We start from the raw sequence: 48,571 nt of genomic DNA on the forward strand, positions 1-48,571 counted from the left end.
GCCAGCGACGCACCAACCACAGTGATTCGGTTCATGGGGCGAAGGTACCCTACCGGGGTATATGGGACCGGGGTCTCCCGCAGGCCGGGCCGCACCCGGGGCCGGCCCAGGTGGTGCCGGTCCAGCCAGCGGGCGATGGCCCGGCCGATGGCGTCGGGCTGGTCCTCGGGCGCCTGGTGCCCGGCGGGGCCGATGCCCTCCACCTCGAGCGAGGCGGCGTGCCGCCGGGCCCAGGCCACGACCTCCGGGGAGGCGATGCCCACGCCGTTCTCCACGGTGAGCAGGAGCTTGGGCACTTCCGGGGTGTCGGCGAGCCACTCGCCGTAGGCGTCCATGCGGTCGGCCACGTCGGCGGGCTCGCGGTCGAACGGGATCTCGCGGGGCCAGCGCAGCAGCGGCTTGCGCGAGGCCGGGTCGGGATAGGGCGCCCGGTAGACGTCCAGGTCCTCCTGGCTGATCCCGGTCCGGATGGCGAAGGGGTGGGGGAGGGCGCCCTCGATGGCGAAGTTCTGCTCCAGCAGCATGGTCTCCCCGAGCCCGGGAGTGCGCAGGGCGCGGCTGTGCTCGGCGACGTCGGCCGGCAGTTCCGCCCAGGTCTGCGGCCGCAGGAAGGTCTCCAGCAGGACGATGCCGCGCACATGGCCGGGGTGGCGGGCGGCCCGGTCCATGGCCAGCGCGCCGCCCCAGTCGTGGCCGACCAGGACGGCCTGGTCCAGGTCCAGTGCCTGGAACCAGGCGTCCAGGTAGCGGGCGTGGTCGACGAAGCGGTAGTCGATGTCGGGCTTGCCGGAGGCGCCCATCCCGATCAGATCCGGGGCCAGGACCTTGGCCTGGCCGGCGACGTGCGGGATGACGTTGCGCCAGATGTAGGAGGAGGTGGGGCTGCCGTGCAGGAACACCACCGGCAGATCACCGGTCCCGGCCTCGACGTGGGCGATGTGGGAGTCGATGACTGGAGTGGTAGGCATGATCGTGGTGTCCTCTCCGGACGGGTACGGGCTTCATCGGGTCGTACGGCTGGTGTCCGGACGCCGGTGTTCGGACGCCGGCCTCTTGGCGGGGCCGGACGGTGGTGGGCCGGGCAGTGGTGGTCAGGGCGCGGGCCGCGGTGCCGCGACGGGGGTCAGGCGGCGTCGGGTTCGGCGTTCACACACGTGGTGATGAGGGCCAGGACGGCGGCGGTGATCGGGATGTCGACGGACAGCATCCACCGCCAGGCCGGGCCGGCGCTCCGGCGGCGTGGCGGTCACCGGGGTCGCCTGCGACTGCACGGACATGGAAGCTCTCCCGACGGTCCGAGGTGATCAGGCGGTCCGGCGGCCGGCCGCACCCCACAGGTCGAGGCCGACGTAGGCGGCCCGCCAGTCGTTCTCGTAGGCGGTGCGCAGCGGTTCGGGCATCCGGCCGAGGATGGCCGCGGCGCGGTGGGGGTCGAGGTCGTCCAGCAGCCACGGCAGGTAGCGTGGCGCGGCGGTGCCGATCCGCTCGCGCTGCCGCCGGCCGAGCCGGCCCCACTGCTCCTCGTCGAGGGTGGCGTCGATCAGTGTCAGCGCCTCGGCCTCCTCGTGCTTGAGGTGCCCGGTCAGCCCGGTGTGCAGCGCGTCCACCAGCTCGCCGAGCCGCCGCGGGCCCGTCTCGCGGTCGGCCAGCGCGGCGTCGATGGAGTCCAGCAGCGGGTCGATGATCGCGTGCTCGGCCTCCATCGCGTCCAGCAGGGCCAGGTCGGCCGGCCGCTCGGCCAGGATCTCCGCCATCACCGGCCAGAGGGTCTCGTCCTCGGACCGGTGGTGGGCGTGCAGGTAGGTCTTGAACATCTCCCAGCCCACAGCCGACTTCAGGATCAACCGGGGGTCGTCACCGCCCCTGGCGGTGATCCGCGCGATCCGCTCCAGCTCCCGCCGCAGGGCGTCGTGCATCACGAACATCATCGACATGTCCAGCCTGAAGCTCATTTCCCGCTCCTTCAGTGATCTCTGCGCTCCGCAGGACACCGACGCTAATCCGCATCTCCGCAACCGTCAACTCTCCAACTATCAATAGATTCCAGCATCAACACATTGGACCATCAACACTGGTAGGCTTACGCCGGGGAGGTGGGATCTGTGTCCGACCAACGGAGAGAGGCCGTCGACGAGGAGTCCGGGCCACTGCGCGGGACCATCGGCCATCTGCTGCGCCGGGCCTTCACCGGCATCACGGCCGAGGCCATGCGGGACGGGCCGCAGTCCCGCGACTTCGTGGTGCTCGACGTGCTGGCCGACGAGAACGCCCGCTCGCAGCAGGACCTCGCGCACCGCCTCGGCGTCAACCGGACGATCATGGTCAAGCTGCTCGACCGGCTCCAGCAGGCCGGCCACCTCACGCGGACCCGCAACCCGGCCAACCGGCGCACCTACGTCCTGTCGCTGACCGACGCGGGCCGTACCGCCCTGGAAGGCATGCGCCAGGCCGTCGCCGACCGCGACGCCCAGCTCACCGCAGCGCTGACCACTCCGGAACGGCACCGCCTCAACGAGCTGCTCAGCAGGCTGATCGCCCACGACGAGCAGCCCACCATCCCGAGCACCGAACACCTCATCGCCCAGGCCCACTACCGCCTGCGCCGGCTCGGCGACCACAAGCTGGAGGACTACGGCCTGCGCACCCGCCACTTCGGCCTGCTGCCCGCCCTGGAGCGGCTCGGCCCCTGCCCCCAGCAGCAACTGGCCCGATATCTGCACCTCACCGAACCGGCCACCGCGTCGCTGGTCGAGGAGCTCGTCCAGGCCGGGCTCGTGGTCCGGGGCCAGGACCCGCACGACCGCCGCCGCTACGCCCTGGAGCTCACCGGCCTCGGCCGCGCCCGGATCCCCGTGGTCCGCGACGCGATGCAGGGCGTCGAGCACGACATCGAGGAGATCCTCGGCCCCGACGGCACCGCGGACCTCCGCGACCTGCTCACCAAACTCCTGTCGCGGGCCGGTCAGCGGGAGTCCTCGTAGCGATCGCGGAAACCCCACGGACCTGTCTCTGACCTGCGGCTATGTCTGAGCGTGGAGATCGCCGGTAGAGATGATCATGTGAGGAAACCCTGATCGGTAGCCGCGGCCGTGGGGCTGGACGGACATCGGAAATCCTGGTAAATGGCCTGTGGAACTGTCGATCGAGCCCGTGTCGAATGACCGTTCCCCGCTGGAGCGGCCGTCAGCGCGGGCGGGCCAGGCCGTGTTCGTAGGCCCAGATGACGGCCTGGACGCGGTCTCGCAGCTCCAGTTTGGCCAGGATGCGGCCCACATGCGTCTTCACCGTGCCCTCTGACAGGAACAGCAGGCCCGCGATCTCCGCGTTCGTCCGTCCCATGGCGATGTGGCGCAGGACTTCGCGTTCGCGGTCGGTCAGCGGGTCGGGCCCCGGTGTGGGGAGGGTGGGAGCCACGTGATCGAGCAGGCGACGGGTGGTGGAGGGCGCGATCACCGCGTCGCCCTCGTGCACGGTGCGCACGGCCGCCAGCATTTCCTCGGCGGGCGCGTCCTTGAGCAGGAATCCGGAGGCCCCGGCGCGCAGCGCGGCGAAGGCGTACTCGTCCAGATCGAAGGTGGTCAGCACGATCACCTTCGGCGCCCCTGGAACCCCTGCGAGCAGCTCGCGGGTGGCGGCCACGCCGTCCATGCGAGGCATGCGCACGTCCATGAGCACGACGTCGGCCTGCACGGCGCGCAGCCGGGCCAGCGCGTCGGCGCCGTCGCGGGCCTCGCCCACGACCTCCATGTCCGGTTGCGCCTGGAGCACCATGACCGTCCCCGTCCGCACGAGGTCCTGGTCGTCCACGACGAACACCCGGATCACATGCTCTCCTTCTGGTACGGCAGGCGGGCGACCACCGCGAACCCGCCTTCTTCGCGCGGCCCCGCCTCCAGCGTGCCGCCCACAGCCGACATCCTCTCGCGCATTCCCGCCAGGCCGTTGCCCTGGCCGTCCGTCGTCCCGCAGCTCGCGCCGTCGTCGGTGACGGTGACGACCAAGGCGTCAGGTGTCCAGTCCACGTGCACGGCGGCCGTCGCGGCCGGGCCCGCGTGCTTGAGCGTGTTGGTGAGTGCTTCCTGGACCACCCGGTAGGCGACAAGCTCGGCGGCCGGGCCGATGGAGCCGGCCGTACCCGTCTCGACCGGGCCGGCCGCGCTCGATGCGGACAGCAGGGCGGGCAGGTCGGCCAGCCCGGGCGACGGGGCCAGCGGGGCGGTGTCGGTGCGGAGCACGCCGACCAGGCCGCGCATCTCCGTCAAGGCCCGGCGGCCGGTCTCCTCCACGGTGGCCAGCACCTCGGCGGCCCGCTCGGGCGCGAACCGGCCGCCTCTCGCCTGGGCGACGATCACGGCCAGGGCGTGCGCGACCACGTCGTGCATCTCGCGCGCGATCCTCGCCCGCTCGGCCAGCGTCGCCCGGGCGGCCGACGCCTCGGCCTGCTCCTCCAGCAGCGCGACGTAGGCCAGCTGGGTCCGCCGGTACAACCCGAACCCCCAGGTCGCCATCACCATCGAGGCCAGCAGGCCGAGCAGCAGCCACGGATCGGGCCCCAGGTGAGCGGCGGTGACCGACGGGTCATGGGCGAATCGGTAGGCCGCCGCCCCGGCCCCGGCGAGTCCCGCGACCAAGGGCGGGAAACGCCTGCCGTACACGGTGCAGGAATAGATGGCGATCGGGAAGACGGCCACGGACGGCAGCATGAGGAACAGCCCGGTCACGGCGGCCTGGACGGCGAAGGCGGCGGCGACCAGGAAGAACGCCCAGATCTCCCGCCGGTAGGCGAGGGCCGCGTGCGCCACCAGGCAGGCGCCCACCAGCAGGGCCGCTCGAACACCCGGCACCGACAGCACCGCCATCACCACCGACAGCGACAACAGCGGCACTCCGACGACGAAGGCCAAGGCCAGGTCCGCGCGCCGCGGCATCACCGTAGCGTCGCCCGCTGGTAGGAGAGCGTGGCCCCGCCGACCGCCAGCCCGAACAGCAGCCAGCTTCCGTACACGAGCCCAACCGTCACCACCGCCGCGTGGTCGGACAGGGGCACAGGCCCTTGGGTGAGGCCGAGCATCTGCGACAACGTACCGAAAACGGACATGGCCCCCATGGTGGTCAACATAGCAGCGCCCGTCCAACCACCCGCCAGCACCAGCCGCCGCGGCAGCCACCGCCCCCATCTCTGAACCAGGGCCAGCGAGCCCACCGCCCCGATGAGCAGCATGATCAGCTCGCCGTACGGGAAGCCCTCGGCATAGCCCATCGGACGCAGCAGCGTACCGCCCAAGGACCAGTACAGCTTGGCCATGGGATAGACGAACCCGATCGCGAACGCGCTGTAGCCGAGCCACGCCCCGCCCGGGACCCTGAGGCGAGGCAGCAGCAGCGCACCCAGCAGCGTGCAACCCGTCAGGCTGAGCCCGCGCAGCGCCATCCCGGGCCAGTCCACGCGTGCGAAGTCTCCCGCCGGGATCCCCGTGACGGCGAAGAACGCACGGAAGCCGTCGAGCACGACGCCGCCTGCCGACCACAGCAGCAGTACGGCGGGCAGCAGCCCCGCCGGGTGCGGTCGTACCACGAAGATCGCGCCCAGCGCGGCGGCCAGGACGGTGACCCAGTGCGGCGCGAAGCCCGTGGTGTAGGGGAGCGTCGGCAGCGGCACGAGCGCGAGTGCCACGACGAGCGCGAGAACGATCAGCGCCGAGATCTGCATCCGTTGAAGTCGCATGACGCCAACGATCCCGGCCGAGACCCGCGGGCCGCGTCTGCGCCAGGTCCGGACGAGATCTGACCTGAGAGGTATTGACACGGCTTGTACTCTCATGAGCTGTCGGCCCGCCGGCCGCGTCGGCGCTCTCAGCGTTGGTGGCAGGTCAGGGCGTGACGATGGCGAAGTCCGGTGTGGGGTCCTCCAGGACGGCGGTCAGCCGCCGCAGGACGCCGAGATCACCGTCGTGGTCGATCCGTCGACGTCGTCGCCGGGCGAGCAGGCCGAGCAGGCGCTGTTCCGTCAGCCGTAGCCTCAGGTCCGCTCCGTCGCCGGACGTCGTCCGCTCGTGGATCATGGCTCCGTTGGACATCGTGGTGCGGTGGCGCTCGTCCAGGTCGGTGAGGTGCCAGTCGATGATGAAGCGTTCGTCCCAGGTGTTGGGGCCGTGAACGCGGATGGCCAGGGAGTCGAAGATCTGTTCCGCGGTGAGCGCGCGGAACCTGTCCGAATGCGCACGTTCTGGTCGTGAAAGGGAAGGTCTGCCGTGGGACCGTGGTGCCCGCACCCGCCGCCGCGGGCAGCCCGGCCGGTCGCGCGTACGCGAACGCCTGCGGCACCAGCACCGCCCACAGCGACGACGCCGCAAGCAGGTCCGCGCGCAGCCACGCGCGCCGGTAGCCGCGCAGCGCCACCCAGCCGGGGACAGCAGACCCGCTCGTCCCCGCTGCCTCCCCTCCTGTGGCCGACTTCTGTTCCGTAGCCAAGCCGAGACCAGGGGAAGCCTGCGAGATCGTCAAGCATCATCCCAGGTCAAAGAGGGTATGCCAGGCGCAATCGGAAGGAGTGGTGTCGATGGGGCCCTTGGGGAGCTGCTGCCTTCCGCCTTGTCCGGGGCGATCGGCCCGGTCCCGGTCATGACGGTGAGGTTCCCGCGACCGGCCATCGCGGAAAGGCCGGTCGGCGAGCGGTTGGGCAGGCTGCTGCCGTGACCTGGTCCGCCGCCCGCCCCGAAAGCGCGCAATACGGGCTGACCTACTACGACTCCAACGGAGCCGCCGCCTGCCAGGAGGGTGATCATGGGTGAGGCGTTCGCCGACATGCTGCCCTACACGCTGGGCCTGATCGTCTCGCCGTTCCCGGTCGTGGCCGTCATCGCGTTGCTGATCAGCGCCAACGGCCGCGCCAAAGCTCTGTTGTTCGAGGTCACCTGGCTGATCATTAGCTGGGTCGTGCTGCTGGCCCTCATCATGCTGCTGGGCGCCGCCGGCGATACCGGCCGTGAGGCACCCGCCTGGGCCGGTTGGATCAGCTTGATCATCGGCGTGTGCCTGCTCCTGACAGCCTCCGTCGGCATCCGCAGGGCCGTCCACCGCAAGGAGGGCAGGGATCCCCGGGTGCCTGGCTGGATCGCCGCGATGGACACCATGACCAAACCCAAGGTTGCCGGTACGGCGGCCGTGCTCATCGTGGCCAACCCGGTCAACCTCGCCTCCCTGGCGGGCGGCGCCATCGCCGCCCGCCAAGAGCCCTTGCCCCTGGGGCGGCAACTGATCCTCGCGGCCGTGTTCGTCGTCATCGGCAGCCTCGGAGTGCTCGCCCCCTACGTCACCGCGCTCAGCAAAGACGGTCCACAGCGTCTGCAGCGGATGCGCGGCTGGCTGATCCGGCACAACAGCGCCCTCACCCTGCTGCTGATCCTGGTGTTCGGCATGCTGTTCCTCGCCAAAGGCCTGCGCGGCCTGCTGACCTGAGGCCGGCACCCGTCTTGCGCATGCTGCGCGAGCACGACGAGACCACCGCTGGAGGGCGGGCGCCTCACACTCCCTCCTCGGTTGCTCGGCCAGATAGTCCGTCACCGGCCATGGCATTTCGAGGGGATCCTCCAGGAACAGCCCCTTGTAGGGGGCTGCCCCGACTGCCTAAACAGATCTTGCGTGCCCCAGCTACCTCAAGGCGCACACCGGCCCGACGACGATCGGCTCCGGTTACGGCTACAGCGCCGTGCAGTCGATGCTGCTGGCCGCGGAGGCCACCGTCTGGGTGCACTACAACGTCGGCTACGGGAACAACGTCGCCATCCGCGGCGACGCCTCACCCCTCAGCCGGAACACCGGGCAGGCGTGTGTGAACCGGGCCCCGACCTCTGGAAGTGCACGGTCAGCGGCATCCCGGGCGCCACCACGTTCCGGTACAAGGTGCTGATCAACGACAGCACCTGGCCCACCGGTTCGAACCACACCGGCGTCAGCGGCCACGGCCACGACGTCACGCCTGTCTTATAGCCCGGTTCTTCCAGCCCGGTGCGGCGCGCTCCCGGACGTGGTCGGGGAGGGCCCCGCGCATAACCTCGCGCCCCACTTCATCCCCAGCATCAGGGAGAATCCTTGCGGAGTCCATCCATGGCCGTCGCCCTCACGGCGGCCGCCCTGCTCTGCCTGCCCGCCGTGTCCGCGGCGGCGCAGACCGATCCCGCGCTCGGCCCGGCCGAGACGGCGTCGGGCGGCGACCACACCGTCACCCTCGTCACCGGCGACAAGGTGAAGGCACGCCTGAAGGACCACGACGTCTGTGTGCTGTCGGTAGAGCCTGGCGAGGGACGCGCCGGCGTCACCTTCGCCATCACCGACCGCGGCGACCAGGTGTCGGTGGTCCCCTCCGACGCCGCCCCGCTCATCCGCGCCAACCGGCTCGACCCCCGGCTGTTCGAGGTCGGCACGCTGATCGCGGACGGCTACGACGACGAGCACAGCCGGTCCATCCCGATCATGACGACCTACGGCAGGAGCATGACCACCCAGAACGCCGACCGGGCCGGCGTCGCACTCGGCCAGGCGGCCAAGCGCCGCAAGGAAAGCGGGCAACCCATCAGCATTGTTTAACCATCCGATAATTCGTGACGGAATGTGCCCCTCATCCGCCGGGGTGGTGGAGCTGCCGCCGGCGGTTTCACTGCACCCGCCCTTCTGAAAATGGTCCGGCACCTCAAGCAAGGTGTCGGACCATTTGGTCAATTCTCATCGATTGGCGGCAGGGGGCAGGGGGCGGATAATTCTGGCTTCTATATTGCGATGTGTTTACAGTGAGCTATTTCGTCGTGGCTGACGGGCGGTCTCGGTGTAGTGCAGGACGAGGATGGCCTCTGAGCGAGAAAGCTGAGAGTTGCATCGAGTCGGAGATCATGAGTCCGGTCTGGGCGATGAACCCGGTCAGTAGCTCGGGCTGGTACACAGGTTGAATTCGTAGAGTCATAGAGTTGTGACTGTTTGCTGTGTCGGGTGTACGGCCGAGGTCTGCGGTAGGGGCAAAGGGGCGGGTACACGCCCGCCGAGCAGCGATGACGGAGCGAGCAGGCGCGGATGCGGGCGGCTGACTGCTTCGCTGAGGCCGCCGGCTACGCAGGAACGCTGGCCTCGTCTAGATCGTTTCTCCTTGAGATCGGTGACTGCGGCCAAGGAGGCGTACATGGGGCTCACGCCACGGAGTCATTCATGGCAATGGGGCAAGGCGCGCGCCCAGATGCAGGTCACCGCGGTCACAGCGGCGGCCCCGCTCCTCGTCCTTGGCGTCGTGACCGCGATCCTGCTGGGATTCTCCTGGCGCGGGCTGTTATGGGGTTTGGGGTTGGCCACCCTGGCCGCGGTGGTGCCGTCCTTATTGGTCCTCCTGTCGGGGAGGCTGTCATCGAACCTGGCAGACCCTACTTCGGCAGGTCCCGCGACCACGGTTTTGCACCTGAGGGCGGGCGTGCTCCTTGAACTCGCCCGCCTGGGCGTTGTGACGTTCCAGGATCTACAGCTTCGCGATGCAGTCTGGCTGGGGCTCGGCGTTCAGTCCCTCAACGTGCTGGTCGGCCTCGTGTTGTACACCGGCATAGTGACCCTTCGCCCGTCTCCGCTCGACCTGGAGCAGGCTGCGGCGGGCTACTCGGATTCGTACTCCTACGGGCAGGGCGTACTCGGATTCGGCCGCAACACGCTGGTGGAGGTGGGACTCTCGCTGCTGCTGGCATTGAGCCCGTGGCTGGCCTTTGTCACCGTTCCCGTGGGCGCCATCTGGGAGGCCCTGACAGGCAAGACTCAAACAACCCCGCGCACGCGTGCACGCTGATTCCAGCGCAGGCACTTCGGCCCCGCGCGCCCCTGCTGAAACCAGCCCCAGGCTGGGTTACGGCGGTCGGAAGTCCAGGCCGGCCGCGTGCCGGGTAGGAGCCCGCCAGATCCGGCTCAGCCGGCACAGCAGGTTGAATGCGTAGATTCACAGGGTCATGACGGTTCGCCGTTTCAGGTGTACGGCCGAGGCATGCGGTACGGGCAAAGGGGCGGGTATACGCCCGCCGAGCAGAAACGGCGGGAGCGGTTACGACTGGAGGCGGCCGGGCGGTTCGAGGCTGGGCAGCCCACCCGGGAGGTCGCTCGTAAGCTGCGGGTGCACGAGCGGACGGTGGCCCGATGGCGCAGGGCCTGGTTGGAGGGCGGCGTCGAAGCGCTGCGGTCCAAGGGTCCGGCGTCGCCGGAGAAGCTGTCGAGCCAGCAGTGGGCACGCTTGGAGACCGAATTGAGCCGAGGCCCGCTGGCGCACGGATTCGGCGATGACCAGTGCTGGACCCTGGCCCGGGTCAAGACGCTGATCGGCAAGCTGTTTCACATCGGCTACACCATCGAGGGCGTCAGCAAGCTGCTGCGACGACACGGCTGGTCGGTGCAGGTACCGGCCCGGTGCGCCCTGGAACGCGACGAGCAGGCCATTGCCACCTGGAAGGCCGAGGTGTGGCCGGCCGCAAAGCCACCGCGGCGGACCTGGGCGCCTACATCTGCTTCGAAGACGAGGCAGGCCAGGGGCTGAGGCCGCCGAAAGCACGCACCTGAGCACCGCGAGGCGCCCGCCCGGTGCTGACCGTACGGGACAGACGCAGGGGCCGGGTCAACATCGCCGGCGTCGTGGCCTACCGACCCGGCCGGCGAACGCGCCTGCTGTACAAGCTGCTCGTCTACCACGGCCGCAAGGGCGAACCCAAAGCTTCGCCTGGAGCGACTACCGCGATCTGATCGTGGCCGCCCACCAGCTGCTCGGCGCTCCCCTTGTCTGGTGCTGGGACAACCTGAACGTGCACCTGGTGGCCGAACTGACCGCCTTCGCCGAGGAGCATGCCGACTGGCTGCGCATCTACCGACTGCCCGCTTATGCGCCTGAGCTGAACCCGGCCGAGGGCATCTGGTCGCTGCTCAAGCGGGACATGGGCAACTTCGTCGTCGCCGACCTGACCGGGCTCGTCCGGATCATTAAGCGCAAGCTCAAGAAGATCCAGTACCGGCCACACCTGATCGACGGCTGCCTCGCCCAGACCGGACTCACCATCGAACACCCCTGGAACACATGACCGGCTCTACGAATTCAACCTGTGTACCGCATGCGTTTGAGCCGGTGCTTGATCAAGGCGGTGAGCTCATCGATGCCGCGGACGGCGAAGTTGAGCAGGGTGATGCGCAGGTTGGACCAGATGCCCTCGGCCGGGTTGAGGTCGGGCGCGTACGGCGGTAGCCGGTAGACCAGCAGCCAGTCGGCCTGGGCGGTGATCCACTCACGCATCCGGGCGCTGACGTGCTCGGGCAAGCTATCCCACACCAGCGAGATCGGGCCACCGAGCTGAGCATGGGCGTCGTGCAGCAGGGCCTTGAAGTCGGCTGCGACGAAGCCTTCGTTCGCCCCGGCGCTGGTGGTAAGTGATCGTGCGATAGATCAGCCGGACGCGGCGGCCGGGCTGGATGCGGATCAGGGCGGCGATCGAAACCCGGCCCCGATCACCATAGGAGACCTCCAGCACCGGGGTCTGGCCCATGCGGGCCCGGGTCCTTCCTCGGGGCGGTCTCAGGATTTGGCCGGATTCGTCGGCGAACACCAGCCACGATCCCCAAGCCGCCCAGGTGCTTTTATCGCCGGCCACACCCGCCTCGTCCACTCGGCGACCCGCGCGTTGTCGCGTCGGGCGGCCCAGTGCGCCGGCACCTGGAACGACCAGCCCAATCGCCTCAGCAGATACACCACATCACGGGCGGTGTAGGACACGTGAAACGTCTCAGCGATCAGCGTGGCGACCCGCGACGCCGTCCAGCGCTGGTCACTCCATCCATAGGTGGCGGCTCCCTGCTCCAGCGCCGTCTCCAGGTGCGTCAGCTGCTCATCGGTCAGTTTGCAGCCGGTGCCGCTGGCTCCCTTGGACGCCAGCGCGGCCTTGCCGGCAATCTGCCATGCCCGATGCCACTCATAGGCCGACTTGCGCGTCACTCCCAGCTGTTGAGCCACCCGCGGGGGCCTGATGCCTCCGGCGAACATGTCCGCCGCCCGCAACCGCAGCGCCTGTCGCTGTTCCGCACCCGCGCAGACAGCCCTCCGCTTCTGTCTGAATACCTCATACATCCAGGCTGTCACCCGCGAAAACGGTCCTGATCACGGGGCGTGAGCTTGTCACGCCTACGTTTCTTGATCGGTACGGCGTCAATAGAAGGCGATGATGCGCCGGGCAGGACCGTCCACGGTCATCATTCCGCCGTAGGGAAGAATCCATTGGGGATCGGTGTGCCCGAAGTCCACGCCGAACACGACCATGGCCTCAGGGTGGTAACGGTCGAGGATCCGCAGGATCGTTTCGCGTTGCTCGGTGCGGTAGCTCTCTCGTTCTTCAGGACTGCTGACCCTGGACAGATTCGTGGCTTTCGCCGTACCGACGAGGATCGCCGGAAACTGTGCGAGCAGTCCGCGTTCGCCGGCATTCCGCAGCATGCGGAACACCTCCTGCCCCGGCGGCATCTCCTCGGACGTCTCCAGCAGCAGCACACAACCGGCGTAGTCCTCGACCGCACGAATCCATCGGCCGGCGGCCAGATTCCAGTGCAGGATCTCCAGGTTGCCACCCCAGGTGGGCCCGGTGACGACCCGATCGGGCTGATGCCAGCTCCAGCCTGGGCTGGGAAGGGTCGGTGCCGCTTGGTTCAGCGAGGCGGGATCGCTCCAGTCGAGCTCGTCCTCACTGAACACATCGACCGGGTGCAACGCGACATCGCCGCCGGAGAACAACGCGGCCCGCAGTGAGCCGCTGGTCACCGGATGGAGTCCGCCGCCGCGCCCCAGGTGCACCATGGTCGATCCGCCGTGGTAGCCGACCACGCCGAGGTTCCACAGCCAGTTGAGCAGGTTGGTGTTGTCGCTGTAGCCGACGAACGGCTTGGGAGCCACCGCGGAGGGGTCCAGATAGGGCAGCACGCAGAGCTGGTCATCGCCTCCGATCGTGGCCAGCACCGCATGGATGTCCGGGTCGGAGAACGCGTCCATGAGATCGGCCGCCCGCTCCCGCGGCGAGGCCCCCAATCGGCGGGTGGTCGGATATTCCACCGGCTCCAGCTCGAACTCGTCTCGAAGCCGCCGCATCGCCAGTTCGTGTACGGCGGGGAACATCCCAGGTGCCGCGAAGGAAGGAGAGACCACGGCCACCCGCTGCCCGGCCGTCAGCTTCGGGGGCATGATGAAGTCAGGGCGCATGTTCTCTTCTACGTGATCGTCCGACGGAAATCAAACGCGATTGTACTGACGCGCGGCCATCACAACGACGGCTTGCCGGACGCGGCAAAAGGCACGCGAGCCCGCATTGCGACGGCACCCGAAGGCAGCGGCACCTGAAAGCGGAGGCGTGGGGTCAGAGCCAGCCTTGTCGCGCCGCGCGCCCCCCTGCCTCAAAACGGTTACGAGCACCTAACCGCTCCATGATCGCGGCCATCATGCGTCGCACGGTGCGCTGAGACAGGCCGAGGTGATGACCGGCCGCCTCGTCCGTCATTCCTTCGGCCAGAAGGCTGAGCAGTTGCCGTTCCTGTGGCAGCAGTCCGGCCTCGTCCCTGCGCGGCTGCGACCCGATGGGCGTCGCCACATTCCAGATCTGGTCGAACAATGCGAGGACTGCAACCACGGTCCCGCTTTCCGACACCTGCACGGCCCCTACTTGGGTATTCGACGCGTCCACCGAGAGAAAGGCGATCCGGCGATCATAGATCAACATCCGGATGGGCAGGGTCGGCACCGTGTGAACCTGCGCGCCGATCTCGACCAGCCATTCCGCGTACGCCAGCGTAAGGCCATCATTACGAATGCTGTCCAACCCGATCGTGGGAATGCCCACGCCTCGGTCACGGACCTGTCTGTCCAGGCACTTGGCCGCCTCGATCAACTGGGGGTCCTGTGCCCCGCCGGGCATCATACTGGCCACTTCAAAGACGGCTTCGGCCGACAGTCTCTCGATACGGGCCTGGATCGCGTCCATCCCGAGAAGCCAATCGGCTCCAGGACGTTGCCTGTCCTGAGGGGAGTCGGAGTATTCGCTGACGATGGCCGCGATGGCGGACTCGGCCTCGGCGATCTGGTTTTGCTGACGCGTCAGTTCGGCCTGACGCTGCTGTAGGAGTACCTGCAGTCCCACCTGCGGGCTGACCTGGCGAAAACTCCCGGGAGATTCCCAGGAGGGCAGGAGTAATGCCACTGAGGGTTGAAGGGCTGGAGTTGCAGCGGTTGGAGGATGAAGCCGGTCTGAGCAATGAATCCGTCCAACAGGCCGGATCGGTACTGCATCCGTTTGAGCTTGGTGGCGACGACTCCGGCGAGTTCGTCGATGTCGCGAGGCGCGAGGTCGGCCAAAGCGCGCTTGAGCGCTGACCACACGCCCTCGGCCGGGTTCAGCTCCGGCGCATAGGCGGGCAACTGGAAGACCGTCAGCCACGGGCGGGCATCGATCAACGCGCGCATCGCGGCCGACAGGTGGCGGCGGTCGTTGTCCCACACCAGCACGATCGCCCCGCCGAGCTGGGCGTGCGCGGCATCCAGCAGAGCTGCGAACCACCGGGTATCAAAACCCTTGACCTCCCGGGCCTGCCGCGCCGGATCAGCATCCGATACATCAGCCGGGTGCGCTGCCCGGGCTTGGCGCACACCAGCCCAGCCAGGCACCCGCGGCCGTAGCCCTTGCCGGTCACGCGCATCACCGGGGTCCTGCCCCGCGGCGCCCAGGTGGTGGCCTTGGGCGGTCTCAGGTTCTGTCCGGCCTCATCTTCCCAGCACAGCCAGGCGCCCAGGTCGAGCGTCGTCCTTTCATCGCCGGCCACTGCCCGATGGTCCACTGCTCGATCACCTTCTCGTCGCGCTCAGCGGCGCGATGGACGGGCATCTGTGGAGTCCAGCCGAGGCGGTGCAGCAGATAGGAAACCCCGCGAGGGGTGTAGCGGATGCGAAACAGCGCGGCGGTCAGGTCCGCCACCCGGGCCAGGGTCCAGCGCTGGTCCTCGGTGTAGCCATGCGCAGCGGGGCCGCGCTCCAGCTCGGCTTCCGACCGCTTCAGCCGGGCCTCATCCAGGCGGCGCTTCTCCCCGCCGGGGCCCTTGGAGGCCAGCGCCGTGGTGCCGCCGGCCTGCCAGGCCCGGTACCAGCGGTTGGCCGACATCCGGCTCACCTGAACCGGCGGGCCACCTCCGGTGCCGCAACTCCCTGGGCGAACAGGCCGGCGGCCTCGAAACGCGGCTGTTCTCGTCGGGCGCGTGCGGCGGCGGTCAGCCCGCCACCTTCGGGGTACCTCATGTCTCCGGTATGACCGCTATGGAGCGATCATCACGCTCTCAGCGAGGTAACTTCAGCCCTTCAACCTCAGCTGCACGATCGGGGGCGCGCGGCGAGGGCAGCAGCGCTGCTTGGTCAATATCTTCCGGGTCTTGAGGGTGGCGACGGCGCGTCCGTCGAGTGCCAGGGCCTCGGCGTGGAGCCCATTGACTCATCCCCGGTGCGGCAGGCTCCACAGGTGGAGGGTGGTCTGGTCCTCGGCGACCGTGTACCAGGCGGCCTGCCCCGCTGATCGGGGAGATCCCGCGACGGAGGAGGGGTAGGCAATCCGGCCGCGCAGGGCCATCGTGCATGGGTCGACAAGCCAGTGGCGGGGGTCGTCCGCGTGGTACTCGGTGCCGACCACAGCGGTGTCCTCGTATGGGAACGCCGCCTCGTAGTCCCACCGAACGCGGTCGTCCTCGTTTGCGGGAGGGGGCACGGCTTCCTCGGCGTCCAGATGCCGCAGTTCCATGCCGTCCTCCGCTCGGTGCAGGTAGAGGGACCACTGTCCCAGATCCGTGGTCAGGAAGTACTCCCCGGACGGGCTCACGGCGAGAAGGAACTCCTCGACGAACCGCTGGGCAGTGAGCCTCGCGCCATCCCAGCCGTGCCGGATCTCCCACCGCACGGCGCCGGTCGAATCCACGGCTCGCAGCGCGTGAACGCCGGCGAACACGGCGAGATCACCCGCGGGAGAGACCGCCACCGAGCCGTACCGGCGGGGCCAGAGCGCGGGGAAACGGACTTCCATCCCATCCCCGTCCAGGTTGCGGACGGCCAGCTCGGTGTCTCCGCGCTGCACCAGCAGCCTGCGCCCAGGCCAGTGCAGCACCTGTGGACCGTCCGCCGACGCGAGGTCGAGTGGAGCGGTGGCGGTGGCCACGAGACGAGCGGCGAACTGGTTGGAACCCCCGTGGATGGCATCGTTCGGCACAGTCGTATGGTTTCACGCGCCCCGGACGGTGCAGGCGGCCTGAAGTCAGCCGCTCTGTCCAGAGTCTCTGCACCGCGTCTCAGGCCTGGATAGATCTCCAGGACTCCACAGCCGCTTCGGCGATGGCCTCGATGCGGTGTCCGTATGTCAGATGTCCGTCAGACACGAAGCTGCCGTCCCTGAACGGCAACCCGCTGAAGGTAGCGCGGAAGTGCCGGGGAGGTCCGCCCGGTGGGAGCGGCTCGTATGCCGCCAATGGCGCCATGTCATAGCTCGACCGTACCCCGTGCTTGTTCCGCGCCACCTGATGAGCCGCTACGCGAAGCAGCGCGTCAAGGCCCTTGTCCAGGTAGAGCTGCAGCTGGCGGAATTGACCGTCAAGGTACTTCCCGTGAGCTCGGGAAGGGTGCTGCAGAAGATACGCACAGACCACAGGCGCGTGCCACTTGTACATGTGAGGATCGGCCTGCTCTTCAGAGAGGATTGCGTGGTAGTAGTCCACGCATAGGCCCAGCGGGCCGGCGACTGCGCCGCAGTCGCACTGAGCCGCAACGGGGTTGTCTGCCATGGTCTGCAACATAGGCGGCCGGCAACAGCCTTGTCGACGGGATTTCGGCGCCGTCCGATGTCCTACCGGGCTGTATGCGGTAGGCCGTGACACCTGGCAGGCCACGGAGCGCGGCTGGAGTACTGCCAGGCATACGGACAGCCTGGTCCACCTCCTTGCCGCCATGGTTCCCTGGATCAGCTCTTCGCGGAGCGCGCCCCAGCGACACAACGGAAGCGGCCTCATGGTCACAGACGTGATCATGAGGCCGCTTCCGTTTGATCTGCTTCGCCAACAGTGCCTCCGAAGACCGGCGGGCACCGGCCCATCACCGCAACGCGTTGATGAGCTCCTCCGGCTCAGGCTTGGAGAAGTCCAAGGGATCCGCCAGGTCGTCGTAGTCGATCACCTCATCGGCCGGCGGAGGAACGACCACGAGCGGCATCCCCCAATCGGTGTAACGGGTGTCAACCCTTTCGACCGCCGCAACCCTGTTCTTGCCGGCCACGTGCTTGTTGGCCAACAGGCGCTCGGGCAGGCCCGTGGCATCGGTCCACAGCCGCCAAGAGACCTTCGGCGTGGCGAGCCTGTCCTGGTAGAAGAACCCGCCGGAGATCGGCTTGCCCGTCGCCCCCTTCAGTAGGGCCTTCAGCGCAGCCGGGTCGGACACGTCAACCGCCGTCTGCCGGCTGGCGGCCTCGCGAGTGTCATTGGCGACGGGCACCGGCCGGGCCGACCTCGCCCAAGTCTTGCCCGCAGGTAGCGAGTAGAGGCCGGAGGCATAGAGGTACCCGCCGACGACGGTCATCTGGACCGGGCTTTCCAGGTCGGCCGGCAGTTCGTTGGTTTCCGCCGTTTCCCCGCTCTCCGAATCAAGCAGCCACTGCATAGCGGTGTCGGCGGCAACGGGACCGGTGGGGCTGAGTTGCAGCCTGCTGCGGACGGTGCAGCGACACACCACCCAGCGGGTGGTCGTCCCCGCCCACATCGGCGCCGAGGAGCTCAAGAAGCTCCTGCTGTTCAACCGCCTGCTCAGCGGCGAGCAGGTCACCATGTCCAGGGACCGGCCGCCTCTGCCCGCCCGAGCGCGGGAAATCCTCCTGGAGGGAGAGCGGGAGGCGCACCTGCGCGCAGCGCGGTGATCTTCAAGCTGTGGGGAGGCTTTCTCGCGTCTTGGGTGCGGAGTGTTCTCAATCACCTTCGGATGCGATAGAAGATCATTCGCACCTACTGTCTTACCTTGAGGTATACGTGAAGAAGTTCCTTCGTCTTCTCGCGGCCCAGCTGTTCGCCGCGATGTTCCTTCTCACCGCCTTCTCCGGTCCCGCGCGTGCCGACACCCCCCAGAGCGACGCCGAACTCGCCGCCGAGTGGCAGGCCGCGTGGGACACCTACAGGTTCTACGACTCCGCGCCCCCTCCCTCTCCCGGTTCGGGGCAGAGCAGGGAGAAGGCCATGATCTCGGTCGAGATCGACGCCCCTGTCGAGCAAGTGTTCGATAAGTATTCGAACATCAACAACCACATCGGCATGCATTCGTTCCTGAAGCGTGTCGTCACCCACAACGACCGGCTTCAGGCCGGCACGCGCTACATCGACTTCACGGCCATCGAGGAGATCCCGTACGAGGGCGCGATCGTCACCAGCAAGACGCATGCGCAACAGCGCATCGACCGCGCCGCCCTCAAGTACGAGACGGACACCTGGTCGCTGCCCGGTGTCGTCACGCACCAGAAGATCGTCTTCGAGGAGGTGGACGGCGGGAAGACCAGGGTCACCGAGCAGCTCGTCTTCGACGCGGACACCTCGCTGATCGACTTCGTCGTCACGAACGGCGTCGCCTCCCACCAGGCGACGCAGGCGGCCCTCAAGCAGGCGATCGAGAGCGGCCAGCTCTGATCCGTCACCGGGCGGGACCCGCTCTCCGGCGCGTCCCGCCCGGTCCACCGCTCCTGCCTGCGGCGGGGGGCGACTCGGTCGGCAAGTCGGACCCGGCTCCGGCCGTCCATCGGACGACGGCTCATGAAATACCCTCCGCCCCAAGACGGGCCTGTCAGAGCGTTGCCGATCAGCCGCTGACTGCCCGCCCCGGGGTTGCGAGGGTGTCGAGGTCGTCATAGTGCTCACCGCGAGGCTTCCTGATCTTTCCGCCCGTCTTCTTCGCCGGTCGGCTGCATCGAGGACGCCCGCTCCGCCTCGTGCTCTACACCAGCGCCCTGACGGCCGAGCCCGCCGCGGTCCGCTCCCGCGTGATGCGGCGGCGCCGGGTCGGCAGCCCGAGCGTCGGGTTGGCGACGCCCCAGGCGGCGCCCTTGCAGACCAGCTCCTTGTAGACGGCGGCGAGCCGTCCGGTCAGGACCGTCTGCACGGCGCGGTCGTCGGCGGTGACGTACTGGATCAAGCCCTCCTTGCGGCCCAGTGAGATGCACTGATTGAAGTAGCGGATCGGCACGGTCGAGAGCTTCCCGCCGGTCAGGCGCGCCGCGATCGCGTCGGCGGCCTGCCACGCGGTCGGAGCTCCCGAGGCGCACGACATCCGCAGCGGCTTGTCCCCAGGGCCCATCACCATGGCCGCGTCGCCGACGGCGTACACGTCCGGGTGCGAGACCGAGCGCATGGTCCTGTCGACCACGATCTGGCCGGTGCCGGTGACCTCCAGGGCGGTCGCCTCCGCGATCGGGTGGACCGCGAAGCCGGTGGTCCACACGGTGACCGCGGCCGGGATGGCCTTGCCGTCGGCGGTGGTGACGCGCTCGGCTCCGACGCCGGTGACGGCGGTGTGCTCGTGCACGGTGATCCCGAGCCCGCCGAAGACCTTCCGCAGGTGCTCGCGGCCCTTGGGCGAGAGCCAGTCCCCGAGGTCGCCGCGGGCGGCGAGGGCGACGTCGAGGTCCGGGCGGGCCTCGGCGATCTCGGTCGCGGCCTCCACACCGGTGAGGCCGCCGCCGACGACGACCACACTCTGCCCGGCGTCGAGGCGGGCCAGGCGCTCGCGCAGCCGGAGCGCTCCGGGGCGGCCGGCGACCTCATAGGCGTGCTCGGCGGTCCCGGGGACGCCCTGAGCGTTCCAGCCGCTGCCGAGGGCGTAGACGAGCGTGTCGTAGGCGAGTTCTTCGGTGCCGTTCGTGTCGACGACCGCGACGCTCTTGCGGTCCACGTCGACGCCGGTGACCTTCGCGAGCCTGAATTCGACGCCGGTGCCCGCGAACATCTTGCGCAACGGCCGCAGCTTGAGGTCCTGACCGGCCGCCAGCTGGTGCATGCGGACGCGTTCGACGAAGTCGGGTTCGGCGTTGACGAGGGTGATGGCGACGTCCTCGCGGCGGAGCCGCTTGGCCAGGCGGCCGGCGGCGATGGCTCCGGTGTATCCGGCTCCCAGGACGATGATGCGGTGCTGCATTTTCTGCTCCTGTCTTGTGCGGTTCTGCCCCTTGAACCGGGCGGCCCGCCGTTTCCTGACAGGAACGCGATGTGAAGCACCTCACATAGCGATCAGAAGGCGTTGAACAGAGGCTCCCCGTGGTCGGTGGCCGCCCAGTGCGTGGTCGCGCGGTCGAGCTTGTCGGGGTTGACCTGGTTGCGGAACGCGGCGATGCCCTCGGTGGTGACCTCCAGGCACATGACGCCGATGATCCGGCCGTCCACGACGGCCACGACGGCGGGGTCGCCGTTGGCGGTCCAGGCGTAGACCTCGAGCGCGCCGCCGACCAAGGCGCGCATGGCCGTGCTGGGTTTGAACAGGCCCCGCAGGAACTTCGCGACCGCGACGACGCCCTCGAACGCCTTGGCGCGGGCCGGGACCTTCCCGCCGCCGTCTCCGATCGAGATGGCGTCCTCGGTGAGCAGGCGCACGAGCGGCTCGGTCTGGCCGCTGGTGGCGGCTGCCAGGAACTCCTCGACGATCCGCCGGGCGGCGGCCTCGTCGATCTCGGTCCGGGTCCTGCCGTCCGCGACGTGTTTCTTGGCGCGGTGGAAGATCTGCTGGCTGGCGGCCTCGGTGATGTCGAGGATCTCGGCGATCTCCCGGTGCGGGTAGCCGAAGGCCTCCCGCAGTACGTACACCGCCCGCTCATTGGGGGACAGACGCTCCATGAGGGTGAGGACCGCGTAGGAGACCGATTCGCGCTGCTCGGCGGTTTCGGCCGGGCCGAGCATCGGGTCCCCGGCGAGCAGCGGCTCGGGAAGCCATTGGCCCACATAGGTCTCGCGGCGCGCCCGCGCGGAGGTGAGCTGGTTGAGGCACAGGTTGGTGAGGACCTTCGTCAGCCAGGCCTCGAGGACCTCGATGCGGTCGACGTCGGCGGCCTGCCAGCGCAGGAACGTCTCCTGCACGGCGTCCTCGGCCTCCGCGGCGGAGCCGAGGAGGCGGTAGGCGATGGCCTCCAGGCGCGGCCTGACGGCCTCGAACCGGTCGACGTCGTTCGCGGTCAAGGGCATGGCCCGATCCTAGAACGGGCGGCGCGGGTGCCGCGAGGCGATGCCGCGGGCCGGGACGCCGGTCATGGTGTCGCTGGTGCGTTCCTGCTGGCTGGATGGTGTTCGGCTCCAGCAGTAAGACGAGACACCCCCGTGGAAGCCTCAGCAGTACGGCGAGACACCCCCGTGGAATGTGAGGCGACGCGCCGACCTCACATTCCGGGGTGTTGTCTTGTCGTACTGCTGAAAGCACATGGAACGAAGGAAAGTCGGCGACACCATGACCACCCCATCCGGGCCAGGAGACGACCGGCTCGCCCCATCCGGGCCAGGAGACGACCGGGTCGATCCGGGCCTGAGCACGATCATGAGCGAGCGGCGTCAGCTGATCAATCTCGCCTACCGGCTCCTCGGCTCCCTGGCCGAGGCCGAGGACGCCGTCCAGGAGACCTACGCCCGCTGGTACGCCATGTCCCGACAGCAGCAGGAGGCCATCGCATCGCCCGGTGGCTGGCTGACGACGGTCGCCGGCCGTATCTGCCTGGACCTGCTCGGCTCGGCGCGGGCCCGGCGCGAACGCTACGTGGGCGAATGGATCCCCGAGCCGCTGCCCGACCGGACCGAGTGGATCAGCGGGCGGCCGGGCGGCGCCACGCTCGACCCGGCCGACCGGGTCACCCTGGACGAGTCGGTCAGCATGGCCTTCCTCGTCGTGCTCGAAGCGATGACCCCGGCCGAGCGGGTCGCGTTCGTCCTGCACGACGTGTTCCGCTACCCCTTCGCCGAGGTGGCCGAGATTGTCGGCCGTACCCCGGCGGCCTGCCGCCAGCTGGCCTCCTCGGCCCGCCGCCGCATCCGCGCGTCGCAGACTCCTCCCGCTGCTCCGGCAGCCCCGCAGGCCGGCATCGTCAGGGACTTCAAGCGGGCCTGGGAGGCCAGGGACATCAACGCCCTCATCGGCCTCCTCGACCCCGACGCCACGGCGATCGCCGACGGCGGCGGCCTGGTCAGCGCCGCGCTCCACCCGATCGAAGGCGCCCAGCGGATCGCCCGCTACTGCGTCGATGTCGCCGGCACGGCATCCGACCTGGCGATCCTGGAGCGTACGGTCAACGGTCAGCCCGGCCTGGTGCTCCAGCTGGACGACGTCACCGTGGCGGTGATGGCTTTCGACATCGCAGGCGACCGGATCAAGCGCATCTGGGGAGTGCGGAACCCCCAGAAGCTCCGGCCATGGACGACGGGCTGACGTGCGCTGCTCACCTGGGACGGCCGGATCTGAGCCGTCCCAGGTGAGCAGCGCTCACCAACGGTGGGGGTGGCTCTGTTGCGGTGCTTGGCTCCGGTCGAGCCGAGCATCGCCAGGCCGGCGGCCCAGCCGGCGGGATCGCCCATCAGAGAACCGCTTTCGGATCCGGGTCGGACCAGGACGGCATACATCCTCGTCCTCCCAGGCGGGAGGCGCTTTTCCCAGACGAACGATCAGGCCGGCTCACATTCCCGGCGGAAACCAGGCCTGAAGGTTCTGAGGGTTGATCGGCACCGAGACATGTTCGTGCGTGATCAACCACCTGTCGTTCGACCGTCGGCAACAAACCGTCGACCGCACCCATATCGCGCTCTGGAGTCCGTTCTTCCGTGTTCCGCTGTCCAGGTGAAGCATGTGCGCGAGCGCGAAATCCGCACTCGCCGCGATGGCGAGGTCATGCGTCTCCAGGCCGATGGGGCCCTCGTATTCATCGAACCACCGCACGAAGTTGCCGCGGACTTCATCGGGTCCCGCGAACTGGAGAGGAGGAACGACATCGTAATAAACGATGTCGGGGGAGTAATGTGACATGAGTCGGTCAATGTCCTTCGCCTGGCAGGCGTCGACTCGGCTCTCCAAGAGCGCCCTGACCTCGGAATCGTTCGAAGTCATCGCATCCTCCGTCCAAGAATCTGACCGCGACCAGCTCACCTGGCGACGGCCCCTGTGGTCTCAGTGGTCCGACGACGCAGCCCACTGGAGTGTGAGGCGCCACAAGCTGACGGACCTGCCGTACCAGCCCGCCGATGTTCCGTGCTGGGTCAGGCGGCGCGGCCGGCCTTGAGCGAGGCCGCGGTGTCGACGACGCGGTGACCGCAGACCTCGGTCGGCTCCGCATCCCCGAGTCACCAGGAGTGATCGGGCGGAGTGTCCGAAAGTTTGCTAGCCTGTCCGCCTTCGTTGCAGCGTCGATGCTGCTCTCACCGATGATCCGGGGCGCCAGCATGGGGGACGGGTTTCCGCGTCGTGTGCGGTCCGGGCTGCGACCTGACGTTCGGCGCAGTCCGCAACCGCACGAACTGGTCCATCTGGACACACCCTCCGGAGTCACACCGCACGAGTGGCGCGAGTGCACTCCCGCCATCACGCTGATGCCGGGCGATGGGAGTGGGCAGTCGTCGCAGGACCCCGAGGAGTGGGCGGCGCACGCCAACATGGAGCGGGCCGCGCATGCGCTCGGTGTGGTGCTGGGGCGGCTGGGCAAGGACGATCGGGAGAACTTCCAGCAGTCCTTCCACCGCGTCTGCTGCCTCAACTCCCGGGACCCCGAGGAGATCCTCGTCGTCAACCAGGTCCTTCATCTCCTCGACGAGGAGATGAAGAAGCCGGACTACTGCTGACCCTCGCCTCGGCGGAGGTGGGCGGTCAGGTCTTCACCGAGGCGTCTGGGGAAGGGTCCCGTGCTGTGCGGGAACCCCAGCCGCCGGGCCAAGCCACCGACATGGAGCCGCACCGCCGCCTCGACCAGCGTGGCGTAGCCGTCCGTCGCCGTGCGGGCGCGGCGCCGGGCCGTCACGGTGATGACCACCGGGACCAGCAGCCCCGGCCACCACAGCGCACCGACCAGCAGATACAGCAGGCCCCAGCCGCCCAGCGCCGCGGCGCGACTGACCTCCGTACGTGCGGTGGTGACCGCGGAACGAGTGGACTCGGGGACGTGCAGCCACAGATGGGGCCAGACGACCGCCAGTTCGAGGCCCAGGCTGCGGTGCAGACGGATGTCCACGGCCTGCATCCTGTCGCCCATCCAGGTCGGACGCCGCGGAGCCTCGTCCGAGATCTCGCTCAACCTCCGGGCGGCAACGTCGAGTTCCGCGTCGGCATCCTGCCGGGCGGACCCGTCCAGGGCATGGCTCAGAGCCGCGACGCGGCCGACCTCGTCACGGCGGAGCCGGTAGCGCTGCTGTCGTCGCGCCACACGGCGGTGTGCGAGCCATCGCAGCGGTGGCCCCCACTGGCGCCAGTCGGCGGCGAACCAGAGCCGCTCCAGCAGGGAGCCGATCGCCTGCGCCACGACCCCGCAGGCGGCCGAAGACAGCAGGAACACGATCAACAGCAGCGCGGTACCCGCAACTGAGGCGCTCAGGGACTTCGCCTTGCCATCGGTGATCTCCAGGAGGCGGCCCACCTCGTACCAGCCCGTGTGCCCGAGCTGCCACGCTGCCGCGAGGGTGGCGAGGAAGAGGGCTCCCGGCAGGACGAGCAGGGTGAGCCAGCGCTCGGCGAGCTTCTTCCCCAGCTCGGAGAGCAGGTCGGACACCTCAGGTCCGCTTCAGGAGCATCGGTGCGCGGCCGATGCCGCACACCGGCGGCCCGCCCCGCTCGTCCTCGACCCAGTGGAACCGCGTACAGGGACTTCGCCGCGGGCACAGGTAGATGTCCTTCCCCACGCGCGGCGACAACAGGCCCAGCACACCCGCTCCCTCGCGGGTGCCGCCGTAGACCCCCACGGCGTCGCCCGCGTGAACGAGGGCCTGGTGGAGCTCGCGCAGCGGTTCGGCCGGCGGGGTGTCGTTCTCCAGCGCGGAGAGCACTCGATCCAGAGGGGCGGCGTCACCACACTCCGCGAGCAGCACCTCCCTGATGGCCTGTTGCTGTCGACAGACGTAGGCGATCGCGTTCTTCTCCTCGGCCTGTCCCTGGTCCGGCATCCAGCCCTCCTTCTCGCTCGGCGACCATCTTCGAGATCTTCACGCGGCCTGGCAACTTCCCTGTGCGCACTCTAGGTTGGGCCGAGCGGGCACACAGAAGGGCAGGGGAGACGCACCGGCGATGTTCAGGGAACACAAGGACCTTCGTGAGGCGGTCTGGGACAGGCTGCGGCGGATCGCCGAGACGGAGGATCTCTCGTACGCCCTCGCTCCGGGCGCGTCACGGGAGGCCGATCAACTGTCCGCGCGCATCCGGGGTGTGAACCCGGCGGCCATGCCCAAGGACACCGTCGTCGACTGCTACCAGTTGGGCATGCTGCTCTGGTACCGCGCTCTGGCGCGAGAGGACGACGGCGAGCTCGGCCGCGCGGTCTCGTACCTCACCGTCGGCTTCGAGGCGGGCGCCCCCTGCCCGCTCCCCGAGCCACTGCTGCCGTTCGTCATCGACGCCGCGGCGCAGAAGGCGAGCCGGCGGCTGCCGACGCTCGCGACCCAGCCCCGAGCCGTGATCGACGACCAGGTGCGGCTGTGGGAGCGCATCGCGGAATCCTGGCCTTCCGACAGGCCGGGACGTGGGCAGGCACTGTCCCAGCTCGGAACCGCCCTCGCGGTCAGACACAGACGCACCGGGGACATCGACGACCTGAGACGGGCCCTGGCCGCCTGCCGCCGCTCCGTCGACGTCACACCGGTGGCCGACGCCCTGTGGGAACGGTGCGCCGGCAACCTCGTGCTCCTGCTCGGGCGGTGGTTCCGGCTGGCCGGCTCGTCGGGCACCCCCTCGGGCGAGATCGCCCACCTCGACGAGGGCATCGCTCTCGCCCAGGCGGTCATCGACAGCGTCCCCGCCGTACCGGCCGCCCACCCCGAGCGCTGCCGGCTCCTGAGCGTTGTCGGTGTGGCCTTGCGGAACCGCTCCCTGCGCTCCGGCAGCACCGCGGACCTGGACGAGGCCATCGCCGTATCCCGCCAGGCGCTGGACACCACCCCGCCGGGCCACGAGTCGCTCTCCCGGCACAGCGCGAACCTGTCCGAAGTGCTGCGCATGCGGTTCGAACGGCGGCAGTCGACCACGGATCTGACCGAGGCGGTCCACGTCGCCGAACGAGGGATCGAGCGGGGTTCGGAAGACGACCCCGAGCGCGGCCAGATCCTCGTGCACCTCGCCGCGGCGCTGCACGAACGGTACCGCGCGGACCGGAACCCGGCGGATCTGGCCAGGGCGGCGTCGGTCGCCCGGGAGTCCGCGCGCACGGTGCCGCCGGAGCACGAGGACCGTGCCGTCACCCTGCACCGGCTCTGCCTCGTGCTGCAGGACTCCTTCTCGAGCACGGGACACACCGGTGATCTGGCCGATGCCGCGGAGGCGGCCCGCGAGGCCGTCGCCGCCCTCAGCGGCGCGCAGCACACACCCGTCCTGGTCAACGCGGTCCACGCCCTCCGCGCATACGCGGAACACCTTGGCGACCCCACGGCGGCCGAGGAGGCCGTACGCCACAGCCGCGAGGCCCTGCGTCTCGCACCCGGAGCGGGCGACGACCGTGCGCAGGCTCTCGTCCTGCTCGCCGCGGCGCTGGAGACCCGGCACGGACTGCGGGAAGACCGGCCCCCGACCGAGTCGGACCCCTCGCGCGGGCAGTGCCCGGATCTGGACGAGGCGATCAGACTGCGCCGCGAGGCCCTGCGCGTGGACGGGCCCGACTCACCGGATCGGGCTCCGCACCACGCTCATCTCGCCATCGCGCTCCAACGGCGAGCCGAGCACCACGCGGGAAGCCGTGGTGCGGAGCCGGTCGCGGCCGACCTGGACGAGGCCGTCGAACACGGCGAGGCGGCGGCCGGACTCCTGGACGAGGAGCACGCGGACCGGCCCGCGGTCCTGGCCAACCTGGGCGCCGCCCTGCAGAGCCGCTTCGGACTCACCGGCGACCCGGCCGACCTGGACCGGGCCGTGCGCCACGCCCGCGCAGCCCTTCGCGTCATGGGGGAGGACCATCCCGAACTTCTGAAATGCCGGCAGCTCCTCGCGGACGTCCTCCACGGGCGCGGAGTGCGGGAGGGACGGGTGGCGGACCTGGACGAGGCCGTGGCCATGGGCCGGTCGACGGTCGACGCGGCCCGTGCGCAGTCGTCCGGCGAGGCAGCCGGCCTGTTGTCGACCCTGCTGTCGGATCTCGGCGAATGCCTGCGCGCCCGCAGTGAGCTCACCGGGTCGCGCGCCGACCTGAACGAGGCCATCGCCCTGGGCCGCCGGGCCGTGGCCGCCACCGCCAAGGACGGCGTCACATGGCCACTCACGGTGAGCCGGCTCGGCGTCGCCCTCTACCGGCGTGCGAGGACCGGGACGCCCGGCGATCTGACCGAGGCCATCATGATGACCCGTGCGGTCCTGGCGTCGGCTCCGGCGACCAGCCCCCTGCGCGCGGGTGGTAGGTCCAATCTCAGCCTCATGCTGTGGGCCCGGTACGAGGACACCCAGGACCTGGCGGACCTGGACGAGGCCATCGGCCTCGTGCGCGCCGCCCTCGGTGAGCTGACGGCGGACGACGATCCCGCCGCGGTCGCCCTCTGCGCCTCCAATCTCGGCGCGGTGCTGCGGCTGCGCCATGAGGCCACCGGCGACACCGGCTCGTTGGACGAGGCGATCGCTCTGGCACGGCAGGCGGTCCAGGGCGTCGCACCCGGCCATCCCGACCGGCTGAAGGTGCTGTACGGCCTCGGTGTGGCGCTCCGGTCCCGGGCCGAGAGGAACGACTGCGCGCAGGACCGCATGGAGGCGGCCCGCGTGCTGGCGGAGGCGGCGGACGCGCCCGCGGCGGCCGCCGCCCCGGCCATCCGGGCGGCACGGATGGCGGCCTCCCTGCTCATCCGTCCGACGGACACCGACCCCGCCTCATGGGAGCGGGCCGCCCACCTGCTCGAAGCAGCGGTACGGCGGCTGCCGACGGTGGCACCACGGCGACTCGGGCGCCGGGACCAGCAGACCAACCTCGCTTCCCTCGCCGGGCTGGCCGCCGATGCGGCCGCACTCGCGCTGAACGCCCCGGGCGCTCCCTCTCAGCAGGCGGCCGCCCGCGCCCTGCAGCTCCTCGAACAGGGCCGGGGCATCCTGATCGGCCAGGCACTGGACACCCGTGGCGATCTCACAGAACTGAGAGCCGGACACCCGGAACTCGCGCGACGGTTCGAGACGCTGCGCGACGGACTCGACGCGATCGACGACACGGACGGCTTGACGCTGCCGCTGCGACCGGGCGCGGAAGGCAGCCCGGACCTCGCGCTCGCGCCCGCTCCGCACGACCGCCGAGCGCGTATCGCCACCGCGCTGGATGAGACGGTGGCGCGGATCCGGGAGTTGCCCGGCCACGAGGCATTCCTGCTGCCGCCGGATGCTGACGCCCTGGCGCGGCAGGCGGTCGAGGGCCCGATCGTGCACATCAACGTCAGCGGCTACCGCAGTGACGCGATCCTGGTCACGAAGGACGGCATCCGTTCGCTGGCCCTTCCCGGTCTGACCGCGCCGACGGTCATGGAGCAGGCCGACGCCTTCTACGCGGCCCTTTCCGACGCGCACGACGACGACCTCGACCCGCCCCGCAGGATCGCCGCCCAGCGCACGGCCCGCACCGTCCTGGAGTGGCTGTGGGACGAGGCCGCCGGCCCCGTCCTGGACGGACTCGGATTCACTGCGCGGCACGGGAACGGTCCGCTGCCCCGGATGTGGTGGATCCTGGGCGGACCTTTGAGCCTCCTGCCGATCCATGCCGCGGGCCGCCACACCGGGCCACCGGAGGAGTGCTCCCGCCACACGGTCATGGACCGGGTGATCTCTTCGTACACACCGACCGTGCGCGCCCTGGCCCACTCGCGCGAACGTGCCGCGGCCCCAGCCGCCACGGACCGTGCGCTGATCGTCGCCATGCCGACCACCCCCGATCACGGCCCCTTGGGGTACGCCGAGTCCGAGGCCGAACGGGTCCGCCTCCACTATCCCGACTCGCGGCTCTTGATCCGTCGCGACGACACCCCGGCCGGCGGTGAGCACAGCCCCGTCAAGCGCCACGTCATGGACGAACTGCCGCAGTGCGCGGTCGCTCACTTCGCCTGTCACGGCCAGAGCGACCCGCTGAACCCGTCCAGCGACCGGCTCCTGCTGGAGGACCACCACACGGCCCCCCTCACGGTCGCCGAACTGGCCCGCCACCGCCTGGGCAAGGCCCGGCTCGCCTATCTGTCGGCCTGCGGTACGGCGTGGAGCCCAGCCGCCGGCCTCACGGACGAGTCCATCCACCTCGCCTCGGCCTTCCAGCTCGCCGGGTTCCCTCATGTGATCGGCACGCTGTGGGACGTCTGGGACGAGGACGCCCCGGACATCGCGGACGCCGTCCATCGGAGCATGACGTCCGGACACGGCGGCCTCCGCACGGACAGCTCCGCTCAAGCCCTGCACGGAGCGGTGCGTGCCGCCCGCGACCGCAATCCTCGTACCCCGACCCGATGGGCATGCCACGTCCACTACGGGGCATGAGCGGGCACCTCGGAGGTGCTTCCTGGGCTCAGCGTGCTCGCCGTCACCGGGCCGTGTCCCGCCGATCCCCGTAGGTCTCCCCGCTGCGTGAGCACACCCGGCTGCCCGCTGGGAGCTCCGCGGAGACGGCCACCCCACCAGAGCCGAGGTTGCCGCCGCAGTGGATTCCGAGATCAAGGTGGAGCCTGGACATTCCGTTCGAAGGAGGATTGAGTGATCAAAGTTAATTCGAAGATTTCAGGGTTAATTGTGGGTGCATTTTTCATTCCATTATCCCTGGTTGGGTGCGCGGAGGGCGGAGAGCCGGGTGGGGAAACAGAGATTTTCGAAATTGCCAACACCGAGGAGGTTGTCGGCAAGAGGGGTGAGGAAGTGTTGACGCTCAGGAAGCACTATATGATCCTGAATCCACCGAGGGACTTGATGGATCTGAAGGATTCGGTTGAGGGATACGTCAAGGATCACCCGGTCGAAGGTGGGAACAGATTCCTTCACCTGTCCTTCTACAGGGAAAGTGGCGACCTGCCGAGGGGCTGGCAGCCTGATGAAGGTTACCTGGACACGGATCGGCTGGAACATCACAAAAACGATCTCGTTGCATCGATCACTTGGTCGGACGCCCAACCCGAGAAAGAATACGATGTCTATGACAAAAGTGAGGAAGGAAAAATCCTGAAGCGGATGCGTTTCGTTGAGGATCGGCTTGTTGAATGAGTGCGCCGGACCGGCGCGCCTCCCGCACAGCGGGCCTTCGAGGAGGCTGAGCGCAGAAATCGGCGGTAGAGAGTTGATCTTCGCGCCGGGGACAGGCGGGCAGGGGGTGTCAGCCGGTCTTGGGCGGGTCCTGCGGCTGCGCGTGCTGCAGTTGGACGCAGCATTCACCGGGGCGTGGGGCGAGGATCGCCTGAACGGCCGTGGCTTGCAGTCCTTGCAGGTATCCGGTGAGGAAGGCGTGGTTCATGCCGCAGACGAGGTCGGGGGCCTGGGCGGCGAGGGGGTGAAAGGGGCAGTTGCGCAGCCGTAGCCGGTCGGGGGCTTCCCGGGTGGGTTCGAAACCGTGCTGGTCGAGCATGGGCTCGCACAGGGTCAGGCCGCGTTCGGCGCCGAGCCGGCCGGGGCGCAGGCGTGCGCGGTCCTGCCCGCCGAGTTCGTGGCCGCGCTGCCTGGCGGTGCGTACGACGGCGTCCGCGGCGGTCTCGTTGTCGCCTTCGGTCAGGACGGCCTGGAGGAGGAGGCTGGCCAGCAGTTCGTGGCGGCGGTCGGGGATGCTGACCTGGATGGGGCTGTCGGTCGGCTCGTAGACCTTGGGCTGCCGGCCGACCTTGCGCAGTCCGGTGGGGGACACGTACCGAGCGCGGAGCAGGCCGGCGTCGACCAGCTTGTCCAGATGGAACGCGGCGAGTTTGCGGGAGATGCCGACGCCGGTGGCTGCCTCCTCGCGGGTGACGGGCTGGCGGGCACGGCGGATGAAGGCGAAGATCTGCCGCCGGGTGCCCTCGCCGAGCACGCTGAGGGAATCGAGCGCGGCGTCCGCCGGGGAGGTCGGCTGGCTCATGTCGGAGGTCACGCCTTCACGATAACGCCAGCGTGCATTGTCGGGCGATGGGTAGCAGCCTGTCATCGGCCTTACTTGACCGCCGTCTCCAATAAGACCAAAATCTATTGGTGAAAAGGAGGTGGCCGTGATGACCCAGCCGCATCAGGCCAAGCAGCCGGTCAGCGCCGTGCTCGCCGGCCCGTACGGACACCCGTTCCATCCCATGCTGGTCACGATCCCGATCGGCGCCTGGGCGGCCAGCCTGGTCTTCGACATCGCCTCTCTGCTCGTGGCGGATCCGCGCTTCCTGTCCCAGGGGGCGATGTGGCTGATCGCGGTCGGCGTGATCGGCGCCCTGGGCGCGGCGATGGCAGGATTCCTGGACCTGTTCGCGATCCCCACGGGCACGCGCGCGTTCCGGCTGGCGCTGACCCACATGACGCTGAACCTGCTGGTGACCGCCGCCTACCTCGGCAATTTCCTGTGGCGGCACTCCGAGACCGTCACCGGCAGCGTCGCCGCCGGGCCGCTGACGCTCAACGCCGCCGGCTTCCTGACCTTGGCCGTGTCGGGATGGCTGGGCGGCAGGCTCTCCTACCGCTACGGCGTCCGCGTGGCCGACGAGGCGACCCAGGCCGAAGGGTTCGTGCCCGCCGGCCGTACCCACTGACACACCGCATCGGCTGCCGCACGGTCCCCGTGCGGCCACCATGATCAACCTGGAGTTCTCATGAACATCGCCGCACTGGTCACCTGGGTGATCACCGCTCTCGGTGGCTTCTACATGCTCGGCACCTGGCTCTCGCGCGGCGGCGCCCGCGGCGGCAGCCACCTGCCAGTCCCGGTGATCTTCGGCCATTTCGCGCTGGCCGCCGTCGGCCTGGTCGTCTGGATCGTCTACCTCATCACCGACCTGGACGCGCTGGCCTGGACCGCCTTCGTCCTGCTGGTGCCCGTCGCCCTGCTCGGGGCCGTCATGCTCAGCCGGTGGATCCCGGTGTACCGCGCCCGCGCCACCGTCGCTCCGGCGGCAGGCGAGCACACCGCCCCCGCCGAGCGGCACTTCCCGGTCGCCGTGGTGGCCGCGCACGGGCTGTTCGCCGTGGTGACCGTGCTCCTGGTCCTGCTCTCCGCCCTGGGCGTCGGCGGCAGCTGACATCCCCAGGGCTCCACCGCCTTCCCCCCAACGGGAGCGACTACCATGACCTCCACCGTCCTCGGCGCCCTGCGCACCGATGCCCGCCCACGCAGCGAATTCCGCACCCTGACCGGTCTGCCCGGATGACCGGCGCGTCCCAGCACAGCTCGAAGGACCATCGTCATGGAAATCTGGATCAATCCCGCGTGCAGCAAATGCGCTTCCGCGCTCTCGCTGCTGGATGAGGCGGGCGCCACCTACACCGTGCGGCGCTACCTGGAAGAACCGCCGACCGCCCAAGACATCGAAGACGTGCTGCAGCGCCTCGGCATGCAGCCCTGGGACATCACCCGCCTCACCGAACCCACAGCGGCCGAGCTGGGCCTCACCGCATGGCCGCGCGACGAGAGCCACCGCCGGCAGTGGATCACGGTGCTGGCCGCCCACCCGATCCTGATCCAGCGGCCCATCATCACCGCGGACGACGGAACGGCGGTGGTCGGCCGTTCACCCGACTCCGTACGATCCCTCCTGCCGTAGCGGCCGGGCCCACGCCGGGGCCGCACGCCCTGCCCGCCCTGCCCCAGACTCGGGGCGCGTCTGATCGGCGGGGTGGGACCGCTCGTTCCGCTGCGTCCGCCCGTACGGCGGTGCCGGGCTAAGATCGCGTCCCGTGCTTCCGGATGGTTTCTGGCGGATTATCAGGGTCGGATTAGTAGGTCTGGTCCTTGCGGCGGCGGCCGCGGGCCTGGTGCTCGGCGACGCCTGGCTCTGGGTGGCCGTCGAATGGTCGCCGCCGGCCTATACGGAGTTCTACGCGCGCGGCGGGTTTGACACCTCGACGGTTGTGGCGCTGCTCGGGGCCGCCCTGGTGAAGGCCGTGCTCCTGTGGATGATCCTGCGTGCCCCCGCGCCGGGACCGCTGGACCGCCGGGCGAAGGCGCTGCGCCGACTGCTGTATCTGGCGGTGGCGTACACCCTCGTGCTGTGGTACCCGATCGCGCTGCTCCCCGACGCGGTCGACGCGGCATTCCAGCTCGCGCTGTGGACCGCGGTCGACGTCCTCTACCTGCTCGTCATCCGCTGGCGGTCCCGCATGCTGCGCGCGGCGGCCGGAGCGATGTTCGCGGTCGAGCTGGCCGGGATGGCCGACGAACTGCTCGACGAACTCGACCTCCCGGAGCTTGGATCGGGCGGCATCGTCGAACTGGGCTTGATACTGGGCGGAGTGGCGGCGACCGTCATCACGGTCGTCGGGCAGCGGCGCGACGGCCGGTGGAGCCGCGGCACGCAGGCGGCCGGGTGGTTGTCGGTGGGCGTCTACGCGCTGGTGATCCCGCTCAACTTTTTCTTCGGAAGGGTCTCCAGCGGCAATCTGGCGATGGCGGTCATGATGGACGCGGTGTGGCTCGTCAGCACCGTGTGGATCGCGGCGACCGCCCGTGAACTGCCCGCTGAGGGCCGCCCGGCGGATCTTCCGCCCGCGCGGCGGCGCGTGATCCGCGTCGCGGTGGCGGCCGTGGCCGTACTGCCGATCATCGCACTGATCCACCCGGAGCAGACCCCGCACCTCACCTACACCGGCTGGTCGATGGACTGCTATGACCGGCCCAGCTTCGGCGACCTGAAACCCGCGGAACGCGACGCCGCGTTCCTGTGCCGGGCGCGGAGCACAGAGGGCGGAGTCCCGCCCATGTTCCCGGACAGCCTGTCGGACCAGCAGATCCTCGCGCACGGGCGGGCGCTGTGCCGTACAGAGGGCCGCGACGAGCAGAAGGCGATTCTGACGCGGGCCGGGAGCGCGCGGCCCGCCTGGGGCGCGGACCCGTGGGACCTCGTCTACGTCTGTCCGGAGATCGTCGGCGCGACCCACCCCGAGCTGCTGCGGTCGACCGCGGAGACGGAGGCGGCGAACACCGCCTACCGCGCCGAGGAGAACGCGAAGTGCCGCGACCCGTGGCCCCGGACGAAGGGTGTCGTCCAGGCCACGGCCAAATACTTCCTGTTCGTCGACGGCGATCCCGGCTACCTGGTCCACGACCCCGAAGACGGAGCGGCCGACGAGGCGGCGGAGCAGGCGATGGAGAAGGTCTACGACGACAGCACCCTCATCGGGGTGACCGGCAGCGCGGTGCTCATCGGGCACGTCGAAGACGTCGTTGATCTGTGCCTTGCAGTGAAGGCCGTCCGCACCGCGCCGCCACTGCGGACGGCCGGGTGGGATCAGGTCAACGAGGTGCCGATCGTCAGCCGCAGCGGCCGGCTCACCGTGCCGGAGATGGGCGAGGACGGAGAAGTGGGCGCGGGTGCCCCGATGCCGAACCTGGCGATCGCGGGGAAGGGCCGCTACCGGCTCCGTGTCTACGTGCGGGTCGACGATGCAGGGGAGGAGCAGCACCTGGTCGTCGTGTTCCCGGGCGCGTCGAGGAAGAGGCTCAAGCTGAAGCCGTGAGCGGTGGCGGGGCGCACACTCTCCTCCGCCGTGGTGAGACAGCCGGGCGTCAGCTATACGCGTGACCACCAGGGGCGCATTGGCGGAGCCGCGATGAGCCGACGGCTCCGCCAGGCCGACCTGCTGCGGCCTATGAAAGGCCGGTCTGACCAGTGCTCGTGGGGAGCGCCAGGAAGGCCGGCCTTTCTGCTGTTCTCGTGGGTGCTTGGTGACGGCCCTGATGTGCAACCACTGCACGATCAGGATCGCCGCATGCGCAGCGGCCTCCGCAGCTTCCCGTGTGGTCTTCTCCGTGGCCGGGCCGCCGGCGTGTAGATCTCTCCGCCCCTGCCGGAGCATCTTCCTCAGCCCGATGACGGGCTCTGCGGAACGGGGGCCGTTATACGTCGGTTTCGAGCCGGTACGGGCGTGTTTCATTGCTATGGTCGCGCGCATGCGATCGAATTACCTCGCCTGGGACGATGTGGTGGACCTGTTCGAGCGGCGCGGGCTGCCGAGGGGGACGTACGAGAACCTGTACGAGGAGGAGTACATCCTGGTGCCGGGTCCCGCCGCGGTGACCGGCGAACTCCCCCTCGACGAGCACGAGCGGGCACCGTGGCGGGAGGACACGCCCGAGGCGGCAACCGGGTACGTCGTGGACGGCGACCTGGTCGTCGACGGGAACGTCACCGCTGTGGACGACGGGGCCGCCGCGCTGATCGTCCTCGGGGACCTGCGGGCGAGGAACATCTACCTGGCCGGTGACGCGAAGCTGGTCGTGCGCGGCAACGTGACGGCCGAGACCTTCGTCGGCGACATGACCGACAAGCTGGTGATGATCCATGGGGACCTGCGCACCACCGTCTCGATCTTCTGGAACGAGTTCTGCCCTGACCTGATCGCCGGCGCCCTCCACGGCAGGACCCTCGCGCCGGCCTACCTCGACCTGTCCACCGCCTCCATCGGCGCTCTGATCGACCCGGCACCCGAGGCCCCGCTCAGCCACCTCCTCGTGCCCGAACTGCTGATCACCGGCACTCCCGGCCCCGACGACCTCCCCGAGCTCGGCATCCGCGGCGACGCCCTGCGCGACCGCCTGCTGGCCGGCCTCCCCCTCACCGCGACCCCCTGACCCGCAGCGGTAGCGGCTCGTGGGCGTCGTCCCATCGGGGGTTCGACAGATGACGGACAGCGCAGCCCCGGGCCGATGACGGTGCCGGGGCTGCGTGGTGGCTCGTCAGCCCGGCCGCGGGGGAGAGGCGGTTCTACAGGGAACCCGGCCGAAAGTGATCTGCGTCATAGCTTGGTCTTGGCCGGGGTCGCGTCCACCTCCGATGAACGGCCGCGAGCGGGAATCCGAGATCGCGAGAAAATATTTTGCCGCGCGGCACAACACCTTCACCCCTTCGGCCGTCTGGGACATGACGACCGAAGGGACGACAAGTGGATGACGAACCGGGCTTCGACGGCTTCGTGGCCGAGCAGGCAGATGCGCTGCTCCGCTACGGATACGTCCTGACCGGAAACCCGCATGACGCCGCCGACCTGGTCCAGGAGGCTCTGGTACGGCTGCGCGGCGCCTGGCCGAAAGTGCGACGCAAAGACAGTCCGCACAGCTATGTCCGGACCACGATGGCGCGGCTGCACATCAGCATCTGGCGGCGGCACAGGCGTGAACACCTCACCGGAGAGCCGCCGGAGCGGGTTCACCACGATGCCTTCCCTCCCGATGAGGATCAGGGGCTCTGGGAAGAGCTGGCCGTGCTGCCCCGCAGACAGCGTGCCGTGCTGGTGCTGCGCTATTACGAGCAGCTCACCGACGCCGAGATCGCCGAAGTGCTCGGCATCTCTCCCGGTACCGTGCGCGGCTATGCCTCCCGGGGCTTGGACAAGCTGCGTTCCTCCCTCTCCCCCTCACCGGTGACCCACGGGAGCATGCGATGACCGATCTGGAAGACAAGTTGAGCCGCGTCCTCTCCGGGGCGGCGCACCGCGCGCCGCAGGCGCCGGCCGGGCTGAGCGCGGCGGTCAAGGCGCGCCATCACCGGCGGCGGGCGCGGGCCGCCGCCGTGCTCGCGGCCGCGGCCGTGATCGTGGTGGCAGGCGGGGCGGGCGCGGCGGTGAGCGCCCTGCGCGCGACGGCCGCGCCGCACCCCGCGGTCAACGCGACCGGCGAGGCCAAGCCGTCGGCGGGTCAGCTCCCGCCGCCCATCGAGAAGGTGTGGCCGCAGGCCGTACACAAGATCCCGGCCACGTTGCCCGACGGCCGCGACTACTATCCGCAGCTCCTTCTCGACGATCGCACGCTGCTGGTCATGACGGGCGTCCTCGGCGGGAACCGTCAGTTCCTGTGGGGCTACGACCTGGACACCGGCGTGCCCAGGCAGATCGCCGAGATCCCCCCGACGAAGGGGTCAGCGATCGTCGCCGACGACGTCGCCGCCGGTGGCGGCAGCATCGTCTGGTGGGCGTCCTACAAGGAGGCGGGCGGCCCGCGGGTCGCCCGCATCTGGACGGTGCCGGTCACCGGCGGCCGGCCTCGGCCGGTGACCGACGTCCCCCTCGGGAACGTCATGAAGCAGGGGCACATCAACGGGCTGACGGTGGTGGGCTCCGACGTGGTCTTCGCCTACGAGAAGGGCGGGGTCTACCGGGTGCCGCTGAGCGGGGGCCGTCCGCAGCCGGTGAAGGGCGCCGAACGGCATCACATCCTGCAATGGCCGTGGGTGGGCGCCCACCACGGAAAGGCGATCTTCCGCGAGCTGCTCAACGCCGAGACCGGTGAGCGGCGCGACGCCGTGGTCAGGGCCGATGAGGAGGTCAGGTGCGGCGTCGAGCGGTGCGCGGGCATAGCGGTGCGATACAAGACCGTCAAGGTCGAACGTCCCCGCGACCGCTCCGGGAAAGAGATCAAATGCGGCACCCGCCGGTGCCCGGACACGGCGCGGACCCAGACCGTCCTGCGCAGGTTCGTCCGCGACCGCGACGGCTCCCGGGAGCGCGAACTGCCGCCCGGCTTCCAGATCGGCGACGACGCCGGCCTTGAGCGCTTCTTCAAGGTCAGTGGGATGAGTCCGGAAGACCGGGGCGTCCTGACGCTCTACGACGTCGACACCGGCAGGTCCGCCGATCTCGGCATACGGCCGGACGGCGCAAGAGTCATGGCGATCCCCGACGGCGGCCTCGACCGGCTGATGACCTACCAGATCGGCAACGAGATGTACGTCCTGGACCTGGCCACGATCAAGTAAGGGATTCGAGACGGCAGGCGATGTCTCGCCAGAGACCGTTTGACGGGAAGTGCGCAGGCGGGTGACACCGGGGGCGCGCACTTCCCGTCAGACGACCACCCTCCGGCTCCGGCGGCAGCGGGAACAGCCGCGACCGGTTGACGACACCTCGCCCTTGGCGTCGTTTCCGCAGGACAGGCGCTGCCGGCCGGTTTCGCCGATCTTCTCGGCCATCTCATCGGCGCGGAACTTCCCGGCCCCGGTGGTGATCTGGTGCGAGACGGATTCCGCAACGATCGCTAACCTGCGGGCTATGGAACGGCGTGACATTGAGATCTTTCTGACCCTGGCCGAGGAGCTGCATTTCGCCCGTACGGCCGAGCGGCTGGGCGTCAGCGGTGCCCGGGTGAGTCAGACGATCAAGCAGTTGGAGCGCCGGTTCGGCGTCGCGCTGTTCCAGCGGACCAGTCGGCAGGTGACGCTCACCCCGGTCGGCAGCGCGCTGCGTGAGGATGTGCAGGCCGGATATCAACGCATTCAGGAGGGCATCGCCAAGGCCATCGCCGCCGGGCGTGGCTTTTCCGGGATCTTGCGGGTGGGCTTCTCCAGCCCGCTGGTGGGGGAGGCCATCATGGCAGCCGCTGAGGCGTTCCGCACTCGCCATCCGGACTGCGAGGTGCGCATCCGCGAGGTGCACCTGTCGGATGCGTTCGGCGCGTTGCGCACCGATGAACTCGACCTGCAGATCACCGAGCTGCCCGTGCAGGAGACCGACCTGTCGAGCGGGCCCGCCCTGCTGTGTGATCCCCGCGTGCTGGCCGTCTCCTCCGGGCACCCTTTCGCCCGCCGCGACAGCGTCACGGTGGAGGATCTCGCCAGGGACACCGTGCTCGTGCCCGCCGACGCGCCCGAATATCTGCTGGACGCGCTCATCCCGGCGCAGGCGCCCAGCGGGCGTCCCATCCAGCGCGAGCAAATACTGACCTCGCGGCAGGAATTGCTGACGCTGGTCAGCGGCGGCGCGGGGATGGCCGTGGTGGGCAGCCAGGCCACGCGGTATCACGCCCGGCCGGACATCGTCTACGTGCCCATCGCCGACCTGCCGCCGATCGAGTACGGACCGGTCTGGCCGGTCGGCGGCCGGACCAGCAGGGTGCGTTCGTTCACCACGCTCCTCCGCGCGGAGCTCGATCGCTAACCCAGGAGTTATCGATCGTTTCGGATCTCGTCGTTGTTGCAGGTAGGTGAGGCGCTGAGGATGGAGACATGGCAACGACGAAGGAAGACATCATGACGAACCCCATCCCCGAGGAGTACAAGGGCGGCGTTCCCTACCTCAACGTGCACGACGCCAAGGCGGCCATCGACTTCTACAAGAAGGCCTTCGGCGCGGAGGTGAGCATCGAGATCCCACGCCAGGGAGACAAGATCGCACACGCCGAGTTCCGGATCGGTGGCGCGGTCTTCATGCTGCGCGACGAATACCCCGAATACCACTTCCGCAGCCCGAAGACGATCGGCGGTACACCGGTCAACCTGCTGGTCTTCGTGCCGGACGTCGAGACGTTCGCCGAGCGGGCCACAGCTGCGGGAGCGCGCGTCATCCGGCCGGTGGAGATGCAGTTCCACGGCGATCTGCAGGTCGAACTGGAGGACCCCTTCGGTCACTCCTGGTTCTTCACCAGCCGGGTCGCCGACATGAACGCGGAGCAGTTGAAGGAGACCGCGTCGGCCGCGAACCTCTGAACCGGCCGAGCAGCTGCTTGCTGTACGTGAGGCAGTCCCCGGCGGGAACCGACCGCCGGGGCCAAGGAGCGGTCAAGCGAGTTCTTGTCGCAGGGGCCACGGAGTGACCGCGCCAGCCACCACTCCGCCGTATTCCGGTGGCACCCCATTCCCGGGAGCGGAGTCGGCCATGCTCGCCGGCCGATCACGATGCCTCGAATTCAGGACACCCGCGGTGACGCCCGGTTCCAGCGCATCCGGCACCACGGGAGCGCCAGGTCGACCTGGGTGGCGATGGTGCGGGGAGCCAGGGAGGCGATGGCGGCGGCCTCGCGGTGGCGCGCGTATACGGTGTCCACGTAGCGATGGCCGGTGTCGGGGGCGATGAAGAGCACCGTCCGCTCCGGGGACTGTTCGCGTTCCCAGCGGGCGGCCAGGTAGGCCGCTCCGGTCGACAGGCCGGCGAACACCGCGTGCCGGCGCAGCAGATCGACGCTGCCGGCCAGGGCCGCGTCGAAGGAGATCCAGTGGATCGTGTCGTAGGAGGCATGGCTGACGTTGGCGAAGGGGATGGAGCTGCCGATGCCGGCAATGATGATCTCCGGGTCGGTGACGTGCTCCGCGCCGAAGGTGACGCTGCCGAAGGGCTGGACGCCGACGAGTTCGAGGCCGGGGGAGTCGGGCCGGAGACAGCGAGCCAGGGCGCCGGTGGAGGCGCCCGAGCCGACGGCGCCGACGACGGTCAGGTTCTCGGCCCCCGTGGACTGCCGGATCAGGTCGGCCACGGCGGCATAGCCGTCATAGTGGATGTCATCGTGATACTGCCGCATCCAGTGGTAGTCGGGGTGGTCGGCGAGGATCTCGCCGATGCGCTCGACGCGCCGTTTCTGGTCCAGCTTCAGATCGTCGCCGGAGGGCATCTGCTCCAGCGTCGCTCCCAGGACGGTGAGCTGGATGCGCAGGGTGTGGTCGACCGTCGAGGATCCGACGATGTGACAGCGCATGCCGTACCGATGACAGGCCAGGGCCAGGGCGTAGGCGTAGATGCCGCTGGAACTGTCCAGCAGGGTGTCACCCGGCCGGACCTTCCCGGTGTCGAGCAGGTGGCGGACCGCGGCGAGCGCGGAGATCACTTTCATGCTCTCAAACCGCAGGCAGATGAGCCGCTCGTCGAGGCGTATCAGGTCCGGACGGCCGATCGCCTCCGCAATGTGCTGATCCATTCGGAAACTCCTTGATCGTCGAGAAGGTGCGGGTGGCAGGCAGACCGTTGCTCTCCAGCGCCTGCAGGCAGCGCCGTACCCGGCGCTGCAGGTCCGGGGCGGCGGGGTCAAGGAGCAGCCCGGCCACCGCACCGCTGTGCGCGATCTGCACCCCCAGCGCTCCGAGGCTCCGGGCGATGTCGATGAGGGTGTCGAACTCCGGATGGCGCAGAAGCTGTTGCCCGCGCCGGGCGCTGGCGGTGGCGACCTGGCCGAGCAGGGCGGCATCACCGGTGGCCACGGCCTGCCGAAGCCAGGTGCGCAGCTGTTCGTAGGCGCGCATGTCGTTGTCGTCGTGCGCGCGGGCCGGCAGGGAGAGGGTGTCCACGGGCGCGCCGCCTCCCAGGACGCAGCCCACGACGACGAGAGGTGGCAGACGCGGCCCGAGGACTTCCAGGACGCGGCCCTCACGCTGGGCGAACAGGGTGGGCCGGGCGTCGAGCATCAGCGGATCGCAGGCCAGTTCGGCCCGTACGGCGAGCGCGGCGAGGGTGCCGGGCGGCAGGCGCAGCCGGTAGGCGTCGGCCACCGCCCGCAGCACGGCGAGGACGTCGCTGGTGGAGCTGCCCATGCCCAGGCCTACCGGGATGTCTCCGGTGATCAGCAGGTGCCCGCCGCAGGGTGGCTGTCCGCTCCGGCGCGCGCATTCCAGGACGGCCAAGGCCGCCGCTCGAGCGGCCTTGCTCCGATCGCCGGGCTCAACGGTGATCAGGTCCGGCGGGCTGCCGGGGCGGCGGAGGAACTCGGCCTGGCTGCCCGGCCCGGTCATCGGCAGCGTTACCAGGCCGTGGCACCAACGGCCGGTGCTGTCGCGGAAGACGCCCTGCAGGATCTCACCGTGGTGACAGGAGGCGTGTCCGGTGCCGAGCAAGTCCCGGATCAACCACGGTCTCCCGCTCGGTAGCGGTACAGCACCGTGGGTTCGGCGCTGAACTGCGAGAACGGGAACGGCTCCGCGGACAGGGCGCTCACCCCCGAGCCGAGGAAGGCCCGGGCTATCGCGCTGCCGGTCTGCGCGTAGACGACCAGGGGGACGTCCCGGTCGCGGCAGCGCTCGAGGATGGTGTCGAAGGAGCCGTTGCTCAGCGTCATACCGGTGGCCACCACCGCCTCAGCGCGCTCCAGCACCTCGTGCATGTCGTCGGTGACGGGATCGCCCCACTGGGTCGCCCTGAGGTTGAAGTCGCACGGCAGGGGCTCGCCGCCGCGTTCCCTGATGGCCGCGACCAACGGGTTGACCACGCCGATGAGGCCGACTCGGGTGCCCTGGCCGATCTCCAGCAGCCCGGCGATGGCGGCGTCGCGGGCCTTGGCCCGGACCTCGGGCGGTCCGGCCGGCAGCGTAACGGGCTCGGCCTCCGCGGCTGAGCGGTGGGGGCGCTGTTCGGCGAGGTAGGCGTCGAGGGCGGCGATCCGGAGTGGCAGCGGTCCTTCGCGCAGCAGGGTGTCGAGCGGGAGACCGGAGAAGTCACGGCAGATCGCAGGGTCGATCTCCCCGGCTTCGAAGGCGCAGCCGCCGAAGGATCCGCCGAGGCGGACCAGGACGTACTGGTTGAGGTAGGTAGTGGTGCTGCCGGCCAGCCGGGTGCCGTGGTGGATCCAGAAGACGCTGGCCGCCACGGTTTCGGCGGGCGGGCGGCCGCGGTCACCGGCCAGGACGGACGCGGTGAGGGCGTTCACGGTCATGAGATTCCTTGTCGGTGAGGGGAGCGCGGTAGGCGATCACGGGATGGCCCAGGGAGTCGGTGGCGAGTTCCGCGTCCACCTCGAAGATCTCGGCGAGGCGGTCGGCGGTCAGGACGGCGGTGGGAGAGCCGGCGGTGACGAGGCGCCCGTGGTGCAGGAGCACCAGGCGGTCGCAGTAGCGGGCGGCGAGCGACAGGTCGTGCAGCACGACCAGCACCGTCTGGTCGGTGCCGGCGAGCAGCTCCATCAGCTCCAGCTGATGCTTGATGTCGAGGTGGTTGGTGGGCTCGTCCAGGAGCAGGCCGTACGGCTGCTGGGCGAGCGCTCGGGCGAGGTGCGCACGCTGGCGCTCGCCACCGGACAGACCGGCCCAGGAACGTCCGGCGAGTGCGGTGAGCCCGACGCGCTCCAGCGCGGCGGCGACGATGGCGCGGTCGGTGGCGTCGGCTCCGTGCCAGCGTTTGTGGAACGGGACGCGCCCCAGCCCCACGACGTCGGCGACCCGCAGAGCCGTCCCGGGCCCGGAGTCCTGCTCCATGAAGGCGATCTGACGGGCGATCCGCCGCGCACTCCAGCCCGCGATGGGCCGGCCGTCGTAGCGGACTGCACCCGCCTCCGGGAGGCGCAGCCCGGCGAGGCAGCGCAGCAGCGAGGACTTACCCGATCCGTTGGGACCCAGCAGGCCGACGGTCTGGCCCGGTTCGATGTCCACGCTGATGTCACGGAGCACCGGGGTGCCCGCGACCGACCAGTTGAGCCTCTCCGCGGTGATCCTCACAGTTCACCCCGCCGGCGCAGCACCAGCAGGAACAGGGGGACACCGAGCAGCGCGGTGATCACACCGACCGGCAGTTCCCGTGGTGCGAAGGCGACCCGGGCCAGAGTGTCGGTCCACACCAGGAACACCGCGCCGGCGAGCGCCGCGGCGGGCAGCAGCCCGCGGTGCAGCGGTCCGACCAGGAAGCGCATGCCGTGGGGGACGATCAGCCCGACGAAGCCGATGGCGCCGACCGTGGCCACGGCGACCGAGGTCAGCACGGCCGTCACGACAAGCAGCAGCATGCGGCTCCGCCGTACCGCCACCCCCAGCGACGCGGCGGTGTCCGCGCCGAACGCCAGCGCGTCCAGGGAGCCGGCGCACAACCACGCGGCCACCAGGCCGAGCGGCGTGACGATCGCGCAGACCACGACGGCCTCCCAGCGGGCCGGGGCCATCGAGCCGAGCAGCCAGTGGGTGATCGCGCGGGTGGTGTCGGCGTCGGCCGAGGCCATCAGGACGAGCGAGGTCAGCGCGGTGAACAGCTGGCCGACGACCACCCCGGTGAGCACGATGCGGACCGAGTCCAGACCGGTACGGCGGAGCAGGGCCAGCAGCAGCCCGAAGGACAGCAGCGCGCCGACGAGAGCGCCCCCGGTGACGCCGAGGGCATGGGTGCCGACGCCGAGGACGACCACGACGACGGCTCCGGTGGAGGCGCCCGAGGAGACGCCGAGCAGGTAGGGGTCGGCGAGCGCGTTGCGGGTGACGGCCTGCAGCACCGTGCCACACACCGCGAGTGAGGCGCCGACCAGGGCCGCCATCAGGACCCGAGGCAGGCGCAGGTCCCAGATGAGCGAGTCCACCAGCGGCGGGAGCGGATCGACGCCCAGGCCGAGCCGGGCGCCGACTGTCCGCGTCAGGTCGGCCCACCCGATGTCGGCGGTGCCCAGGCGCACGCCGGCCGCCACCGAGGCGGCCAGCGTGAGCATCGAGGCGATCACCAGCAGCGTGGACCGGCCTGTCCGGGGTGCCTCGGGCCTGCCGTCCAGCGGCTGCACGCTGTGCTCTCTGGCCGCCGGATGCAGCAGGTCAGCGGGCATGACCGAGGTCCTTCATGCCGGCTGCCAGCAGTCCCAGCGCGTGCACCGATCGCACGGAGGGGTCCAGCTCGATGCCCGGCACCTCGATGATCCTGTTGTTGCGGACCGCCGCCAGCTGGGAGATCACCGGTTCTTCGGCCATCGTGGCGCGCTTCTCCGCGGCCGAGTCACCGGGCCGGCCCCGCTCGGACAGGTCGCCGATCACGATGAGGTCCGGGTCGCGCTTGGCGACCTCCTCCCAGGAGACCTCCGGCCAGTCCTCGTTCACGTCGTCGAAGGCGTTCTTCGCGCCGACGATCCGGCTCATCTCGCTGGGCAGACCGGTCTTGCCCGCGACATAGGGCATGCCGTTGAAGATCGAGTAGAGGAAGACGACGGTGGGCGGGTCGGTGACCTTGGCGCCGCTCTCGCCGGCCCGGGCGACGGCGGCCCGTTGCTCACGGATCAGTCCGGCCGCCCGAGCCTCGGCGCCGAAGACCTTGCCGAGCTGCTCGTAGTCGGAGAAGAGCAGCTCGAAGGAGGTCATGCCGGGCTTGTTCTGCTGGGGGCAGTCCACGGCGCTGACGAAGGTGGGGACCTTGAGCGTGCCGAGTTCCTCGCGGGTGCCCGCCCGGTCCTGGGTGTAGAGGTCAGCGGAGGCGGCCATGACGAAGTCCGGGGTGGCGGCGCGCACCTGCTCACTGGTGGCGATCTTGGGGGCGATGACCGGGATCCTGGCGTACGCGTCCTGGTAGGTCGCGGGGATCTCCGTCTTCACGTTGGCCGTCCCGGCCATGCGCTCCTGAAGTCCTAGCTCCAGGAGGATCTCGGTCGAGGTCTGGTCCAGCGCGACGGCGCGCTTGGGGGGCTGGGCGAACGCGAGCGGCCGGCCGCAGCTGGTGACGGCGGCCTGGGCGGTGGGCTGGTCGGCCTGAACCGCCGAACAACCCGTGGTGGTCAGGAGAAGGACGAGGCCGAGGTGACGGCCGAGATGACGCATGGATGCTCCGGGAGTCGGCGTGGTGTGTGCCAAGATAGCGCAAACGGTAACCATTTTCATTTTAAAATCAGGAGCACCACACCGTGGCAACCAAGACCGATCCCCCCGTCCTGCGTGACCCCGCCTTCCTGCGGCTGTGGGTCGGGACCACCGCCTCCGGCCTCGCGACCTGGGCGCTGCCCTTCGTGCTCGGCCTCGCGGTGCTGCACCGCGAACTCGACGCGGTGGGCCTGGGCCTGGTCCTCGCAGCCCGGACCGCCGGCTTCCTGGCCGCCGTCGCCGTCGGCGGCGTGCTGGCCGACCGCCACTCCCGCCGAGCGGTCGTGCTCTGGTCCGCCCTCGCGGCCGCGCTCGCGGCGCCGCTCCTCGCTCTCGGACTCGGCCGATCCCTGGTACTGATGGCCGCGGCCGCCGCCGTGGCCGGTGCCGGGCAGGGGGCATGCCGTCCCGCCTTCCAGGCGCTCACCGCTGAGGTCGTCGATCCCGGCCGCAGGCAGCAGGCCAACGCCGCCATGACCTTCGCGGTGCGCGTCTCCACGCTGGCCGGCCCCATGCTCACCGCGCTCCTCGCGGCCTACCTCGAGGTCGGCACGCTGCTGCTGGGTATCGGCCTGCTCTGGCTCGTCGCCGCCCTGCTCCCCGGACGCGGGGCCGCCTCGCCCACCCTGTCCGCCGTGCCCGCGCCGGGCTCTTCCTTCCGCGCCGACTTCCTGGACGGCATCCGCGAGGCTTGCCGTCATCCCTGGTTCCTGGCCGGGCTCGCCGCCCTGACCTCCGTGATCGCACTGGGCTACTCGGCCACCAGCGTCGCCCTGCCTCTGATCAGCCGGGACCGCTACGGCAGCGAATGGGTGCTTGCCGCGGCCATGACCGCCTACACCGTGGGGGCGCTCGGCGGCGCGCTGATCACCGCCCGGTGGCGGCCCCGCGCCCAGGGCTGGGCCGCCTTGGCCGGGCTGGCTGTGTACGGCCTCGCGCCGCTGAGCCTGATGCTGCCCGTGCCCCCGGTGCTGGTGATCGCCGCCTATGCCCTGATCGGCATCGGGATCGAGCTGTTCAACGTGCCGTGGTTCACCGCCATCCAGCGTGAGGTGGCACCGGACAAGCTGGCCCGCGTCTCTTCGCTGGACTTCCTGCTTTCGTACGGCCTGGCGCCGGCCGGCCTGGCACTCATCGCTCCGGGCATCGAAGCCTTCGGGGTGACGCCGGTACTGGCCGTGTGCGCGGCGGTCTGCTTCCTGGCTCCCGCGCTGGCCGCGCTGGTCCCCACGGCTCGTCGCTTCGGCCGTTGACCAGCCTGGTGCGACGGGACAGAGGATCGTGACGCACCAGAAGGTCACGATCTGACCTTGGGCAATGTGGGCGGAGCCAGGACCGTGCTGGACCCTGCGACCTTCACGTGAGGACACCATGGACCGGCTCCCCGGCCTACCGAGCCCCTCTCCTTGTGGGGCCTTTGATCGGGGGGTGCTCAGGGTGCGTATCGTCACCCTGAGCGAGGTCCCGTGGTGGGTGTTACCTCCTCCACTGCTCCGCCGGTGACACACCGGGCAGCGGCTTGCCGATGAGGGCCAGCGGGAGGAAGAAGCAGACCTGGCCGATCGCCATGATGAGCGTGGCGAGCGCCTTGTCGTCGTACTGCTCGGATGCCCGGGCGTACAGCTCGTCGGGGACGCGCTCGCCGGACGCGCTCGGAGTGAGGACGGATTCGACCAGTTCCAGCGCGATCCGTTCGGCTCCGGTGAAGTAGGGCGCGTCCCGCCAGGAGGCCACGGCGGTGATGCTCTCCTCACTTGCGCCGGCCTTGCGGAGGTTGCCGGTGTGCAGGACGGTCAGGTACGTGCTGCCGACGATCTGTCCGGCGCGCAGCTGGACCAGGCTGATGGTGGTCTGCGGGATCATGCCGTTTCCGGTCGCCTTGTACAGGGCGCTGCCGATGTCCTTGAGCTCGGGGACGAGCACGGCGGGGTTGGGCAGGCGCGACCGGTGGTTGTGCTGCTGGGCGGTGGTCATGGTGGTGGTGTTCCTTTCTGAACGGTGTTCCGCCGCTATGACGGCTCGCACGGGGCGAAGGTGACCGGTGAGGCGACGGATTCTCACCTCGGGATGCTGTCGAGGGACTCCGCGCTCCGGCTCACGGGGCGCGGCCGCAGGAGGAGGACGGCGGTGAGGATGGCGGCCAGGCAGAACGCGCCCGCGCCGAGCATGCCGGCGGTGTAGCCACTGGTGAGCGTGTTGTGCACGGGTGTGCCCTGCGGTCGGTCGGTGGTGGCGGCGGCGATGCCGGCCAGGACGGCCAGGCCGAGGGCGCCGCCGATGACGCCGGAGCGATGGGTGAGCACGTCCCCGCAGCGTGATCGCGTCCTTGCCACCGGCGGCGAACTCCGGCCAGCTGCGAGCCCACCTGGCCGTCCTGCTCGGCCACCACCACGGCGAACGCCTCGCGCACCCGCTCGAAGCCGTCCGCCACCGTCCCGTGAACATCCGTCCTGCTCATCGTCAGCAACCTTCCGTGAGTGTCGGTCGCCGGCATGTCGGATGGTGCGGGGAAAGATGACCGGTGCGTATAGCGGTCACCTTTCACCGGTTTGACGCGTCACCGGTATGACGTTTGCCGATGGAGAGGATTGCGACCGTGACACCCCATGACTTCCTGGCCGTCCAGTTCGAGGGGCACCGCCCCCGTCTGAGGGCGGTCGCCTACCGCATGCTCGGCTCGCTGACCGAGGCCCACCGGATCCTCGAGACCGGCCCGTAGCCATTGGGCGACGAGGCCGATCCTCATGATGAGGTAGCCCAGCGTGACGACACCGTAATCGCCGTGACCGGCCGCGGCCGGCACACCGGCGGCAAGGACCAGCACACCGGCCATCTGCACCATGGTCAGCAGCCGGTAGGCGACATCGTCGGTGTCGTAGGACGAGGCGAACCAGGTGAAGTTCATCCACGCCCACCAGATCGCGAAGAACACCTGCAGGAACGGGACCAGTCCGGC

The 48,571-nt window shown here is 69.7% G+C and carries 54 protein-coding genes and 1 pseudogene; 23 read left to right on the top strand and 32 right to left on the bottom strand.

The window, feature by feature from the left end; all coding sequences use genetic code 11:
* Both ACWDS7_RS10070 and ACWDS7_RS10075 read right to left on the bottom strand, forming a co-directional pair.
* Window positions 1–968: haloalkane dehalogenase (locus ACWDS7_RS10070; RefSeq protein ID WP_451928955.1), on the bottom strand; the 968-nt coding region annotated here is incomplete at its 3' end.
* Window positions 969–1,304: 336 nt separating this feature from the next.
* Window positions 1,305–1,952: a hemerythrin domain-containing protein gene (locus ACWDS7_RS10075; RefSeq protein WP_451928956.1), complete on the bottom strand. Its 648-nt coding sequence runs from the start codon at window positions 1,950–1,952 to the stop codon at window positions 1,305–1,307.
* 150 nt (window positions 1,953–2,102) lie between these two features.
* On the opposite strand from ACWDS7_RS10075, the gene ACWDS7_RS10080 reads away from it, so the two are divergent.
* A complete protein-coding gene (locus ACWDS7_RS10080; protein WP_451928957.1) occupies window positions 2,103–2,981 on the top strand; it encodes a MarR family winged helix-turn-helix transcriptional regulator in 879 nt (292 codons plus the stop codon).
* A 202-nt stretch (window positions 2,982–3,183) separates the two neighbouring features.
* On the opposite strand, the gene ACWDS7_RS10085 is transcribed toward ACWDS7_RS10080, so the two are convergent.
* The 4 genes from ACWDS7_RS10085 to ACWDS7_RS10100 all read right to left on the bottom strand — a co-directional run bounded on the left by ACWDS7_RS10085 (window position 3,184) and on the right by ACWDS7_RS10100 (window position 6,272).
* Window positions 3,184–3,825 carry a response regulator gene (locus ACWDS7_RS10085; protein WP_451928958.1) on the bottom strand — a complete coding sequence of 214 codons (642 nt, stop codon included), beginning with the start codon at window positions 3,823–3,825 and terminating at the stop codon, window positions 3,184–3,186.
* Window positions 3,822–4,928 carry a sensor histidine kinase gene (locus ACWDS7_RS10090; RefSeq protein WP_451928959.1) on the bottom strand — a complete coding sequence of 369 codons (1,107 nt, stop codon included), beginning with the start codon at window positions 4,926–4,928 and terminating at the stop codon, window positions 3,822–3,824. Before ACWDS7_RS10090 ends, ACWDS7_RS10085 begins: the two co-directional genes overlap by 4 nt.
* Window positions 4,928–5,725, bottom strand: a complete 798-nt coding sequence (locus ACWDS7_RS10095) for a hypothetical protein (protein ID WP_451928960.1) — start codon at window positions 5,723–5,725, stop codon at window positions 4,928–4,930. Before ACWDS7_RS10095 ends, ACWDS7_RS10090 begins: the two co-directional genes overlap by 1 nt.
* Window positions 5,726–5,870: 145 nt before the next feature.
* Window positions 5,871–6,272 carry an alkyl sulfatase C-terminal domain-containing protein gene (locus ACWDS7_RS10100; RefSeq protein ID WP_451928961.1) on the bottom strand — a complete coding sequence of 134 codons (402 nt, stop codon included), beginning with the start codon at window positions 6,270–6,272 and terminating at the stop codon, window positions 5,871–5,873.
* Between the two features lie 511 nt (window positions 6,273–6,783).
* On the opposite strand from ACWDS7_RS10100, the gene ACWDS7_RS10105 reads away from it, so the two are divergent.
* The 6 genes from ACWDS7_RS10105 (at window position 6,784) to ACWDS7_RS10130 (ending at window position 11,084) form a co-directional block, all read left to right on the top strand.
* Window positions 6,784–7,458, top strand: coding sequence for a GAP family protein (locus tag ACWDS7_RS10105; protein ID WP_451928962.1), 675 nt, complete (start codon window positions 6,784–6,786; stop codon window positions 7,456–7,458).
* A 369-nt stretch (window positions 7,459–7,827) separates the two neighbouring features.
* On the top strand, window positions 7,828–7,989 hold the full coding sequence (locus ACWDS7_RS10110) for a hypothetical protein (protein ID WP_451928963.1): 162 nt from the start codon (window positions 7,828–7,830) through the stop codon (window positions 7,987–7,989).
* 117 nt (window positions 7,990–8,106) lie between these two features.
* Entirely contained in the window at window positions 8,107–8,586 is a 480-nt protein-coding gene (locus ACWDS7_RS10115; protein ID WP_451928964.1) for a hypothetical protein, read from the top strand.
* Window positions 8,587–9,169: 583 nt separating this feature from the next.
* Complete coding sequence (locus tag ACWDS7_RS10120; protein WP_451928965.1) at window positions 9,170–9,814, top strand: hypothetical protein; 645 nt, start codon at window positions 9,170–9,172, stop codon at window positions 9,812–9,814.
* A 192-nt stretch (window positions 9,815–10,006) separates the two neighbouring features.
* Window positions 10,007–10,549: a winged helix-turn-helix domain-containing protein gene (locus ACWDS7_RS10125; protein ID WP_451928966.1), complete on the top strand. Its 543-nt coding sequence runs from the start codon at window positions 10,007–10,009 to the stop codon at window positions 10,547–10,549.
* Window positions 10,550–10,754: 205 nt separating this feature from the next.
* Window positions 10,755–11,084, top strand: coding sequence for a transposase (locus ACWDS7_RS10130; RefSeq protein WP_451928967.1), 330 nt, complete (start codon window positions 10,755–10,757; stop codon window positions 11,082–11,084).
* 14 nt (window positions 11,085–11,098) lie between these two features.
* Here the strand turns inward: ACWDS7_RS10130 and ACWDS7_RS10135 are convergent, their stop codons facing one another.
* The 11 genes and pseudogenes from ACWDS7_RS10135 to ACWDS7_RS10185 all read right to left on the bottom strand — a co-directional run bounded on the left by ACWDS7_RS10135 (window position 11,099) and on the right by ACWDS7_RS10185 (window position 17,710).
* Entirely contained in the window at window positions 11,099–11,440 is a 342-nt protein-coding gene (locus ACWDS7_RS10135; protein ID WP_451929005.1) for a transposase, read from the bottom strand.
* A 132-nt stretch (window positions 11,441–11,572) separates the two neighbouring features.
* Entirely contained in the window at window positions 11,573–12,121 is a 549-nt protein-coding gene (locus ACWDS7_RS10140; RefSeq protein WP_451928968.1) for a helix-turn-helix domain-containing protein, read from the bottom strand.
* A gap of 78 nt (window positions 12,122–12,199) precedes the next feature.
* The gene (locus tag ACWDS7_RS10145; RefSeq protein ID WP_451928969.1) at window positions 12,200–13,240 is read right to left on the bottom strand and encodes a S66 family peptidase; all 1,041 of its coding nucleotides are present in this window, start codon (window positions 13,238–13,240) and stop codon (window positions 12,200–12,202) included.
* A gap of 154 nt (window positions 13,241–13,394) precedes the next feature.
* The gene (locus ACWDS7_RS10150) at window positions 13,395–14,171 is read right to left on the bottom strand and encodes a helix-turn-helix transcriptional regulator (RefSeq protein ID WP_451928970.1); all 777 of its coding nucleotides are present in this window, start codon (window positions 14,169–14,171) and stop codon (window positions 13,395–13,397) included.
* The gene (locus ACWDS7_RS10155) at window positions 14,129–14,677 is read right to left on the bottom strand and encodes a transposase (protein WP_451928971.1); all 549 of its coding nucleotides are present in this window, start codon (window positions 14,675–14,677) and stop codon (window positions 14,129–14,131) included. Before ACWDS7_RS10155 ends, ACWDS7_RS10150 begins: the two co-directional genes overlap by 43 nt.
* A gap of 97 nt (window positions 14,678–14,774) precedes the next feature.
* Window positions 14,775–15,185, bottom strand: a complete 411-nt coding sequence (locus ACWDS7_RS10160; protein WP_451928972.1) for a helix-turn-helix domain-containing protein — start codon at window positions 15,183–15,185, stop codon at window positions 14,775–14,777.
* 5 nt (window positions 15,186–15,190) lie between these two features.
* Window positions 15,191–15,319, bottom strand: a complete 129-nt coding sequence (locus tag ACWDS7_RS10165) for a hypothetical protein (RefSeq protein ID WP_451928973.1) — start codon at window positions 15,317–15,319, stop codon at window positions 15,191–15,193.
* 52 nt (window positions 15,320–15,371) lie between these two features.
* Window positions 15,372–15,509, bottom strand: a pseudogene (locus ACWDS7_RS10170) (IS5/IS1182 family transposase); the annotation flags it as partial.
* Complete coding sequence (locus ACWDS7_RS10175) at window positions 15,510–16,274, bottom strand: hypothetical protein (RefSeq protein WP_451928974.1); 765 nt, start codon at window positions 16,272–16,274, stop codon at window positions 15,510–15,512. It lies immediately after the preceding pseudogene.
* 79 nt (window positions 16,275–16,353) lie between these two features.
* Entirely contained in the window at window positions 16,354–16,842 is a 489-nt protein-coding gene (locus ACWDS7_RS10180; protein WP_306873454.1) for a DUF5946 family protein, read from the bottom strand.
* Between the two features lie 307 nt (window positions 16,843–17,149).
* Window positions 17,150–17,710 (bottom strand): hypothetical protein, encoded by a 561-nt coding sequence (locus ACWDS7_RS10185; RefSeq protein ID WP_451928975.1) that lies wholly within the window; start codon window positions 17,708–17,710, stop codon window positions 17,150–17,152.
* A 55-nt stretch (window positions 17,711–17,765) separates the two neighbouring features.
* On the opposite strand from ACWDS7_RS10185, the gene ACWDS7_RS10190 reads away from it, so the two are divergent.
* A complete protein-coding gene (locus tag ACWDS7_RS10190; protein ID WP_451928976.1) occupies window positions 17,766–17,963 on the top strand; it encodes a hypothetical protein in 198 nt (65 codons plus the stop codon).
* Window positions 17,964–18,072: 109 nt separating this feature from the next.
* On the top strand, window positions 18,073–18,720 hold the full coding sequence (locus ACWDS7_RS10195; protein WP_451928977.1) for a hypothetical protein: 648 nt from the start codon (window positions 18,073–18,075) through the stop codon (window positions 18,718–18,720).
* Window positions 18,721–19,024: 304 nt separating this feature from the next.
* Here the strand turns inward: ACWDS7_RS10195 and ACWDS7_RS10200 are convergent, their stop codons facing one another.
* Together ACWDS7_RS10200 and ACWDS7_RS10205 are read right to left on the bottom strand one after the other, a co-directional pair.
* Window positions 19,025–20,221: an NAD(P)/FAD-dependent oxidoreductase gene (locus tag ACWDS7_RS10200; RefSeq protein ID WP_451928978.1), complete on the bottom strand. Its 1,197-nt coding sequence runs from the start codon at window positions 20,219–20,221 to the stop codon at window positions 19,025–19,027.
* 92 nt (window positions 20,222–20,313) lie between these two features.
* A complete protein-coding gene (locus ACWDS7_RS10205; RefSeq protein WP_451928979.1) occupies window positions 20,314–21,258 on the bottom strand; it encodes an RNA polymerase sigma-70 factor in 945 nt (314 codons plus the stop codon).
* Between the two features lie 259 nt (window positions 21,259–21,517).
* On the opposite strand from ACWDS7_RS10205, the gene sigJ reads away from it, so the two are divergent.
* Window positions 21,518–22,486, top strand: coding sequence for an RNA polymerase sigma factor SigJ (gene sigJ, locus ACWDS7_RS10210; RefSeq protein ID WP_451928980.1), 969 nt, complete (start codon window positions 21,518–21,520; stop codon window positions 22,484–22,486).
* A 243-nt stretch (window positions 22,487–22,729) separates the two neighbouring features.
* Here the strand turns inward: sigJ and ACWDS7_RS10215 are convergent, their stop codons facing one another.
* The gene (locus ACWDS7_RS10215) at window positions 22,730–23,158 is read right to left on the bottom strand and encodes a YybH family protein (protein WP_451928981.1); all 429 of its coding nucleotides are present in this window, start codon (window positions 23,156–23,158) and stop codon (window positions 22,730–22,732) included.
* A gap of 479 nt (window positions 23,159–23,637) precedes the next feature.
* On the opposite strand from ACWDS7_RS10215, the gene ACWDS7_RS10220 reads away from it, so the two are divergent.
* Entirely contained in the window at window positions 23,638–23,886 is a 249-nt protein-coding gene (locus tag ACWDS7_RS10220; RefSeq protein WP_306873437.1) for a hypothetical protein, read from the top strand.
* Here the strand turns inward: ACWDS7_RS10220 and ACWDS7_RS10225 are convergent.
* Together ACWDS7_RS10225 and ACWDS7_RS10230 are read right to left on the bottom strand one after the other, a co-directional pair.
* Entirely contained in the window at window positions 23,877–24,806 is a 930-nt protein-coding gene (locus ACWDS7_RS10225; protein ID WP_451928982.1) for a hypothetical protein, read from the bottom strand. The genes ACWDS7_RS10220 and ACWDS7_RS10225 overlap by 10 nt on opposite strands.
* Before the next feature lies 1 nt (window position 24,807).
* Complete coding sequence (locus tag ACWDS7_RS10230; RefSeq protein ID WP_451928983.1) at window positions 24,808–25,197, bottom strand: hypothetical protein; 390 nt, start codon at window positions 25,195–25,197, stop codon at window positions 24,808–24,810.
* A 121-nt stretch (window positions 25,198–25,318) separates the two neighbouring features.
* On the opposite strand from ACWDS7_RS10230, the gene ACWDS7_RS10235 reads away from it, so the two are divergent.
* Together ACWDS7_RS10235 and ACWDS7_RS10240 are read left to right on the top strand one after the other, a co-directional pair.
* Window positions 25,319–29,725 carry a CHAT domain-containing protein gene (locus ACWDS7_RS10235; RefSeq protein ID WP_451928984.1) on the top strand — a complete coding sequence of 1,469 codons (4,407 nt, stop codon included), beginning with the start codon at window positions 25,319–25,321 and terminating at the stop codon, window positions 29,723–29,725.
* 213 nt (window positions 29,726–29,938) lie between these two features.
* Window positions 29,939–30,439 (top strand): hypothetical protein, encoded by a 501-nt coding sequence (locus ACWDS7_RS10240; protein ID WP_451928985.1) that lies wholly within the window; start codon window positions 29,939–29,941, stop codon window positions 30,437–30,439.
* Window positions 30,440–30,548: 109 nt separating this feature from the next.
* On the opposite strand, the gene ACWDS7_RS10245 is transcribed toward ACWDS7_RS10240, so the two are convergent.
* The gene (locus ACWDS7_RS10245) at window positions 30,549–31,292 is read right to left on the bottom strand and encodes a helix-turn-helix transcriptional regulator (RefSeq protein WP_451928986.1); all 744 of its coding nucleotides are present in this window, start codon (window positions 31,290–31,292) and stop codon (window positions 30,549–30,551) included.
* A gap of 118 nt (window positions 31,293–31,410) precedes the next feature.
* On the opposite strand from ACWDS7_RS10245, the gene ACWDS7_RS10250 reads away from it, so the two are divergent.
* From ACWDS7_RS10250 to ACWDS7_RS10290, 9 genes are all read left to right on the top strand, one after another.
* A complete protein-coding gene (locus ACWDS7_RS10250; protein WP_451928987.1) occupies window positions 31,411–31,932 on the top strand; it encodes a DUF2231 domain-containing protein in 522 nt (173 codons plus the stop codon).
* 60 nt (window positions 31,933–31,992) lie between these two features.
* Entirely contained in the window at window positions 31,993–32,418 is a 426-nt protein-coding gene (locus tag ACWDS7_RS10255; protein WP_451928988.1) for a hypothetical protein, read from the top strand.
* A 165-nt stretch (window positions 32,419–32,583) separates the two neighbouring features.
* A complete protein-coding gene (locus ACWDS7_RS10260; protein ID WP_451928989.1) occupies window positions 32,584–32,940 on the top strand; it encodes an ArsC/Spx/MgsR family protein in 357 nt (118 codons plus the stop codon).
* A gap of 133 nt (window positions 32,941–33,073) precedes the next feature.
* Window positions 33,074–34,852 (top strand): hypothetical protein, encoded by a 1,779-nt coding sequence (locus tag ACWDS7_RS10265; protein WP_451928990.1) that lies wholly within the window; start codon window positions 33,074–33,076, stop codon window positions 34,850–34,852.
* 433 nt (window positions 34,853–35,285) lie between these two features.
* Complete coding sequence (locus ACWDS7_RS10270) at window positions 35,286–35,966, top strand: hypothetical protein (protein ID WP_451928991.1); 681 nt, start codon at window positions 35,286–35,288, stop codon at window positions 35,964–35,966.
* 311 nt (window positions 35,967–36,277) lie between these two features.
* Entirely contained in the window at window positions 36,278–36,778 is a 501-nt protein-coding gene (locus tag ACWDS7_RS10275; protein ID WP_451928992.1) for a SigE family RNA polymerase sigma factor, read from the top strand.
* On the top strand, window positions 36,775–38,085 hold the full coding sequence (locus ACWDS7_RS10280; protein WP_451928993.1) for a TolB family protein: 1,311 nt from the start codon (window positions 36,775–36,777) through the stop codon (window positions 38,083–38,085). Before ACWDS7_RS10275 ends, ACWDS7_RS10280 begins: the two co-directional genes overlap by 4 nt.
* 154 nt (window positions 38,086–38,239) lie before the next feature.
* Window positions 38,240–39,262, top strand: a complete 1,023-nt coding sequence (locus ACWDS7_RS10285; protein WP_451928994.1) for a LysR family transcriptional regulator — start codon at window positions 38,240–38,242, stop codon at window positions 39,260–39,262.
* A 92-nt stretch (window positions 39,263–39,354) separates the two neighbouring features.
* Window positions 39,355–39,810 carry a VOC family protein gene (locus ACWDS7_RS10290; protein WP_451928995.1) on the top strand — a complete coding sequence of 152 codons (456 nt, stop codon included), beginning with the start codon at window positions 39,355–39,357 and terminating at the stop codon, window positions 39,808–39,810.
* A 200-nt stretch (window positions 39,811–40,010) separates the two neighbouring features.
* On the opposite strand, the gene ACWDS7_RS10295 is transcribed toward ACWDS7_RS10290, so the two are convergent.
* The 6 genes from ACWDS7_RS10295 to ACWDS7_RS10320 are packed head-to-tail and all read right to left on the bottom strand — an operon-like array spanning window position 40,011 to window position 45,576.
* Window positions 40,011–41,012, bottom strand: coding sequence for a pyridoxal-phosphate dependent enzyme (locus ACWDS7_RS10295; RefSeq protein ID WP_451928996.1), 1,002 nt, complete (start codon window positions 41,010–41,012; stop codon window positions 40,011–40,013).
* Window positions 40,933–41,922, bottom strand: coding sequence for a GHMP family kinase ATP-binding protein (locus ACWDS7_RS10300; RefSeq protein WP_451928997.1), 990 nt, complete (start codon window positions 41,920–41,922; stop codon window positions 40,933–40,935). The genes ACWDS7_RS10295 and ACWDS7_RS10300 overlap by 80 nt, the downstream gene beginning before the upstream one ends.
* Before the next feature lie 8 nt (window positions 41,923–41,930).
* Window positions 41,931–42,737, bottom strand: coding sequence for a Rossmann-like domain-containing protein (locus ACWDS7_RS10305; protein WP_451928998.1), 807 nt, complete (start codon window positions 42,735–42,737; stop codon window positions 41,931–41,933).
* Entirely contained in the window at window positions 42,697–43,515 is an 819-nt protein-coding gene (locus ACWDS7_RS10310; RefSeq protein ID WP_306873403.1) for an ABC transporter ATP-binding protein, read from the bottom strand. The genes ACWDS7_RS10305 and ACWDS7_RS10310 overlap by 41 nt, the downstream gene beginning before the upstream one ends.
* Window positions 43,512–44,597: a FecCD family ABC transporter permease gene (locus tag ACWDS7_RS10315; RefSeq protein WP_451928999.1), complete on the bottom strand. Its 1,086-nt coding sequence runs from the start codon at window positions 44,595–44,597 to the stop codon at window positions 43,512–43,514. The genes ACWDS7_RS10310 and ACWDS7_RS10315 overlap by 4 nt, the downstream gene beginning before the upstream one ends.
* Window positions 44,587–45,576, bottom strand: coding sequence for an ABC transporter substrate-binding protein (locus ACWDS7_RS10320; protein ID WP_451929000.1), 990 nt, complete (start codon window positions 45,574–45,576; stop codon window positions 44,587–44,589). Before ACWDS7_RS10320 ends, ACWDS7_RS10315 begins: the two co-directional genes overlap by 11 nt.
* An 83-nt stretch (window positions 45,577–45,659) precedes the next feature.
* Between ACWDS7_RS10320 and ACWDS7_RS10325 the strand changes: the two genes are divergently transcribed.
* Window positions 45,660–46,868, top strand: coding sequence for an MFS transporter (locus tag ACWDS7_RS10325; protein ID WP_451929001.1), 1,209 nt, complete (start codon window positions 45,660–45,662; stop codon window positions 46,866–46,868).
* Between the two features lie 223 nt (window positions 46,869–47,091).
* On the opposite strand, the gene ACWDS7_RS10330 is transcribed toward ACWDS7_RS10325, so the two are convergent.
* The 3 genes from ACWDS7_RS10330 to ACWDS7_RS10340 form a co-directional block, all read right to left on the bottom strand.
* On the bottom strand, window positions 47,092–47,589 hold the full coding sequence (locus ACWDS7_RS10330) for a carboxymuconolactone decarboxylase family protein (protein ID WP_451929002.1): 498 nt from the start codon (window positions 47,587–47,589) through the stop codon (window positions 47,092–47,094).
* Between the two features lie 83 nt (window positions 47,590–47,672).
* Complete coding sequence (locus ACWDS7_RS10335) at window positions 47,673–47,918, bottom strand: hypothetical protein (protein WP_451929003.1); 246 nt, start codon at window positions 47,916–47,918, stop codon at window positions 47,673–47,675.
* A gap of 254 nt (window positions 47,919–48,172) precedes the next feature.
* Window positions 48,173–48,571 (bottom strand): low temperature requirement protein A (locus tag ACWDS7_RS10340; protein WP_451929004.1); only part of this gene is annotated, 399 nt, incomplete at its 5' end.

It is taken from the genome of Streptosporangium sp. NPDC003464, from assembly GCF_053588315.1.

Excerpts from the sequence above, each read along its gene's own strand:
- ACWDS7_RS10290 (WP_451928995.1), top strand. The coding sequence starts at position 39,355 with ATGACGAACCCCATCCCCGAGGAGTACAAGGGCGGCGTTCCCTACCTC.
- ACWDS7_RS10215 (WP_451928981.1), bottom strand. The coding sequence starts at position 23,158 with ATGACTTCGAACGATTCCGAGGTCAGGGCGCTCTTGGAGAGCCGAGTC.
- ACWDS7_RS10295 (WP_451928996.1), bottom strand. The coding sequence starts at position 41,012 with ATGGATCAGCACATTGCGGAGGCGATCGGCCGTCCGGACCTGATACGC.
- ACWDS7_RS10220 (WP_306873437.1), top strand. The coding sequence starts at position 23,638 with ATGCCGGGCGATGGGAGTGGGCAGTCGTCGCAGGACCCCGAGGAGTGG.
- ACWDS7_RS10255 (WP_451928988.1), top strand. The coding sequence starts at position 31,993 with ATGAACATCGCCGCACTGGTCACCTGGGTGATCACCGCTCTCGGTGGC.
- ACWDS7_RS10180 (WP_306873454.1), bottom strand. The coding sequence starts at position 16,842 with ATGGCAGACAACCCCGTTGCGGCTCAGTGCGACTGCGGCGCAGTCGCC.
- ACWDS7_RS10075 (WP_451928956.1), bottom strand. The coding sequence starts at position 1,952 with ATGAGCTTCAGGCTGGACATGTCGATGATGTTCGTGATGCACGACGCC.
- ACWDS7_RS10200 (WP_451928978.1), bottom strand. The coding sequence starts at position 20,221 with ATGCAGCACCGCATCATCGTCCTGGGAGCCGGATACACCGGAGCCATC.
- ACWDS7_RS10230 (WP_451928983.1), bottom strand. The coding sequence starts at position 25,197 with ATGCCGGACCAGGGACAGGCCGAGGAGAAGAACGCGATCGCCTACGTC.
- ACWDS7_RS10125 (WP_451928966.1), top strand. The coding sequence starts at position 10,007 with ATGCGGTACGGGCAAAGGGGCGGGTATACGCCCGCCGAGCAGAAACGG.
- ACWDS7_RS10280 (WP_451928993.1), top strand. The coding sequence starts at position 36,775 with ATGACCGATCTGGAAGACAAGTTGAGCCGCGTCCTCTCCGGGGCGGCG.
- ACWDS7_RS10115 (WP_451928964.1), top strand. The coding sequence starts at position 8,107 with ATGGCCGTCGCCCTCACGGCGGCCGCCCTGCTCTGCCTGCCCGCCGTG.
- ACWDS7_RS10315 (WP_451928999.1), bottom strand. The coding sequence starts at position 44,597 with ATGCCCGCTGACCTGCTGCATCCGGCGGCCAGAGAGCACAGCGTGCAG.
- ACWDS7_RS10145 (WP_451928969.1), bottom strand. The coding sequence starts at position 13,240 with ATGCGCCCTGACTTCATCATGCCCCCGAAGCTGACGGCCGGGCAGCGG.
- ACWDS7_RS10305 (WP_451928998.1), bottom strand. The coding sequence starts at position 42,737 with ATGACCGTGAACGCCCTCACCGCGTCCGTCCTGGCCGGTGACCGCGGC.
- ACWDS7_RS10105 (WP_451928962.1), top strand. The coding sequence starts at position 6,784 with ATGGGTGAGGCGTTCGCCGACATGCTGCCCTACACGCTGGGCCTGATC.
- ACWDS7_RS10270 (WP_451928991.1), top strand. The coding sequence starts at position 35,286 with ATGCGATCGAATTACCTCGCCTGGGACGATGTGGTGGACCTGTTCGAG.
- ACWDS7_RS10120 (WP_451928965.1), top strand. The coding sequence starts at position 9,170 with ATGGGGCTCACGCCACGGAGTCATTCATGGCAATGGGGCAAGGCGCGC.
- sigJ (WP_451928980.1), top strand. The coding sequence starts at position 21,518 with ATGACCACCCCATCCGGGCCAGGAGACGACCGGCTCGCCCCATCCGGG.
- ACWDS7_RS10205 (WP_451928979.1), bottom strand. The coding sequence starts at position 21,258 with ATGCCCTTGACCGCGAACGACGTCGACCGGTTCGAGGCCGTCAGGCCG.
- ACWDS7_RS10140 (WP_451928968.1), bottom strand. The coding sequence starts at position 12,121 with ATGTATGAGGTATTCAGACAGAAGCGGAGGGCTGTCTGCGCGGGTGCG.
- ACWDS7_RS10185 (WP_451928975.1), bottom strand. The coding sequence starts at position 17,710 with ATGCAGTGGCTGCTTGATTCGGAGAGCGGGGAAACGGCGGAAACCAAC.
- ACWDS7_RS10250 (WP_451928987.1), top strand. The coding sequence starts at position 31,411 with ATGACCCAGCCGCATCAGGCCAAGCAGCCGGTCAGCGCCGTGCTCGCC.
- ACWDS7_RS10160 (WP_451928972.1), bottom strand. The coding sequence starts at position 15,185 with ATGTCGGCCAACCGCTGGTACCGGGCCTGGCAGGCCGGCGGCACCACG.
- ACWDS7_RS10320 (WP_451929000.1), bottom strand. The coding sequence starts at position 45,576 with ATGCGTCATCTCGGCCGTCACCTCGGCCTCGTCCTTCTCCTGACCACC.
- ACWDS7_RS10235 (WP_451928984.1), top strand. The coding sequence starts at position 25,319 with ATGTTCAGGGAACACAAGGACCTTCGTGAGGCGGTCTGGGACAGGCTG.
- ACWDS7_RS10095 (WP_451928960.1), bottom strand. The coding sequence starts at position 5,725 with ATGCGACTTCAACGGATGCAGATCTCGGCGCTGATCGTTCTCGCGCTC.
- ACWDS7_RS10330 (WP_451929002.1), bottom strand. The coding sequence starts at position 47,589 with ATGACCACCGCCCAGCAGCACAACCACCGGTCGCGCCTGCCCAACCCC.
- ACWDS7_RS10165 (WP_451928973.1), bottom strand. The coding sequence starts at position 15,319 with ATGAGGTACCCCGAAGGTGGCGGGCTGACCGCCGCCGCACGCGCCCGA.
- ACWDS7_RS10090 (WP_451928959.1), bottom strand. The coding sequence starts at position 4,928 with ATGCCGCGGCGCGCGGACCTGGCCTTGGCCTTCGTCGTCGGAGTGCCG.
- ACWDS7_RS10260 (WP_451928989.1), top strand. The coding sequence starts at position 32,584 with ATGGAAATCTGGATCAATCCCGCGTGCAGCAAATGCGCTTCCGCGCTC.